Here is a 57,671-nt window from a genome sequence, read left to right as displayed (position 1 = left end):
CGAAGATCTTGTTAATTCAGATCGCGAAGGTGAAGTTGAACTGCTGTTTAATGAGGAGTCGACTAAGTGGGAATTGATTGTTTCCATTCACATGATGCCTGAATATGACGCTATTATTGCTGCTGAATCTGAGCTTCATGATTTTGCAGAAGAGTACGATGGGATCTCGGATGGATGGGGCGTGATGCAACATCAAGAAGGGGATGATGAATTCGCTGATGAAGAGCATGAATGCGGAGAAGGTTGTTCTCACTAGTTTGTTTTGATATGCCTGCTCAAGCAGGCATTCTATTTTTACAGAGGCTACTCAGTAATTTTTGCTGAGGTCATCTTCATCAAACTTTGACTTTTTCTTTTTGGCTCTAAAGTCTTTCTCTTTTTTCCATTTACGCTTTTCGTGCTTTGCCTCACCGTGGTCAGAATTTTCATCCCACTCATCTTTATCGAAGCGATAATCCTTGCTCATAACGAAACCTTGCTTTTCCTCAAATTGCCTCGTGGCATGGTCATAAATAATTTTAGTAGGTATATGAAAATAGCCCAAAAAGTTTACCGTTTGATTTCAGTAGGTAAGGCGTATAATGCTGATACATTTATCACTTGGGATAATCATGGACTTTGAGCTAACCATTCAAATTGCATTAATACTATTCACAGTCGCAGCATTAGCAGGGTTTATCGACTCCATTGCCGGGGGAGGAGGCTTGCTAACCATTCCTGCTCTGATGTGGGCGGGTTTACCACCTGTAGCTGCACTAGCGACAAATAAGTTACAGGCGAGCGCTGGCAGTTTTTTTGCCAGTTGGTATTTTATACGGCACGGTGCCGTTAAGTTGAAAACAATGTGGCTGGCTGTTGGGTGTGCCTTTGTCGGCTCTGCACTTGGGGCTTTTGCTGTTCAGCAAATCGATGCGGAAATTTTAAAAGTCATCCTTCCATTTTTAATTTTTGGCATTGGGCTATATTTTTTATTTTCAAAAAAGCTATCGGATGATGATAAACACCAAGTGCTAACTCCCACTTTATTTGCCTTTACTGCTGCAATTGGTGTGGGTTTTTATGATGGTTTCTTTGGTCCCGGGACAGGAAGTTTCTTCGCTCTAGCATTTGTTATGTTATATGGTTTTGGCTTAGGTAAAGCCACAGCTCATGCTAAGTTATTAAACTTTTCTACCAATATCGCATCACTGATAATTTTTATCATCGGTGGTCATGTGGTTTGGCTGTTGGGGCTTACCATGATGGTAGGGCAGGCACTTGGCGCTAATTTAGGCTCAAGGTTGGTATTATCAAAAGGGACTAAATTGATTCGCCCAATGGTGGTGACGATGTCATTAGCCATGAGTATCAAGTTATTATCGGATCAGTTTACGAGCTAAGAGTTCTAAAATGAAATTTATTCATACTTCTGACTGGCATATCGGTCGCTATTTACACAATCAATCGCTACATCAAGAGCAGAAGGCAGTACTTGAACAAATCACAAAGCTTGCTGTCGACAATGATGTAGACGCCATAATCGTTGCAGGTGATATTTATGACCGTTCAGTACCGCCCGCAACCTCGGTTGAGTTATTAAATAATGCGCTTAATCAAATTCTTGAACATGACATCCAAGTGATCATGATTGCAGGAAACCATGACAGTCATCAACGGCTCGGATTTGGTTCAAGCCAAATGTCGAATAGTGGTTTACATATCATTGGACCATTATCGAAAGAACTCTGTCATATTGAGCTTAAAGGCAAAAATAGCAATGCTGTTTTCTATACCATTCCTTACGCTGAACCATCGCGAGTAAGAGAATTATTTGATTGTGACGTCAGTACTCATGAACAAGCAATGAACGTACTTTTGAAGCAAGTACATGATCATGATAGTAAGGGTTTACCTAAGGTTGTGATGAGTCACTGCTTTATTGATGGTGGCATAGACTCAGAGTCGGAGCGTCCACTGAGTGTCGGTGGTGCAGACAAAATCAGTGCGGCATTATTTGAGCCTTTTGACTATGTGGCTTTAGGCCACTTACATGGTCCACAGTATAAAGGTGCAGAGCACGTTCGTTATTCTGGCTCTCCTCTTAAATATTCTTTTAGTGAAACCAGTCAGAAAAAGTCCGTGACCCTTGTTGAGTTTTTCAATGATTCTAACAAACCACAAATCAGCTTATTACCACTAACGAGCCCAAGAGACGTTAGAGTTATTGATGGTGAACTAGAAACCATTCTAGAAGAAGGTAAAACCGATCCAAATTCTGATGATTACATTCTTATCCGTTTACAAGACAAGCATGCCATTTTGGATGCCATGGGTAAGCTTAGAACGGTTTACCCGAATGTGTTGCATCTCGAGCGAGTCGGTTTATTAGCTAGCTCTGAAAAAACGGAGATAAGGCGTCAGCATATAAAACAAAACGAGATGGACATGTTTTCTAGCTTCTTTTCAGAAATGACCGGTGAGTCATTATCCGAGCCGCAGCAGCAATTGATGAATGTATTATTAGATAATTTACATAAGAACAAGGATAACGGATGAAGCCTGAATTATTGAGTATGTCGGCTTTTGGACCTTTCTCAGGTACTCAAGAAATCGACTTCAACTCACTGTCTGAACATGCCTTGTTTTTGATAAATGGTCCAACAGGTGCTGGGAAAACCACCATTCTTGATGGTATCTGCTTTGCCTTGTATGGCAAAACCACTGGCAATGAGCGTGAAGGCACGCAAATGCGCTGTGATATGGCAGCAGATGAGGTGTTAACTGAAGTCACCTTCCAGTTCAGCTTAGGTGAAAGCCGTTATCGGATCAGGCGAGTACCCGAGCAAGCCCGTAAAAAGAAAAGCGGTGATGGTTATACACAACAAAAGCCTGAAGCGCAGCTATATCAAGTTGAAGATGATGGCTCAACTCGCTTGATGGTTGAAACCAAGGTATCAGAAGCCACGACTAAAATTGAGCAATTGTTAGGTTTAGATGTTGAGCAATTCAGACAAGTGATGGTATTGCCACAAGGTAAGTTCCGTGAACTCTTGATGGCGGATTCCAAATCACGAGAAAAAATTTTTGGGCAGCTGTTTCAAACTCAAATATATAAACGCATCGAGGATCATCTTAAGCAACAATCGGCATCAATCCGTCAGCAAGTACAAGATATTCGTTATCAGCGAAAAGGTATCTTACAATCTGCGGGTTTAGATTCAGATAAAGCGCTTACCGAGCAATTAGAGTCGTTAAAACCTCAACTAGAACAAGCTGAAAAGCAAAAAAATAATGCACAGTTAGAGTTACAAACGGCGACCAAGTCGTTGGATTCAGCGCATCAACTCAAGCAAAAGTTTGTTGAACTCAATAAAGTAAAAGAGCAACAGCAGCAATTACAGCAGCAAGCCGAAAATATCGAACAAATAAAACAACAATTAGAGTTGTCCTACAAAGCCAGTCAGTTGTTACCTATCTTTGAGAATTACAACAAACGCCAGCAAGAGCTAACTCAATCAAATCAGCAATTTGAACAAGCGAAAAGTCAGCTACAAAGTGCCGAGCAAAAACAGCAAGCTTTTCAAGCGCAATTACAGTTACAGCCTCAATTAGAAGCAGATTTAAAACAGGCTCATATTAAGTTAGAACAGTTACAGCTGCTTCAACCTTTGATTACTGAGCAGCAAGGTATTGCTACGAATTTATTAGGCTTACAACAGCAGCTAAATGCTTTAAAACTGCAAGAGGATAATGACAAACAAAGCTTGCAGAATTTAGCTGAAGAAAAAATAAAGCTGCAACAGCAAGTTAATGAATTACAACAGCAGGCTAGTACTCAATTTGAGTTACAAAACCAAGTCAATGAGCTTGAAAATGCGCTGAAAAATTATCAGCAATACCAAAATCAACAAGCTCAAATTGACCAACTAAAGCAGCAATTAGAACAAGCCAAACAGCAAGGTTTACAGCTTAAGTCGATTTATAAACAAATGGAATCGGAACATAAAGCTTTACAGCTTTCTTGGCATCAAAGTCAAGCGGCGGTTTTAGCCAGTCAGCTGAATCAAGGAGATGCTTGTCCTGTATGTGGTAGTATTGAGCACCCTCAACTAGCTATCGCAAATGTAACGCCTCCAACAGAGCAAGAGTTAGATACTGCTGCCAAAGCCGAGCAACAAGCACTGCAAAATTTGAACGATGCCAGAAGTCATTACTCAAGTTTGAAAGATCAATTAAAATTGCTTACAGAGCAATTACAGCCTTTAGCTGATCAATTGACACATTATTTATCTCAACCTCTCAATGAGTGGCAACAACAGCTAAATGCTTTAAAGGCTCAATTAACTCAAGCCGTTCAGGCGCAGAATAATCTTGCTCAAACTCAGCAAAACTTGCTGGGGATTGAACAGCAAGAAGTGCAAGTTCGCCAGCAGTTAGATAACCTTCTTGCTCAAATCAACGAGCAAGAAAAAACTCAGGCAGAGTTACAAACTAAACTTAATTCGATAGAACAACAACTACCAGAAAATATTACGAGTCATGATCAACTTGTGGCTGCGTTAACACAAGCTGAGCAAAACGTTAATGGCTTAGCGCAGCAAATCAAAACCATTCAACAACAATCGATTGAAATCACAGAGCAGTTAGCGTCGGCAAGATCTGCTTTATCCAGTATCGAAGACAGAGTTAAAGAGTCTGAAACTAATTATTCTCAAGCCCAACATGAGTTTGAGTCGCAATCAAAAGCATCTGGGTTTGAAGATGGTGAAGCTGTTAAAAAGGCGGTGTTACAAGAATCTCAGCAAGAGCAGTTCAAAGTACAAGTAGAGCAATACCAACAAGACTGTGCGGTTAATGATTCGCAACTTATAGCATTGACTAAAGAACTTGATGGGCAAACTCAGCCAGAGACTTCACTATTAGAGCAAGTTCAGCAGCAAAAACAGCAACTGTTAGCAGAGAAAGAGCAGGCATGGCAGTCGCTTGAATCGAGTCGTTCACAGTTACATAAGATCCAAACGAAATTGGCTGAAGTCGATGAAACCTCTGCATCTTTAGAACAAGAGTATGCGGTTGTTGGGACCTTGTCTGATATTGCTAATGGACAAACTGGAAACAAAATTAGCTTGAATCGTTTTGTTCTCAGCGTGTTGCTGGATGACGTGCTTCTTGATGCCAGCACGCGTTTAAGTGTGATGAGTAAGGGGCGCTATCGTCTTTACCGCAAAGAAAATAAGGCGAAAGGTAATAAAGCTTCAGGTTTAGATTTGGAAGTGGAAGATGCTTATACCTCTAAAGTGAGAGATGTTTCGACTTTAAGTGGTGGTGAATCCTTTATGGCGGCTTTGTCATTGGCATTAGCATTATCTGAAGTCGTACAGGCTTATGCTGGTGGGATCAAATTGGATACTTTGTTTATTGACGAAGGTTTTGGGAGCTTAGATCAAGATTCGCTGGATTTAGCTGTAAGAACGTTAATGGATTTACAGTCGACAGGAAGAATGATTGGCGTGATTTCTCATGTTACTGAGATGAAAGAGCAAATTCAGCAACGCATTGATATTTCGAAAAACTCAACAGGCAGCGTTGCCAAGGTGATTGCGGCTTAATTGGCGATCTTGCTTTTTAATCGCACACTTACATAAACCATTTTTAAGAGCAGGGCATCCACCACAAGGCTTTGCTTTTAAAGGTGTGGTTAAAGAAATCGCTGGGATTGACTCTAAACCGTATTTTTCATCATTTTGACTGCTTTGGGTATTGAGCTGTTGTAGCAAAGCTTGTTTTGCCTGTTGCTTAATTTCTTTTTTAGAAGGTAGCTGGAACTGAAGCTTAAGTTGTTCATAAGCTTTTTCTGTTAGCTTTTTACGTTGCTCTTTTCTCTGTTTCTTTGATGAAACACCTACCATTTTTGTCAGTGACTTTTTAGCCTGCTTTTTGCAAACTTTTTTAAGAAATTTGTCGAACTTCTTAATTTGCTTTCGCTCTAATTTAGTCACTGTGGTGTTCTCAGTATCACATCGTACAACGCATTCTAAATGAAAATTGTTCTCAGTCAACAATAGGTGTTTAACTTTGTGAGGCACTCCTTTGTCCTATAAAAAAAGCAAATCATTGAAATTGTACTTAACTTAACCAAGACAATGGGTTAGTGATTATGGGGTGATTTGATGTCATTAAAAAAATTTTTCTATCGCGAGAGATCGTTTGGTGGCGTCATAGCTACATTAGCCTTGTATTTCACTTTGGTACTAAATGTACCTGTATACCACAAATTGTACGGCATTTTTTCTGACGGCTCACAACACAGCATACCTTTCATTATCTCAATACCGATTTTCTTTTTTTTCGTGATCTATTTGGTTCTGCATCTATTTGCTTGGCCCAAAGTAGTCAAAGTGTTTTTTATTCCATTGCTGATCATTTCTAGCGCGATGAGTTACGCCACTTTCTACTATGGTGTGATTTTCGATAAAGACATGTTGGTGAATATTCTTGATACCAATAAAGGAGAGGCACTTTCATACTTGAGCCTATATTCGGTTGGGTGGGTGTTTTTACTCGGTGTGTTACCAAGTGCCGTTTTAGGTTTTACTAAAATAAAAGACATCTCGATAAAAGAGTTAGTGATTAATAAATTTATGGCGCTGTTTGTCGTTGTGGTGGGAATATTTGCGATTGCGGCCATATTTTACAAGGATTATGCTTCATTTGGTCGAACCCACAATAATTTGCAAGAACTGGTTATTCCTACCGAGTTTTTGTATAGCGTAACCAAATTAACAAAACAGAAGTACTTTAGTCCTAAAGTGCCTTATAAAAAAGTAGGTTTAGATGCCAAGCTAAATCCTAAGGCTTTTGGAGGAAATAAGTCGAAGAAACCTAACTTAGTTATTTTCATGTTAGGTGAGACGGCAAGGGCGCAAAATTATCCTTTTAATGGCTATCACAGAAATACCATACCCTATACCCAAATGTACAAGCCTTATTTTTTTACTCAAGTGGCTTCGTGTGGCACGGCTACAGCAGTTTCTGTCCCTTGTATGTTTTCTAATATGAATCGAACTGAGTTCGACGTTAAGCGTGCAGATAATCAAGATGATGTATTAGATATCATGCAAAGGGCGGGCATTGACGTACTCTGGAAAGAAAATGATGGTGGCGACAAACATGTAGCTAAAAATGTGACTCAAATTAAGCTAGATACGTCTAAAGTTGATGAGTTTTGCAATGGTTCAAGCTGTCATGATGAAGCGCTATTAAAAGGGTTATATTCTCAAATCATTCGAATGAAAGGAGATAAGTTCATTGTTCTCCACTTGATTGGAAGTCATGGGCCAACCTATTTTGAACGCTACCCAAAATCAATGGATTTTTATAAGCCAAGCTGTCAACGTGCTGATATTGAAAACTGCTCATCTGAAGAAATTTATAATGTATATGACAATACACTCAGGTATACAGACTATGTAATGGCGAAAGCCATAGGCTTGTTAAAGAGCTTTGAGTTCAGCCACAACGTAGCTTTAATGTATATGTCTGATCATGGTGAGTCATTGGGTGAAGACGGTATTTATTTGCATGGCTTGCCGTATAAGTTCGCACCAACAGAGCAAAAGCATGTGCCTTGGATGTTCTGGATGTCGGATGAATTTGCTAAGGTCAAAAATATCAGTGGAAACTGCTTAAGGAAAAATGCTCATAATGCTTATAGCCAAGATAACCTATTTTCTACCTTGCTAGGTTTAATGGATGTATCGACTAAGGCTTATAACAAGAAAATGGATATTTTTTCTGAATGTCGAGGAGAGAAAGCGGAGCAGTAGCTCCGCATTAGCTAAATTATTTTTGATAGATCAAGCGGTTTTGAAACGCATAAACCGTTTCAAATGCCGTTTTTTGGAATTTTTTCAATCCCAAGGTATCAAAATCTACATGAGGTGGGTTACGTTTAATCTGCTCTTTCACGTCAAGAATCGAAATTAAATCTACAGGAAGATCTTGGAGTTGAATTGCCGCTTCAAGTTTAAAGCTGGTGGCACTTCCTGCGAACTTGCCTTTTTGATGACGCTCTAAAATTACGATGCGATCGATTTTGTAATCTTCCATTAGTTTATTAAAGGCAAAATGGAAGTCACGAATATTATCCGTTTCACTCGATTTCGATATGCTAAAAGAACGCTTACGGCATTCTGGTACCGTGAAGGTATCACCCTCATAACTTAGTAAGCATAAAATGGCTTCGCCACCAGTCAGTTCTACACCACAAATTCTCATTGTTTTTCCTAATTATTAATCTTCGTCAATTGGTAAGCTAGCTGCCGGCTTACGGCGCATTGGCGCGTCACCAATATCAATTGAATTCGCAAATCGCTTATCTCTTTTAGGAGCGGATTTGGTTTTTTTGTTTTGCGGCCTGCGTTTTGCAGACGGTTTAGTATAGGGTTTTGCTGTTTTAGCCTTGGCTTTCGGCTTGGGTTTTAAGCCTTTAAATTTACCTTCTAACCCTTCTATGCTCGAAAAATCAAAGGTTTTATTTAGGAAACGCTGCACTTTTAAAAAGCTTTCCCAATCTTTGGGGCCAACAAGGGATACTGCGTCACCTTTAGCACCAGCTCGTCCAGTTCGACCAATACGATGGACATACTCTTCGGTCATTTTTGGCATGTCGAAGTTTACAACTAAAGAGACGTTTAATAAGTCTAAACCACGAGATGCGACATCAGTTGTTACCAGTATTTGGTAGTGCCCACGGCTGAATTGATCCATGATCTTGTTACGGGCACTTTGGTTTAAATCACCACTTAATGCAATGGATTTAAAACCATCTTGATTTAGCTTGTCTGCAAGTCGTTGAGTATCATCTCTGGTAGCCGTAAAGATGATGATTTGTTTTTGCTCGTCTTGTTTGAGTATCGCATTCAGTAAAGATTCTTTGTGATCTAAATGGTCACATAAGTATACTTTTTGGGTGATATCTTTATGTTCTGTATGACCACTATCAACCACAAGATGCTCTGGGTTGTTTAGCAGCTCTTCAGCAATTTCATTGACTTCATCGTGTTCAAGGGTCGCTGAGAACATTAATGTTTGGCGACGACGATGATCAGCGGCTTTGTGTATGGCTCTGAGCTGTGCTGCAAAACCCAAATCCAACATTCGATCAGCTTCGTCCAAAATTAAAAACTCTAAGCCGTTTAAATACAAATTCTTTTGGAATAAATGGTCTGTAATTCGTCCCGGAGTACCCACAATAAAATGAGGATCTTTTGCAAGTGCTTTAGCTTGGTCATTGAAGTTTTCCCCACCAAGTATACTCACAGCTTTATATCGAGTATTAGCTACTAATAATCGAAGTTGACTATAAACTTGTTGGGCAAGTTCTCGGGTCGGTAGCAAAACTAATACTCTAGGATCTCGTTTAGTCAAAGCCTTTGTTGATATGACTCTTTGCATCGCAGGGAGCAAAAATGCCAGCGTTTTACCTGAGCCAGTCTTTGATGAGGCCATTATATCTCGACCAGCCATTGCCACAGGAATAGCTTGCTGTTGTATTTGAGTCGCTTTAGTGAAGCCCATGTGATTGATGGTTTCAAGAATACGACGGTCTAAGGAAAACTCGGTAAATTGCAAAAGAATACTCCAGAATCAATATCGCTTGGCATTATACCCGAAGAAAAAAATTTTATGTGGGATATCGGGCTTAAAAATAAGACTGATGAACATTTGATGAATGTTAATCATTTGTTGTAAAAACTATTGACTATAAAAATGGTCAAGCTTATATTCGTCGCTTGGCAGTATAAAAATTAATCAAAATCTCCGCTCAAGGATGAGCGTTTAGGGGCTAACATGGAATTGTTTACCGTCTTGCAATCTGGCAAGTTTCACTCTGTTAATGGTCATATTGGAGTTTCACTGGGCGATATAGAGTATCGCGCTAAAGCAGGAGACTTCATTCCCAAAGGTGCAAGCATTATAGTTTTTGATGGCGCACTCTTTTCGATAAAATTTGAGAATGGCGAAGTTCAGTCAAACGCCGATAATTCTATTTCTCCTGTCGTTACCAATAATTTACTTCCAGTGACAAATATCAATGCTATTGAAAATATTCAAGCCATTATTTTAGCTGGTGGTGATCCTTCACTTGAAATTGAAACCGCAGCAGGCGGAACTCGTCAAGAAGGTGGTTTTGATTTTATTGCTGTAGATAGAGTAGGTGATGAAACTATAGCGCAAGCAGGATTTGACACACAGGCGTTGATAGCTGGAAGTATCAATAGAAGTGACCAAGGTGAAGGTAATGTTCTATTTGATTCTATATTAGCCAATGACTCCAATACCATAGCTGAAGATGAAGTTGCAGTAGGGAATGTGTTAGAAAATGATGTTGACCCAGACTCTACTCTTTTTGTCTCCAGCGTACTCATCAATGGCGAAAGATTTGATGCAGGGCAAACTATTCAACTTGAAAATGGAACCTTGGTTGTCAATGCTAATGGTGATTACCGCTTCGAGCCAGTTGCCAATTGGAATGGCGCCTTACCGTTAATCACTTATACGACTAATACTGGTGCATCAGCGACACTTGCGATAGTTGTGACGCCTGTTAATGATGATGTAGATGCAAAACCTGATAGTTATTCAGTTACTGAAGACAATTCTATAGCACTAAATTTACTTGCCAATGATGATGCGCCTGATGGTGGCTTAGCAATACAATCCATTAATGGAGAAGCGTTAACGGGTAACGTACAAACCATCACAGTTCCCAATGGCCAAGTGGTGATTAGCACCGACGGCATTATCACTTTTGAGCCAAACGAAAACTACAATGGCGAAGTTAGTTTCAACTATGTGGCTAGAGATGTTGATGGTGATACAGCTGAAGCCAATGTTACGATTAATGTCACGCCAGTTGATGATCCCACAAAGACCGAAGACGATTTAAACGTGGTAAATGAAGACACCACTGCTACAGGTAATGTCCTCGACAACGATTCGGATGTAGATAATGGCCTAAGTGTCGTGAGCTTCAAAATAGGTGATAGCACTTATACAGCAGGGACAACTGTTGCTTTAGCCGAAGGCGCTTTCACCCTAAACAGTGATGGTACTTACACCTTTGTGCCAGCGAAAGACTGGAATGGCACAGTACCAACGGTGACGTATACGCTTAATACTCACAGTGACACTAATCCAGCAAAAGCGGATCTCAATATCACTGTCGACCCGGTCGATGATCCAACTATTGCAAAAGATGATGTTAACGTCATTGATGAAGATACCACGGCTACAGGTAATGTACTTGATAATGACTCAGATGTAGATGATGACCTAAGTGTTGTGAGCTTCAAGATAGGCGATATCAGCTATACGGCCGGAACCACAGTGTCTTTATCCGAAGGTTCGTTCACCCTAAACAGTGATGGTACTTACACCTTTGTGCCAGCGAAAGACTGGAATGGCACAGTACCAACGGTGACGTATACGCTTAATACTCACAGTGACACTAACTCTGCGCAAGCGGATCTCAATATTACCGTCGACCCTGTCGATGATCCAACGATTGCAAAAGATGATGTTAACGTCATTGATGAAGATACCACGGCTACAGGTAATGTACTTGATAATGACTCAGATGTAGATGACGACCTAAGTGTCGTGAGCTTCAAAATAGGTGATAGCACTTATACAGCAGGGACAAATGTTGCTTTAGCCGAAGGCGCTTTCACCCTAAACAGTGATGGTACTTACACCTTTGTGCCAGCGAAAGACTGGAATGGCACAGTACCGACGGTGACGTATACGCTTAATACTCACAGTGGCACTAATCCAGCAAAAGCGGATCTCAATATCACTGTCGACCCGGTCGATGATCCAACTATTGCAAAAGACGATGTTAACGTCATTGATGAAGATACCACGGCTACAGGTAATGTACTTGATAATGACTCAGATGTAGATGACGACCTAAGTGTCGTGAGCTTCAAAATAGGTGATAGCACTTATACAGCAGGGACAAATGTTGCTTTAGCCGAAGGCGCTTTCACCCTAAACAGTGATGGTACTTACACCTTTGTGCCAGCGAAAGACTGGAATGGCACAGTACCAACGGTGACGTATACGCTTAATACTCACAGTGACACTAATCCAGCAAAAGCGGATCTCAATATCACTGTCGACCCGGTCGATGATCCAACTATTGCAAAAGATGATGTTAACGTCATTGATGAAGATACCACGGCTACAGGTAATGTACTTGATAATGACTCAGATGTAGATGATGACCTAAGTGTTGTGAGCTTCAAGATAGGCGATATCAGCTATACGGCCGGAACCACAGTGTCTTTATCCGAAGGTTCGTTCACCCTAAACAGTGATGGTACTTACACCTTTGTGCCAGCGAAAGACTGGAATGGCACAGTACCAACGGTGACGTATACGCTTAATACTCACAGTGACACTAACTCTGCGCAAGCGGATCTCAATATTACCGTCGACCCTGTCGATGATCCAACGATTGCAAAAGATGATGTTAACGTCATTGATGAAGATACCACGGCTACAGGTAATGTACTTGATAATGACTCAGATGTAGATGACGACCTAAGTGTCGTGAGCTTCAAAATAGGTGATAGCACTTATACAGCAGGGACAACTGTTGCTTTAGCCGAAGGCGCTTTCACCCTAAACAGTGATGGTACTTACACCTTTGTGCCAGCGAAAGACTGGAATGGCACAGTACCGACGGTGACGTATACGCTTAATACTCACAGTGGCACTAATCCAGCAAAAGCGGATCTCAATATCACTGTCGACCCGGTCGATGATCCAACTATTGCAAAAGATGATGTTAACGTCATTGATGAAGATACCACGGCTACAGGTAATGTACTTGATAATGACTCAGATGTAGATGACGACCTAAGTGTCGTGAGCTTCAAAATAGGTGATAGCACTTATACAGCAGGGACAACTGTTGCTTTAGCCGAAGGCGCTTTCACCCTAAACAGTGATGGTACTTACACCTTTGTGCCAGCGAAAGACTGGAATGGCACAGTACCAACGGTGACGTATACGCTTAATACTCACAGTGACACTAACCCAGCACAAGCGACCCTTAATATCACCGTTAACCCAGACGATGATCCAACGATTGCAAAAGATGATGTTAACGTCATTGATGAAGATACCACGGCTACGGGTAATGTCCTCGACAACGATTCGGATGTAGATGATTACCTAAGTGTCGTGAGCTTCAAGATAGGTGATAGCACTTATACAGCAGGGACAACTGTTGCTTTAGCCGAAGGCGCTTTCACCCTAAACAGTGATGGTACTTACACCTTTGTGCCAGCGAAAGACTGGAATGGCACAGTACCAACGGTGACGTATACGCTTAATACTCACAGTGGCACTAATCCAGCAAAAGCGGATCTCAATATCACTGTCGACCCGGTCGATGATCCAACTATTGCAAAAGATGATGTTAACGTCATTGATGAAGATACCACGGCTACAGGTAATGTACTTGATAATGACTCAGATGTAGATGATGACCTAAGTGTTGTGAGCTTCAAGATAGGCGATATCAGCTATACGGCCGGAACCACAGTGTCTTTATCCGAAGGTTCGTTCACCCTAAACAGTGATGGTACTTACACCTTTGTGCCAGCGAAAGACTGGAATGGCACAGTACCAACGGTGACGTATACGCTTAATACTCACAGTGACACTAACTCTGCGCAAGCGGATCTCAATATTACCGTCGACCCTGTCGATGATCCAACGATTGCAAAAGATGATGTTAACGTCATTGATGAAGATACCACGGCTACAGGTAATGTACTTGATAATGACTCAGATGTAGATGACGACCTAAGTGTCGTGAGCTTCAAAATAGGTGATAGCACTTATACAGCAGGGACAACTGTTGCTTTAGCCGAAGGCGCTTTCACCCTAAACAGTGATGGTACTTACACCTTTGTGCCAGCGAAAGACTGGAATGGCACAGTACCAACGGTGACGTATACGCTTAATACTCACAGTGGCACTAATCCAGCAAAAGCGGATCTCAATATCACTGTCGACCCGGTCGATGATCCAACGATTGCAAAAGATGATGTTAACGTCATTGATGAAGATACCACGGCTACAGGTAATGTACTTGATAATGACTCAGATGTAGATGATGACCTAAGTGTTGTGAGCTTCAAGATAGGCGATATCAGCTATACGGCCGGAACCACAGTGTCTTTATCCGAAGGTTCGTTCACCCTAAACAGTGATGGTACTTACACCTTTGTGCCAGCGAAAAACTGGAATGGCACAGTACCAACGGTGACGTATACGCTTAATACTCACAGTGACACTAACTCAGCTCAAGCAGCTCTTAACATCACCGTCACTCCCGTTGACGACCCCAGTCAACTCACTGCTGATGTCAAATCAGTGGCTGAAGACCATCCGGCCATCGGTAATGTACTCACTAACGACAGTGATGTGGACGATACGCTGACGGTGGTTCGTTTTGAAATCAATGGCAAAAGCTACAGCGCGGGCAGCACCATTGGCTTACCGATAGGCAGCATCACCATCGACACGAATGGTGATTACCGTTTTGACCCCGTCCCGAACTGGAACGGCCAAGTCCCGACCATCACTTACTTTGTGAGTACCGGCGCTTCAACAACCTTAGACATCACCGTCACCCCTGAAAGTGACTCGGTGTTTATCTGGACAACAGGCGCTTACGTTTCCGACGAAGGCTTAGTCAATGGCTTACCCGACACCGAAGGCGTCCCCGACACCACCAACAGTGCCACCGACAGCGGTGAAATCGTTCTAAGGAACGTTGACAAGGACAACTTAACCGTAGAATTAGGTGGTCCAGCTGGGCTGAAATCAGGCGGGCTTGATATCAAATGGCAGTGGGATGTGGACAGTCAAACCTTGATAGGGTACACGGGTAATAACCCAGACAGTAACCAAGTGATGACCATCAAGCTCAATGCCCCAGCTGACACCACAGGGGGGACTTGGACCTACGATGTCACCTTACTTCAAGCCATCGATCATGGTGATCCCTACAAAGAAGATGCAATATCTAAGCTGTTTAGTGTCACCGTGACCGACAGTGAAAACAATGTCGATACCGGTAACTTCTTCGTGGCCTTTGAGGACGACCGCGCGGCGGACATCACCGCTCCATCCGTGGACGTTTTAGAAGTTAACGCCTTACCCGGTGAACCCATAGGTCTTGCCGCCAGCGAGCTGAATGTTCAATGGGGTGGGGACGGTCAAGGTCGTCTCATTTTACAGCCCACCACAGAAAAAGGAGTAAAAACCCTTGATGGGCAGAATATCCTGTTCTATCTCTCGGGCAATGTCATTACCGGTAAAGCAGAAGATGGCACCGAAATCTTTAAGTTCGAGCTGACCCAAACGGGCAGTTGGACGTTCAAGCAGTTCCATCCTATCCAAGCGCCCGCCGATGGTGACTTAGACTTCCTGGTGACTATCCTTGATGGCGATGGAGATCGAAGTACCGCTCACATTACCGTGAATCCACTCATCAGTGGTTACACCGATGACAATGAAACTCGAAGCCTTGCCGAAGACAGTGACCCTATCACGGGCAATGTCATCGATGGCATTAGTGCCAATGGCCCAGTAACCGTGAAGAGCTTCACCATAGCAGGCGACACGAATACTTACACGGCATCGGATGCGGTGATAATCCTCAAAGACATTGGGGTGTTCAGCCTGAACACCAGCGGTCAGTACAGCTTTAAACCCGCTAAAGATTACTTTGGTCCGGTTCCGGTTATCACCTATCTACTGACGGACAGCAAAGGCGTTGAAGACAGCTCCACCTTAACACTGACCGTCACCCCCGTTGACGACCCCAGTCAACTCACTGCTGATGTCAAATCAGTGGCTGAAGACCATCCGGCCATCGGTAATGTACTTACCAACGACAGTGATGTGGACGATACGCTGACGGTGGTTCGTTTTGAAATCAATGGCAAAAGCTACAGTGCAGGCAGCACCATTGGCTTACCGATAGGCAGCATCACTATCGACACGAATGGTGATTATCGTTTTGACCCCGTCCCGAACTGGAACGGCCAAGTCCCGACCATCACTTACTTTGTGAGTACCGGCGCTTCAACAACCTTAGACATCACCGTCACCCCTGAAAGTGACTCGGTGTTTATCTGGACAACAGGCGCTTACGTTTCCGACGAAGGCTTAGTCAATGGCTTACCCGACACCGAAGGCGTCCCCGACACCACCAACAGTGCCACCGACAGCGGTGAAATCGTTCTAAGGAACGTTGACAAGGACAACTTAACCGTAGAATTAGGTGGTCCAGCTGGGCTGAAATCAGGCGGGCTTGATATCAAATGGCAGTGGGATGTGGACAGTCAAACCTTGATAGGGTACACGGGCAATAACCCAGACAGTAACCAAGTGATGACCATCAAGCTCAATGCCCCAGCTGACACCACAGGGGGGACTTGGACCTACGATGTCACCTTACTTCAAGCCATCGATCATGGTGATCCCTACAAAGAAGATGCAATATCTAAGCTGTTTAGTGTCACCGTGACCGACAGTGAAAACAATGTCGATACCGGTAACTTCTTCGTGGCCTTTGAGGACGACCGCGCGGAGGATGTGACTGAAGAGGCTGTCAATGTCATTGCGAGCGGAGTTCGTGAGGTAGTGGGAGAGTTCGATCTAACGAAATCAAGCGCTATAACAAGTGATAGATTGATTTTTGCAGATTTTGTTATTACCGGTAATGGCTTTACCTCATCAAGCAACTCAAATTTAGTTGCTGCTGATTTACGTCAAGGTGATACAGGGTTAAGTGTGATCAGTAACGGCTCTCCTTACCTGCCTCTAAACCGAGAAATAGAGTTCAGAGATTTTGGTGGAGGAAAGACCGCTTCAGAAGAAGTTGTTATCCAATTGAATCCTGGAACCATCGCCTTTGAAATGAACATTGAATTTAGTTTGCTATTTGGTAGTGAACTGGAAAAGGGAGAGGTCGTCTTCTATTTGAATGGAAATGAAGTTGCGACAAGATCATTTAGCAATGTTCCTGGTAGTAGTGACTTTGCTGCAAACTTTAATGCGATACCTGGTGGTTTTGACAAAGTAGTAATAAGAGCAACAGATAACGGTCATCCAATAGGTGAAAACAGCGATTTTGCCATTAAGAGTATAGAGTTTGTTGGAGAGGAAAATCAGCCCATAGGCACAGCAAAAGGAAAGCTGAATGTTCAGTGGGGAGCTGATGGAGAAGGCAGTTTGATCCTACAGCCAGCTACTGAGTCTGGTTTGAAAACACTTGATGGTCAAAACATTGTGTTGGTTCATAATGGCAAGGTTATTACAGCCATAACAGAAGATAACACTGTGATGTTTAAATTTGTTTTCACGCCTAATACAGGTAGTTGGAATTTATTACAATATCATCATATCCAAGCGCCTGACGATGGTGATTTGGACTTCCTTGTGACCATCATTGATGGTGATGGAGATCGAAGTACAGGCCACATTACCGTGAATCCACTCATTAGTGGTTACACCGATGACAATGAAACCCGAAGCCTCGCTGAAGACAGTGACCCTATCATGGGCAATGTCATCGATGGCATTAGTGCCAATGGCCCAGTAACCGTGAAGAGCTTCACCATAGCAGGCGACACGAATACTTACACGCCATCGGATGCGGTGATAATCCTCAAAGATGTTGGGGTGTTCAGCCTGAACACCAGCGGTCAGTACAGCTTTAAACCCGCTAAAGATTACTTTGGTCCGGTTCCGGTTATCACCTATCTACTTACAGACAGTAAAGATGTTGAGGATACTTCTACTTTAAGCCTGACTGTTACTCCAGAGCCTGATCAAGTGACAGTTACTGCCAGCGGGGTTTTAGTATCTGAAGAGGGAATCGCAGGGCTTGGTGTTCCTGATAATGATGGGCAGGATGACACCACAAACCAAGCCTTTGATGAAGGTACGATTGAAATAAATAACCCTGATGGAACACCATACACCATAAGCCTAGATGGCCCAGATGGATTGACCTCTGGTGGAAAGCCAATATTCTGGTTGTGGAATAAGAACACTAATACATTAACTGGTGCTATTAACACTACTGGGGATGATGGTTTAACTATTTCGACGCCTGTGGTCGAAGTGATTTTAACTCAACAATCCGACAGTAATGTTTGGGATTATGATTTGAATATCCTGCGAGGTATTGATCATCCTGAAGCGACAATTGAAGGCATTGATTTCAATTTAGCTGTCAATATAAAAGACAATGATGGTAATAAGTTAGCTTCCACAGATCTTACTGTAACCGTTGAAGATGATGGTGTTTCAGCAAGTAATCATACTCAAACATTGGATATTTCTGTTGAAACTTTTACCTCAAGTAATATTGAAGCTGAATGGGCTCATTTAGATGGTTATAACAGTACGGTTCGAAGATATGATGGTGATGATAATGACTTAGCTAAAGATCAAATCAGGTGGGGGAGCACATATGGAGAGCAATCTGGGTATGGCTTTAAAGATAATGATTCTGGTTTAAATAATGCCTTACCTTTAAACCAAAACATTATCTTGGGTACGTTTACTCACTACAACAAAATAATTCAATCAGGCAGTTCTATCTCAGAAGCTCTGCTAAAACTTTCATTTACTCTTACGGATTCAAATGGTGACACTACACCGGTAGAGATGAAAATTGAGTTTGACCATAATGAAACTCCAAATAATGGAGGCGCGCCTGACGATATTATTACTGTTGGTAAGTCGACTGTTACCTTCGAATATGAAGGGAACAAGTATTCCATTCAAGTTGTGGGTTTTGTCAGTTATGATGAGAAAGGAAATGCGGTTGTAAATCCAGTAATTAAAACCCCTGAAAATGCTGAAACCAGTTATGAATTGGCAATTAGAATTGTCGAAGGGGATCAATATACTCCTCCAAACATAACTGGCAATATTATTGAAACCAGTGTCAGCGGTGCAGATCAAGGATTTGAACTTGTTGCGATTGCGTTTGAAGATAACCAGCAAGCGATAAATGGTGGGGAAATAACCATTGTTGGTAAGTATGGTGAGTTAGTCATTGCTGAGGATGGACAATACACTTATACACTAACGGCAAGTGCAGATAATATCCCTGATAATCAAACTGAAACCTTTACGTATACCGTAAAAGATGCAGATGGTGATACTGCTGAATCTCAGTTAATCATTGATTTAAACATAGTCAATCAAAATGATAGTAATGTCATTAACTCAACTCCAGATCAGCTAGAGGTTTTAAGTCCTGATGATATTTTTGATGCAATGACAAATCAAGAAGCTGTAATCAATGATGCGTATTCTGAAGATTCAAGCGATTTCAGCGCATACAAGGGCTTTGAACAGCAGTCGATTCTGTTGGGAGAGGATATTGATGCCATCGGCACTGTAAGTGATGTGGATGGCTTGTCTCATAACTTGGCAATGAGCGTATACGAGTCTGAAGCGAACAATGATGGGCAGAGTAATGCAGTAGATACACCATATCAATATTATGATGATCAAGATATTCGCGGTGAACTATTACCTTAACAAATAAATAAACTGCGCTAGCTGCGCTCGATAAAACACACGGAGAGATGAAAATGGACCTAAAAGGAATTAGGCAACTCACACCCATTGCTTTAGCAGCAATTGGGTTATGGGCGCTACCCTCACTATCAAATGCACAGTCATTAGAGCAAGCTGTTGCTCATGCCTTGGATACTAATCCAGAAGTACGGATTTCGTATAATCGATTCAAAGCAAACCAAGAAATCCATAACCAAGCTTGGTCAGGGTACCTTCCAAGCGTTGACTTAACTGCTGGGTATGGCATCGAGTATACGGATTCACCCTCAACAAGACGTGATAGCTCTTTAGGGGCTAAGATCGATGACAGAACAGAAAGGTTGAATCGTGGTGAGCTTGGGATCAGTATCAGGCAGCTAGTTTTTGATGGCTTTTATACTAGCAGCGAGTCTGAAAGAACCGATTTTGAAGCAAGTGCCGCTCAGTGGAGTTTGTTTTCAAAGGCTGAAGATGTCGCACTGGATGTCGTTAAAGTTTACATAGGTGTTCTTCATGCTCAAGAAATACTGACGCTTGCAGAAAAAAACCTAACGACTCATCAAGATATTTTTGATCAAATTAAGCAAAAAACCAGTTCTGGGTTAGGTTCTACGGCAGATTTATCTCAAATTACTGGTCGCCTTGCACGTGCCAATGCCAATGTCGTGGCAGCTAAGAATAATTTATTAGATGCTCAATCTCAGTTTTTTAGAGTAGTATCTCAGCAGCCAAAAGACATAGTTGCTCCAGTACCAGACGCTGATATGCTACCAAAAAATTTAGCTGAAACCTTATTATTAGCGAACGAAAATCACCCAACGTTGAAAGCTGCAAATAGTGATATTAATGCGGCGAAATCAGCTCAAAGTACTGCCAAATCTGGTTATTACCCAAAAATTACTCTAGAGCTTAATGGAACGGCTAATAATGATACCAATGGTGAAGATGGGGTAACCAATAAGCCTCCATTCCAAACGGATGTTGGGGGGCATACCAATAACTATTCTGCGATGCTGAAGTTACGCTATAACTTATATGCAGGTGGTAAAGATTTAGCCAAGGAAAATGAAAGCGCATACCGGATCAGTGAAGCTAAAGAAGTAAGAGAAAGAGCTCATCGAGAGGTTGTAGAAGGAGTGAACCTTTCTTGGAATGCGTTGGATTTACTTACGCCTCAAAAGCAATATATAAGACAACATGTGGAAGCTGCAAAAGAAACCCAAAAGGCGTATGTTCAGCAGTTTCGTCTTGGTCAAAGAACACTATTGGACTTACTTGATACAGAAAACGAATTATTTGAATCAAGAAAGGCTTACTTACGAGCAGAGCTAGATGAGGTTGTTGCCAAGTATAGGGTGCTTAATTCCACAGGACGATTATTAGATTCATTAAGAGTTACTCGCCCACCTGAGTGGCAAGGTAAGTAAAAACTCATATTTTCATGGAGGAAAACAAATGAGAACATTAATTTTGATACTAATAGCCCTTGTTACAACTGGATGTGCGACAAGAGACATAAAGCCTATGAGTGGTTCAACTGCTCAATATTATGATTTAAACGATAAAGATAATGATGGTGTCGTTATTGCCAGAGAAAAATGCTTGAAAACCGAGACGGGAGCCGAAGTTGACAACTATGGCTGCGGCACGACAAGTAAGCATTTACAGCGAAAAGAGCTGAATATTAAGTTTGCTAACAATTCTGCTTACTTGGCACCTAAGTATTTCAGTCAATTAGAAGAAATTGCTGCTTTCTTAAGGAAGTACCCAGACCTAAATGTCACTATTGAAGGGCATACCAGCAAAACAGGCAGCTATGAGCACAACCTAGAGCTTTCACAAAAGCGTGCTGAAGCTGTAACGAAAGTGCTTGCTGAAGAATATCAAATTCCATCGGATAGACTAAATGCCGTAGGTTACAGTTTTGAACGGCCAATCGCTGACGGTGATGATTCTTATGCCCATGCTCGTAATCGTAGAGTAGTGGCTGAGCCCACTGTAGAAGATACTTCTACAGCCTATAAATGGACGATTTGGACTGTTGAACAATAAAAGTCTTTGATTTAATGGGAATTTGGCGGCGAACTATGCCGCCAAATGTATTCAAAACAACATTAAAGTTTTACCAGCATTTTACCTTTGTTTTTTCCTTCAAATAATCCAATAAATGCATCAGGGGCATTCTCAAGGCCTTCAAAAATAGTTTGCTCAACTTTAATATCGCCTTTGGCTAACCATTGACCCATTTGCTGAGTAAATTCGCCGTAGTGTTCCCAATGGTCAAACACAATAAAGCCTTCAATACGCAGTTTTTTAATGATGATTTGAGCCAGATTAACAGGGCCAGGAGTTGGCCTAGTATCATTGTATTGGGAGATCATACCGCATACCGCAATGCGTCCATAATCTTTCATATTGTTGAGTGCAGCTTCTAAGTGGTCACCACCGACATTTTCAAAATACACATCAATACCTTCCGGTGCGGCTTGTGCCAGAGCTGTATTTAAGTCGTCAGTAGTCTTATAGTTGATCACCTTATCAACGCCAAGCGCTAAAAGAGCCTCAGCTTTTTCATCACTACCAACAGAGCCAATAACTTTTGCTCCCATTTGTTTGCCTAACTGACAAGCTACACTACCTACCGCACCAGATGCAGCAGATACAAATAAAGTTTCACCAGCTTTTAAATTGGCAATGCGATTTAATCCCGTCCACGCTGTCATTCCTGGCATTCCCATCACACCAAGAAAATATGAAGGATCAAATGGCGTTTGTGGTAAAGCGGTAAGCTGTTCAGCTGTTGATACAAAATGCTTTCGCCAGCCCATCATATGATTTACAAGAGTGCCAACTTTAAAATCATCATTTTTTGATTCAACAACCTTACCTATTGCCCCGCCTTCAAGTACATCACCAATTTGGAATGGAGCAATGTAACTCTTACGGTCGATCATTCTTCCTCTCATATAGGGGTCGACCGACATCCATAAATTTTCTACTAGAACTTCACCTTGCTGCAGTTGGGGAAGAGTTACATCAACCAATTTAAAGTTTTCAGCAGAAGGCAAACCTTCAGGGCGAGAATGGAGAAGGATATTTTGTGTAATCATAACGTTTACCTATAATTCATTATTGACGGGTAAATACTTTGCGCGCTAACTAATTGTGATAAACTATACACTTGAGGAAATTTAAAAACAATTGCTTTGTGCGCAAACTATATTTAAAAGGTGAAGCCATGAATCAAAAACAACAATTAAGTGATAACGTGTGCTTTGCTGTTTATTCTGCAAACAATGCGATTATTCGAGCCTACCGACCTTTGTTAGAACAATACCAACTGACTTTTCCTCAGTACTTGGTCATGCAGTCGTTATGGTGTGAAGATGGGATAAGTTTAACTGAACTCTCTAACGCAACTATGCTGGATCTAGGTACATTAACTCCCATAGTGAAGCGTTTAGAAGGGAAGTCGCTATTGACGAAAGAAAAAAACCAAGCGGATGAAAGAAAAAAAGTATTGGTGCTGACAGAGCAAGGTAATGCTATACGCTCTGAAGCGCTAGAGCTCAAAAAAACCTTACTTGAGAGAGTCAATTTATCTGAAAAACAATTGAAATTGTTAAAAGAGCAATGCTTAAAAATAGTTGAGGACCTAGGCTAGAAAAAAATAAATTACAAGATTGACATTCTATTTTAGCGGGCTGGTCAGCAGAAATGATCAGCCCGCTTTTTTGCAGCCAACAAAAGTGATCCAGATCATAGCTATTTCAATTTTAATATTGCTTAATGCACACTATATAGTGCTTAAGTCTATATTTAATACTACATAGTGTGTTGTTGACACTGTGGAGTGACAATCATTGTTAATTGGAGAGTGGCATGCCATTTGTGATAAAACGAGATGGGATCAAAACAGTATTTGACCCTAAACGTATTTTTTTAGCGGTAAATGCAGCAGCAGAGGCCGCTGGAATATCTGATCAAAAGTATGCCCAATTGGTTGCAGAACGAATTCATAAGTTGTTTGTAGGTCAGCAAGAAGTTGCCATTCAGCAATTACAAGATACTGTTGAAAATGAACTCATGTCTGGGCCGTATAAAGGGATGGCTAGACATTATATTGAATATCGCCATGATCGTGATGTTGCTCGTGAAGTGAGCAGTACCCTTAACAAGGAAATCAGAGGTCTGGTTGAGCAAAGCAATGCGGATTTATTAAACGAAAATGCCAATAAAGATGCCAAAGTTATTCCAACGCAAAGAGACCTATTGGCAGGGATTGTCGCTAAGAATTATGCCAAAAAGCATATGTTACCAAAAGCGGTTGTACGGGCTCATGAAAGAGGTGAGCTTCATTATCACGACTTAGACTATGCACCTTTTTTTCCAATGTTTAATTGTATGCTTATTGATCTAGAAGGGATGCTCACTAATGGCTTTAAAATGGGTAACGCCGAAATTGAAACGCCAAAATCAATTTCAACAGCAACAGCGGTTACTGCACAAATCATTGCACAAGTTGCTAGCCATATTTATGGCGGAACGACCATTAACAGAATTGATGAAGTCTTGGCTCCGTTTGTGAAAAAAAGCTTCGATAAGCATTTAGCCATAGGCAGGGAATGGAATATCGCCGATGTTGAGGCTTATGCCAAAGAACAAACCGTAAAAGAATGTCATGATGCCTTTCAGTCACTTGAGTATGAGGTTAACACCCTACATACGGCAAATGGTCAAACTCCCTTTGTTACTTTTGGTTTTGGCTTAGGTACTCGTTGGGAATCACGGCTTATTCAAGAGTCTATTTTGGCCGTTCGAATTGCTGGGTTAGGTAAGAATCGGAAAACAGCAGTATTCCCAAAATTAGTCTTTGCAATCAAAGATGGCGTAAATCATAAACAAGGCGATGTAAATTACGATATCAAGCAACAAGCGCTTCAGTGCGCTGCAGCTCGTATGTACCCAGATATTTTAAATTACGATCAAGTGGTTAAAGTTACTGGTTCATTCAAAACGCCTATGGGGTGTAGAAGTTTTCTAAGCGAATACCATGAAGACGGTAAGCAGTTACATGAAGGACGAAATAATTTAGGTGTTGTCAGTCTCAACCTTCCCAGAATTGCGATTGAAGCCAAAGGTGATGAGCAAGCTTTTTATCAATTACTCGATCAGCGTTTAAAGCTTGCCCGTCTTGCGTTAGATACGCGTATTGATCGCCTTAAAGGCGTGAAAGCCAAAGTTGCGCCAATCTTATACATGGAAGGTGCTTGTGGTGTGAGATTACAGGCTGAGGATGAAATTACCACAATATTTAAGGATGGTCGAGCGTCAATTTCCCTAGGTTATATTGGTCTTCATGAAACCATTAATGCGATTTATGGTGATGATATCCACGTTTATGACAGTAGTTTTCTTCGTGAAAAGGCGTTGAATATTGTTAAACATCTTAAAGCTGCAACCGATGCTTGGAAACAAGAAACAGGTTATGGCTTTAGTTTATACAGTACTCCGAGCGAAAACTTATGCAGTCGTTTTCATCATATTGATGCTAAAGAATTTGGTTTAATAAAAGGTGTCACTGATAAGGGATATTACACCAATAGTTTTCACTTAGATGTTGAAAAGAAAGTAAATCCATACGATAAAATTGATTTTGAACAGCCATATCCAGAAGTCGCCAACGGGGGCTTTATTTGCTATGGCGAATACCCAAATATGCAGCACAATGTGGAAGCGTTAGAAAACGTCTGGGATTACAGCTACAGCCGAGTCCCATACTATGGAACCAATACTCCAATTGATGAATGTTATGAGTGTGGTTTTTTAGGCGAGTTTGAATGCACCAGTAAAGGCTTTACTTGCCCTAAATGTGGTAACCATGATCCAAGCCGAGTATCTGTAACTCGACGAGTGTGCGGTTACTTAGGAAGCCCAGATGCACGCCCGTTTAACTCAGGTAAGCAAGAAGAAGTTAAACGTCGAATTAAGCATTTATAATGAATTATTCTCAATATTACCCCGTTGATGTGGTCAACGGGCCGGGCACGCGTGCAACATTATTTGTTTCTGGTTGTATTCACCAATGTCGAGGTTGTTATAACCAAAGTACATGGAACCCAAATTCTGGTTATCTTTTTGATGAGGCAATGGAGCAAAAGATAATTGATGACTTAAATGATACTCGTATTAAGCGCCGAGGTCTTAGTCTATCTGGCGGGGATCCACTACATCCAGCCAATCACCAAGGGGTCTTAGCTTTGGTTAAACGAGTAAAGTCTGAATGCCCTGATAAGGATATTTGGCTATGGTCTGGTTATACCAAAGATGAGCTATCACAAGAGCAACAGCAAATTATTGACCTTGTCGATGTTATGGTGGATGGTAAATTTGAACAGCTTTTAGCCGATCCGAGTTTACGTTTTAGAGGAAGCTCCAACCAAATTATTCATTACTTTACGCAATGTTAGATGATATACCATTCGTACCAATTAACTATGTTATAAATAAAGCCATAACTTCGCCACTACATCGTTGCAACTCCTCACCATAGCTATACTATGATTCGTCACTGCGCCTTGTGTTGTCTTTGCTATAGCTTCCTAATAAACATAGCTAATTGATGTGAATGGTATTACTGGTATAATGCAGCACATTTCTCACTAATGCCCTTGGGTTTGAAGTGAGTAACATATTCATATGCTTATATTAAGGCATAAGGTTGTAGAATGAATTTAAAAGAAGAACTGCAAACGTTAACCAATAAATTAGATAAATCACGTCGTAAGTTATCGGCTGCTCAAGAGCGCGGTGATGAAAAAATAGTATTGCAGTTTAAACAAGAAATTGCTGCACTAACTAAGCGTATTACTGCAGTTAAATCTCAGCAACAACGCCAGCTAAATAATAAAGGCAGTAAGATCCAAAACCTAGCCTTTCATCGTAGTTTAACCAAAGCAGAACAAGCTGATCTTGGTAAGTTAAAAAAATCAGTTAGAGGTTTGGTTGTTGTTCACCCTATGACGGCCTTAGGGCGTGAAATGGGCATCAATAGCGTTACCGGTTTTGCACCAAAAGAATTCTAAAGAATTCATCGGTTTTAATGGATATAGCTGTAATATTTTGCAGCTTAATTCTACAGATGTAGAAGGTTAAATAAGGTTGTTTCATGTCAGTAAAATATGTTGCTTCTTCTAAATTACCAACTCCTTGGGGAATTTTCGATATGCATGGGTTTGAAGACTCTCAAACCGGCAAAGAGCATGTCGCGCTTACATTTGGTGAATGGCAAAATGGTGAGCCAGTATTAGGGCGTATTCATTCAGAGTGTCTAACTGGTGACGCTTTATTTAGTTTAAGATGTGATTGTGGTTTTCAATTACAAACAGCCATGCAGCACATTGCTGAAGCAGGGCAAGGCTTTTTACTGTACTTGCGCCAAGAAGGGCGAGGTATTGGTTTAATCAATAAAATACGAGCCTATGAATTGCAAGACCAAGGTGCGAATACGGTTGAAGCAAATGAGAAGCTGGGTTTTGCTGCTGACTTAAGGCAATACGATATGATTGTGCCTATGCTGGAAAAGGTTGGCATTCAACAAGTTAAACTCATGACCAACAACCCTAGAAAAGTCGATGCTATGAAAAAATATGGTGTCGAAGTTGTTGAGCGCGTGCCGCTTCAAGTGGGTAAAAATGAATATAATGAATTTTATCTAAAAACAAAGTTCACCGTTTTAGGGCATCTCATGTCTGAAGTGCATTTTCACGGAAATGACTAGCTAACCTTAATTTAGGCTACAAGCCTTCCTCGAAAGGGTAGATCATGAATCTACCCTTTTTGTTTTTGAATCAAACAATATATTGAAAAAGTTCTGGCTTCTCATTGAGGTATTCACCAAGAAAGCCCTTTGCTTCCATTCTTTCCATCAATGGTTCAAAGTCTTCTTTTTTTGATAGTTCGATTCCCACAACTGCAGGACCTTTGGCTCGGTTATGTTTTTTTGAGTATTCAAAATGGGAAATATCATCCTCTGGCCCAAGTACCTCCACTAGAAACTCTTTTAAAGCTCCGGCTCGCTGTGGAAACTTAATCATGAAGTAGTGCTTAAGCCCTTGATAAAACATGGCTCGTTCTTTGATTTCTTCCATACGAGTAATGTCGTTATTACCACCACTGACTACACAGACAACACGCTTACCTTTTATTTGCTCTTTGACTGATTCTAGAGCCGCAATAGATAACGCTCCAGCAGGCTCAGCTACAATGGCATTTTCATTATAAAGGGTAAGCATAGTGCTACATATTGCACCTTCAGCAATGGTGAGAGTTTCGTCTAATAACTCTTGGCAAAGACCAAATGTTAAATCCCCCATACGTTGAACGGCGGCACCATCAACAAATTTATCAATGGTTTCTAGGTTGGTATTATGTCCATTTTTTAGTGACTGTGATAACGACGGTGCGCCTTCAGGTTCAACACCTATCACTTGAATACTTGGATTACATTGCTGGATTACACTTGCTACACCAGATGCCAAACCACCGCCACCAACAGGAAGAATAATGGTATCAATCGACGAAAGTTGATTGATTATTTCAAGGCCAACCGTTCCTTGGCCTGCAATAACATCAAGATCATCAAAGGGGTGAACAAATGTCGCTTGTTGTTGTTCACAAAAGCGGGAAGCCGCTTGAAAGCTTTCATCATAGGTATCGCCAATTAATTGAATGTTTGCATATTCACGACCGAACATTCTGACTTGATCGATTTTTTGCTGTGGGGTGGTAATAGGCATGAAGATGGTGCCTTTTACTTCTAACTTTTGGCAGGCAAGAGCAACGCCTTGCGCATGATTACCGGCACTGGCACATACAATGCCTTTTGCTAGTGCATCAGCCGTTAGCTGGCGGATTTTATGGTAAGCACCACGAATTTTATATGAACGCACAACTTGTAAGTCTTCACGTTTAAAGTAAATTTCAGCCTGATACTTTTTTGAAAAATTTTCCATGTATTGCAAAGGAGTTTCTTGGACAACTTCTTTCACGACTTCCTTTGCTCGATAGATTTTCTCTATCGGGACGATGTTTCTGTCAACGGCTAACATAGTGTTCTCTTTGTTGTGGTGTAAAACTAAAAAGCGAAAATCGTTTCTGGGGCGAAGGGGCAATAGCGTGCACGACAATAGAAGCGTACGTCCATGTACTAACGACCGTTACATCCTGTAACGGACGATTGTCTTAGCCCGCTATTACCCCTTTTATATTTCTTCATCCTATTAGGTTCACATCTAAAATAAAAAAGCTGCCTTAGGCAGCTTTTTTGCTAAGGTCTATCAATTAGACTAAAGCTGCCATGGCGGTCATTGAGGCTCGTAGTTCTTTACCAATTGTCTCAATCGAGTGGTTTCTAATGGCGTCATTAATCTCAATAAGTTGCTTGTTATCAATTTGCTTACCTGCAACATCATTGAAATCTTGACCAATCACTGACGTATCTACTTTTGCCATAAAGTTGACAAGTAATGGGCGGCAAGCGTGATCAAATAAGTAGCAACCATATTCTGCCGTATCAGAAATAATGCGGTTCATTTCATAGAGCTTTTTACGGGCAACGGTATTGGCGATTAGCGGCAATTCATGCAAAGACTCATAGTACGCTGACTCTTCTTTAATGCCGGCATCCACCATCGTTTCATAGGCTAACTCAACACCTGATTTAACAAAGGCAACCAATAATAGCGCATGATCAAAGTAGGCTTGCTCTTCGATGAACTCCTCTGTTGCTACAGACTTTTCAAAAGCGGTTTCAGCGGTAGCTGCACGCCAAGTGAGAAGTTTAGTGTCATCCTCTTGCCAATCAGCCATCATTCCTGATGAAAACTCACCAGACATAATGTCATCCATGTGTTTTTCAAACAAAGGACGCATGAGTTGTTTTAGTTCTTCTGAAAGACGGAACGCTTCAATTTTGGCTGGGTTAGAAAGGCGATCCATCATATGAGTGATGCCACCATGCTTTAGCGCTTCGGTGATCACTTCCCAGCCATGCTGAATTAGTTTTGAAGCAAAGCCAGTGTCAATACCTTGGGCAACCATTTTGTCGAAAGCTAAAACGCTACCTGTTTGAAGCAGGCCGCATAAAATGGTTTGTTCACCCATTAAGTCAGACTTAACTTCAGCTTCAAAAGAAGACAGTAGTACACCAGCTTTATCTGAGCCAATGGCAACAGCATAAGCTTTCGCTAGGGCCAAGCCTTCGTTTTGCGGATCATTTTCCGGGTGAACGGCAATGAGCGTGGGTACACCGAATCCGCGTTTATATTCTTCACGTACTTCTGAGCCTGGTGACTTAGGGGCGACCATGATCACTGTCAGGTCTTCGCGGATCTGCATACCTTCTTCAACGATGTTAAAACCATGAGAATAAGATAGAGTTGCGCCCTGTTTCATTAAAGGCATAACGGCAGAAACAACTGGGGTATGCTGCTTGTCTGGAGTTAAGTTAACCACTACATCAGCTTGAGGAATGAGCTCTTCGTAAGTACCAACAATGAAGCCATTTGCCGTTGCATTAATGAAAGAATCTCGTTTTTGTTGAATGGCTTCTGGACGTAGAGCATAGCTGACATCTAAACCTGAGTCTTTCATGTTTAAACCTTGGTTAAGTCCCTGAGCACCACACCCTACAATAACGATTTTTTTGTTCTGAAGTTTTTCTGTACCCGCTGCAAATTCTGAAGAATCTAAAAAGTGACAAACGGCTAATTGTTGTAGCTGTTGTCTTAGGTTCAAAGTATTAAAGTAGTTGCTCATAATTTGTTTAATCCGTTAGTTTAGGCGTGTTGAACATTCGTATTTTTAAGAAACTAATTGTGTTAACTCAGAAGATATATTCATTACTTCTTTGGTCACAGATATTCTTCCAGAACGTAAAAATTGCATTAATCCAAGCGTTCGCAATTCATTGTATAAACGATCTGTTTCAGCTTTTTTTCCTGTTTTTTCAATCACAAAATAATCTTTTGAAACAGTAACAATATTGGCGTAAGTTTCTGCAATCAGTTCTTGCACTTTGCCACCATCATAAAGGCAGCTTATCGGCATTTTGTAGAGTGCAGTTTCTCGATATATTGTTTCATCTTCACGATGGAAAAAGGCTTTGATGACTTCGATTTGCTTGTCAATTTGCTTTACGACCTTAATCGCCTGCGCCTCCGTTATTTCAACCACTATGGTAAAACGATGTACGTTTTCGATTTCTGATTCAGATACATTAAGGCTTTCAATATTGATATGGCGCTTTAAAAATATCTGAGAAATCCTATTCAGTAATCCGAGGTTATTTTCGGTATATACGGAGAAGGTATATATGTGCTGTTGTTCCATAACTCATTACTTCCTTAAGATAAACGAACATCTGAAACTGAAGCGCCTGTAGGCAGCATAGGAAATACATTGCCTTCTTTTTCTACCATAACTTCAAGGAAGTATGATGTTTCGCAAGCAATCATTTCGTCGATGGCCGCATCCAATTCTTCTCTTTTACAGATACTTTTAGCTGGAATGCCATAACCTTCAGCAATTTTGACAAAGTTTGGATTCGCCATTTCGGTAGAGGCATAGCGTTTGTCAAAAAATAACTCTTGCCATTGGCGAACCATGCCCAAAAACTCATTATTAAGTACCACGATTTTTACAGCAGCCTGAGTCTGCATAATGGTGCCTAACTCTTGAATGGTCATTTGATATGCTCCGTCACCAATAATGGCAACGACCTCACGGTCGGGTACACCCATTTTGGCACCAATAGCGGCGGGTAGGGCAAAGCCCATGGTTCCTAACCCACCTGAATCTACTTTCGAGCGAGTTTGGACAAACTTAGAATACCGAGCCGCGATCATTTGATGTTGTCCTACATCGGATACAACAATGGCATCGTTATGAGTGGCTTTGTTTATACAGTCAACCACTTCCCCCATGGTTAACCCTTCTTTAGAGGGGGCTAACTGATGTTGGATCACTTCTTGATGTTCTATAGCTCTTAATTGCTGAAATTGTTGAAGCCATGCTGAATGATCATTTTCATTGATTAAAGGCAGCAAAGCTTGCAAGGATTCTTTAACGTCGGCGAGAACGGGATAATCGGCATGAACATTTTTACACACCTCAGACGGGTCAATTTCAAAATGAACAATATTGGCTTGTTTAGCGTAACGACTTAAATCACCCGTCACTCTATCGTCAAAGCGCATTCCAATCGCAATCAAGACATCGCATTTATTGGTCAGCTTGTTTGGAGCTAAGTGTCCATGCATTCCTACCATTCCTTGATGAAGCGGATGCTCAGAAGGTAAGGCTGATAAACCCAATAAAGTACTGGCACTTGGAATGCCTGCTTTCTCGATTAAGGTTTTCATTTCTTGCTCTGCTTGACCTAAAATGACGCCTTGCCCCCAAACAATCAAAGGTTTTTTGGCTGCATTTATTACCTCAGCCGCTTTTTTTACTTGAGCCAGTTGCAAATCAGGAGTGGGCTTATAACTGCGGATTGATTTGCAAGCTTGATATACAAACTGACTGGTCTCAAATTGGGCATCTTTAGTGATATCAATGAGCACAGGACCCGGCCGACCAGATCGGGCGATATAAAAAGCCTTAGCCAAAACCTCTGGGATTTCTTTAGCTTGGGTTACTTGATAATTCCACTTTGTGACAGGGGTAGAAATACTGATGATGTCAGTTTCTTGAAATGCATCAGTGCCTAATAAAGGCGAGGCTACTTGCCCTGTGATGCAAACCATAGGGGTTGAATCAATTTGAGCGTCCGCCAAACCTGTTACTAAGTTGGTTGCTCCTGGGCCTGAAGTAGCGAAAACAACCCCGACATTGCCAGTAACTCTCGCATAGCCTTGAGCGGCATGAGTCGCACCTTGTTCGTGGCGAGTTAATACATGCTTTAGCTCAGGCTGGTAGCCATGTAATGCATCATAAATAGGCATGATGGCACCACCTGGGTAGCCGTAGATTAAATCAACCCCTTCAGCGATTAAGGTTTTCATCACCGCTTCTGAACCTGTTACTGTCTCAGTATCTGGCATTCCTGCCTCTTCGTTAATTTGTTGAACCATTGCCATAAGTCTAGTACTTATCCGTCACACAACCTTCTGAAGCAGAGGCGACTGTAGAAGCATACTTGCGTAAAATTCCTTTGGAGTGTTTTAACGCAGGTGCTTGCCACTCGGCTCTACGGTGATTTATTTCCGTTTCTGACACTTTGAGTTCCATAGTGTTGTTTACGGCATTGATTTCTATCAGGTCGCCATCTTTAACCAAGGCAATCAATCCTCCAGTTTGTGCTTCTGGAGTAATGTGGCCTACAACAAATCCATGAGTACCACCAGAGAAACGACCATCAGTGATTAATGCAACAGATTTCCCTAAACCCGCGCCCATGATCATGGAAGTCGGTTTAAGCATTTCTGGCATTCCAGGGCCGCCTTTGGGTCCAACGTATCGGATAACAACCACATCCCCTGATTTAACGAGTCCTGCTTGAATGCCTTGATTAGCTTCAGATTCACTATCAAATACTTTGGCAGGCCCCTTGAACCTTAAGCCTTCATTGCCTGAAATTTTTGCAACGGCGCCTTCGCTGGCAAGATTGCCAAACAGAATTTGAATGTTGCCACTGGATTTGAACGCTTTTTCTTTTGGTAAAATCACGTTCTGCTCAAAAGATAACCCTTGAACTTCAGCAAGGTTATCAGCCATGGTTTTACCAGTAACGGTTAAGCAATCTCCATGTAATAAACCAATCTCTAACAAATATTTCAAAACAGCAGGCGTACCACCGATGCCGTGAACATCTTCCATCAAAAATTGACCACTTGGTTTTAAGTCAGCAAGCAACGGAGTGCGATCAGAAATCCGTTGGATATCCTCTAAGCCGAACTCAATGTCAGCGGCATGGGCAATAGCAAGAAAGTGAAGCACAGCATTTGTTGAACCACCTAATGCATTAACGACCGTTATCGCATTTTCAAGTGATTTCTTATTAACGATATCAAGAGGTTTAATATCGTTAATTAATAAGTTATGTATGGCTTCTGCGGTTTGATTACTTTCGGCTTGTTTTTGCTCATTTTCTGCAGGTATTGAAGCGTTATAAGGCAATGCCAAGCCAAGAGCTTCAATCGCCGACGCCATAGTATTGGCTGTATACATTCCTCCACAAGCACCTGCACCAGGTATCGCTTTTTTGATAATTTGTTTGTACTCACTATCGTCGATGACGCCTGCCACTTTTTCACCGAGTGCTTCAAATGCGGATACTATGTTGAGTTTCTTATTGTTATGAGAACCCGATGCTATGGTTCCGCCATAAACCATAATGGCTGGTCGATTCAATCTCAGCATGGCCATGACTGCGCCCGGCATATTTTTGTCACAACCAACCACAGTTAGAACGGCATCGTAACTTTGAGCTTGAACAACTGTTTCGATCGAATCGGCAATAATGTCACGAGAGGGGAGCGAGAAATGCATTCCTGATGTTCCCATAGAAATACCATCGGATACCCCAATAGTATTAAAAATGAGCCCTAGCATATCGTTATAGCTTTTAACTTCATTTTTTATGGATAAAGCGATTTGGTTGAGGTGCATGTTACAAGGGTTTCCCTCGTATCCAGTACTCACAATACCAACTTGCGCTTTTTTCATGTCTTCTTCACTAAAGCCGACGCCATATAACATGGCTTGAGAGGCGGGTTGAGTCTCATCTTGAGTTAAGCGCTTACTGTATTTGTTTACTTCCATTCAAACCACTTTTTACAAATTATCACATTTATTAACATTAGAGTGAAATTGATACAGGTTTTTTAAGTTTTCGTCAATATAAAAGTGGGTGGATATGCTGATATATCTGCTTTTTAGTCGCTATAGGTTCTTTTTTTGGGATAATTATTACGTTAACGTCAACTGGTTTCGTAGCGAAAACGGTTGAGGTTACTTATCTTTGTTCAGCTGATATTTTTGTTTACGAGAATTACCCCTAGTTTTGTCACCAGTGTTTATTGATACGAAATAAGGTTAATTTTTCATGATCGAGCATTTTTTTTGATAAAAAAAAGTGTCTTCAATTTACCGTTTAGATAAGAATTTAGCTTTATTTTTACTCTTCACTTTTGGTCGTGCTCCATCTTCTCATTCTTTTTTATTTTGAATTCCCTAAGGTTGGGTGTGATAAATCATTTCATGTTGCTTCTTAGACAAACAATTAACCCTGAGTTATATCATTTAACTTTTGTAGTTTATTTTTATTTGTAAATCATTGTTATTGTGTGTTTTTTGTTAAATCTCGCCGATGTTGAATCTCTATAAACTATATGGTTATATCAGTGCCACTGTGGTTGCTGTCACAGTTTGTCGTGTATCCGTGACTCCTAACCACTTATAGCCTGTGACTAGGGCGTGTTGATCTTTCGTGCTTATTTTTGCAGCGATAAATTGGTTATCTTATGCAAGGTAGAGTTTGTGAAGTGTGGTTGCTCCACATAAACAAACGATAACGCAGCAGAAGTGACCAATTTACGCTGTCTTCGATGCTTTTGAGCACTTCCTGTTCAGTGTTGTGATCAGCTTACTTAGATGACTAAGCCTCACTGCTCACGCCTTGAACAGAAGAGTGCTCAAATAGCACAAAATTCAATCCTGAAAGATCAACACGCCCTAATGTAAAGGTATTTCTAAATGCCTTAGTTACAGGCAAATACCTAATTAAGTAGTATCTGGGAGAAACACAATGCAAGCTAATTCAAAATTAGCCAAAGTGGTGCATGTTGCTTTATTGTCAAGTGCGGGTATCGCTACGACCATAACCGCGATTTCAGCATCTGCGGCTGATGACAACAATAGCGTTGAACGCATTCAAGTCACGGGTTCAAGAATTCAACGAACAGATTTAGAAACGGCAAGTCCGATAAAAGAATTTTCAGCTGCTGATATTGAAAGGACTGGCGTTTCAACAGTATCTGAATTTCTTAGAACCAATGCAGCAGCTGGTGGTTTTAATGAATCATCCACATTAAGTCAGGCAGCTGGCGCTTCATCTGTAGGGCTTAGAGGGTTGAGCTCTGATTACACTCTTATCCTGTTAAATGGTCATCGATTACCTAAAAATACGGCTGGTGGCATTTTTACTGATGTAAACCAAATTCCATTGGCTGCGGTTGAACGCATCGATATTCTTCCTGATGGTGCATCTGCCATTTATGGTTCAGATGCTGTTGCTGGAGTCATTAATATCATTACGAAAAAAGACATGGAAGGAATTCAGACCTCAGTTAAATATGGGGCAGCATCTAATCGTTGGGACGGAAACGAGTTCAATGCTTCTGTCGTAGGTGGTGCGAGCAATGATGATACAAATATTTTATTTGCAGCAGAAACCTTAAGAAGATCACCGATTCAGGCATCAGACCGTGATTTGGGGGGCTCAGCATTTATTCCAGGTAAACAAGGGGGAGATGGACGTTCAAGTTATGGTATTCCTGGTTTTACCCGAATCAGGGCAAAAGATGGAGTAACAATCCCTGGTGTTACAGATGACGATTTAGGCAATGCGCCATGGTCGACTTGTTCGCCTACGAACCAAGTGGGAGGTGTGTGTAAGTTTGATTTCGCTCCCTATTACCAATTACAGCCACAATCAAATCGCCAATCCATATACACTCAAATAACGCACCATGCTACCGATAACTTGTCATTGACCGGTGAGTTCAGATATACCAGAGCTTACACCTTAACATCGAATGCGCCTGCTCCCGGCATCCTTGATGTTTCTAAAAGTCCATTCTTAAGAGACTTTTTGTTTAATGACCGCTACAAAGGAGATGCAGCTAAAGCTCAAGCCGTTTGGAATGCGGTTCAAGCAGGAGATGCAACGGTTCAGGTAGGTCGCCGTTATTTAGATTTCCCAAATCGTGAGAAAGATAATACCAACCAAACTTTTGAAGCCGTATTAACCGCGAACTATGACATAAATGATAATTGGGGGGCTGACTGGACGGTAGGCCACTCTAGATTAACCAATGAACAAGTTGGAGCAGGTGGTCAGCTACTCAGACAACAACTCACAGACGCTTTCAATTCTGCAAATGCCAAGCTAAATCCCTTTATTCAAAATGATTGCAGTTCTGACTCATTGAAACCAATATGTGACAGCCTACAAGCTTCGATTTTCCGCAAAGGTAATTATTCTATTAACTTTACCACTTTAACCTTAAGTGGACTTACAGGCCTAGAATTACCCGGTGGTGAAGCTGGCTTAGCTGTTGGTGTTGATATGCGTAAGGAGAATTACGAAGATCGATCTGATCCTGCATCTGTTGATGGTCAGGTTATTGGTGGTGCTGGCTCTAATGGTGGTGGCCAATATGAGAATAAAGCGGCTTTTGTTGAGTTCTCATTACCTGTTATCGAAAATATGGAAGTCAATCTTGCAGCTCGCTATGATAAGGCTGATTGGCAAATTAGCGATGCAAACAAAGCCACTTATTCTGCCAAAATCTCTTATCGTCCTATTGATGACTTATTATTAAGAGCATCATACGGAACAGGCTTTAAAGCACCTAACCTTGCCGATTTATTCACTTCTGTTTCGCAAGGTGTGAACCGCGCTAAAGATACGAAATATTGTAACGATAACAATATTTCGTTTGATAAGTGTCCTTTGGAAGAGATCAATTCTCGTAGCGGTGGTAATCCAAACCTAAAACCTGAAACTTCAAAAACCTATAATCTAGGTGCTGTTTATCAGATAACTGATGAATTATCGGCATCAATTGATTATTGGAACTTGAAAGTGAACGATATTATCGATTCGCTAAGCACTCAAGAAATCTTAAATGAAGAAGCAAATGGCAATCCAACAGCGATTAAGTTAGTTAAGCGTGCTCCTAACGGACGTTTAAGCGGTGTAACTAATGATTACTATGTGTTGAGTAATCTTCAAAACTTGAGTGAAAATAACACGACAGGGTTGAGCTATAACGTCAATTGGCGCTCAGAACTCGATACTGGTGATCTTACTGCAAATTTAAATATTGAGCAGTATTTAAAACGAGAGTCTCAATCTTCAGCAACTCAACCACTATGTGACAGTATTAAACATGATGCAGCAAGAAAATATCGTGTAAATGGAAATGTAACCTATGGATTGAATGACGTTGATTTATCTCTAAACATGCGCTTCTTACCAAGCTTTGATAGTTATGAGCAACGTAATACACTAGAAGGTACCTGTCAGCTTTTAGGATATTATGGCGTTCAGACTAAGAAAAATGCGGACGGTAAGACTGTAGTTACTGATCCTGGTAAACCACAGCATATAGCTTCTTATGTTCAGTTTGACTTCAGCAGTACCTATCACTTTATGGCGGATAACTCAGTGACCTTCGGTGTTAGAAACTTGTTTAATCGTCAACCCGTATTCAGTACACCTAATGATTGGCCGTTCTATGACCAAGGTACGTACGATAATGTAGGGCGATTTGTGTATTTACAATTGGATAGTAAGTTTTAATTAATGGTCTAAAGACCTAAAAAAGGCGCTGAAATAGCGCCTTTTTTAACATCATTAAACTAGAGTGTTATAGAACACCACGGCGCATTTGGTCGCGTTCAATTGATTGGAACAATGCAGTGAAGTTACCTTCACCAAAACCTAGGTTGTTCTTACGTTGAATGATTTCAATGAAGATAGGGCCAAATAGATTTTTAGTGAAGATTTGTAGTAAGTAACCATTCTCGTCACCATCACAAAGAATTTGGTGATGCTTAATACGCTCACGATCTTCAGTGATTTGAGGCAGTTTGTCGAAAATAGTGTCGTAATACTCAGGGATGATATCTAGAGTCTTAATTGATGAACCTTCCATCGCATCCAAAGAAGCAACGATATCGCGAGACGTAAAGGCTAAGTGTTGAACACCTGGGCCGTCGTATTCTTTTAGATATTCATCAATTTGGTTTTTATCGTCGTTTTTACCTTCGTTGATTGGAATACAGAAGCTTCCATCTGGTGAACGTAATGCAAAAGAGGTTAAGCCTGTTTGCATACCGTTGATGTCGAAATAACGAACTTCGGTAAAGCCAAAGATGTCTTTATAGAAATCCGCCCAATGCTGCATTGTACCTTTGTAAACATTGTTAGTTAGGTGGTCGACTTCCATAAAGCCTTTTTCTTGAACTAGATCTGGATTTTCTAGGTCAACAAAATCTTGCTTATAGATATTGTCTTCATCACCGTATACATCGATGAAGTAAATCAAGCTATCACCGATACCATAAATGGCTGGATAAGGCAGATCTTTTGCATCATCAGCGGCCGCTTTAGCGCCACGCTCTACAGCCGTTTTAAATGCAAATTCTGCATCTTCTACACGCCAGCCCATAGACGTAATCGCTGGACCGTGAGACTTAGCAAACTCAGCCGAGAAACCTTGACGTTCTTGGTTTAGCAAGAAGTGGATGTTGTTCTGGTTGTAGTAATAGATTTCTTTCTCTTTGTGTTTTTTGATTTTAGAGAAGCCGAAATCTAAAAATGCTTTATGCATAAAGTCAGTATCTGGCGTTGCATATTCAGTGAACTCGATGCCTTGTAGGCCTAATGGGTTTAGTTCAGTTGCCATTGTTTCTTCCTCAACTTAATGTGTAGGGTTATTTCTAATTCAGTCTGTAATTCTAAATATTCATTAATAGTGATGAGCAATAGTGGGATAAGACAACCGTCCGTGACAGGACGTCACGGTCGTTAGCACATGGACGTGCGCTTCTGTTGGCGTTCTCACTATTGCTTATAAACTACTTTTATTCTTCTATCCAAGAACGGTTGTATTCTTGGCTCATACACTGCTGAACATTGTCAGTCAGTTTTAATGGTGCAAAGGTGTCTACCATCACCGCATATTCATAGGTTTCCTTTTTACCAACAGAGGCTTCGGTTTTACCCGGTTGTGGTCCATGTGGTAGACCTTTCTGGTGGAGTGTTAGGTAGCCTGCGCCAATACCTGTACGGCTCATAAAGTCACCATCGACGTAGTAAAGGACTTCGTCACTGTCGATGTTACTGTGGTAATAAGGTGCTGGAATTGCTTTCTCGTGAAAGTCGTATAAACGAGGTACAAAGTTACAGATCACGAAGTTGTGAGCGGTAAAGACGAGATGATCTGAAGGTGGTAAGTGGATCTTGCCAACTTTAGGCGCGTATTCAGTAATGTTGAAGGCCCAAGGGTAAACAAAACCATCCCAGCCCACGAGATCGTAAGGGTGCCATTCAAGGTTGGTGACTTGGTATTTATCGCCAAACTTACAAACTAACGGGAAATCGCCTTGTTCGACAATCGCATCTTGCAGTTCTGGAGTACGAATATCGCGTTCACAGTAAGGAGCTGATTCAAGCAGTTGACCATAGTCATTACGGAAATGCTTAGGAATTTCAACCATAGAGTATGACTCAACGACAAAGAGCCTTACATTCTCGTAACTATCAAATTTGAGTTGGTATGTGGTGCCGCGAGGTATTACCAAGTAATCCCACTTTTTGATCTCTAGGGTGCCGTATTCACTGTAAAGGGTACCTGTACCTTCATGAACAAATACCACTTCATCCGCATAAGAGTTTCGGTAGAACTCATTAGTGTCGGCGCTAACCTTTGCGGTGTACATAGCTACATCAGCGTTGTAGAAAATTTTATTACGTGCACTGAAAAAGTTACCGTCTTTATCGGCCACTGTAGAGTCAAGTTTATAGTTCTGGATGAGTGCATCTTCCCAACCCAAACCATGATCAACATGATATGGCGCTACAGCTAATGCCTTGGTTGGCATGTTGTGATGATATTTGTTGGAATAGATGTTGGAAAAACCATGAGTGGAAAACAGTTCTTCACGATAGAGCTCACCGTTCTCTTTCTCGAAGGTAATGTGTCGCTTTGAGGGTATCTCACCTTGCTTTACATAAAATGGCATGTTTCCACCTTATTAGCTTATTTAATTATTTGTAAGCAATTTAATTGCATACTTAAACAAAAAAAAGAATAATATTTCGTTATAGATAATCTAAATGTTAGATGGTTATATGAAAATTGACGTTGATGCATTCCGTGTAATGCAGGTATTAGTAGAAGAAGGCAGTTTCGCTAAGGCTGCAGATCGCATACATAAAGCTCAGTCTGCCGTGAGCTATCAAATAAAAAAGCTGGAAACGCATCTAAACGTCCAGTTGTTTAATCGGGATCAATACCGAGCTCAGCTAACGCCTGAGGGTAAGGTGATATTAAAAGAAGGGCAGAGGTTATTGCAACAGTTATCAAATATTGAGCGTCTTGCTCATAGATTTAGCGATGACTGGGAGCCAAATTTAGAATTAGTGATTGACGGGGCTCTCCCTATGAAGCCGATTATGAATGCTCTAAAAAGGATGACCGAACACAATATTCCTACCAAGGTGCAGCTAAATATTGAATTTCTTGGAGGTGTGCAGAGCCGATTCGAGAGAGACAAAGCTGATTTGATGTTAGTTAAAGACTATCAAAATGGACCTGATCTTAGTCCAACACCTTTACCAGTGATCACCAATATATTAGTAACTTCACCAGAACACCCTCTTGCCAATAAAAAGAATGTCGAATTGAGTGAATTACAAGAGTATGTGGAACTTACCATCGAAGATTCTTCTACCAATACTCACTTAAGAGATGAAATGCAATTTGGTGGCGACAAGGTCTTTTACCTTTCTGGGTTTATCATGAAACGAGATGCCATTTTAAAAGGTTTAGGGTTTGGCTGGTTACCCGATTTTTTAGCTAAGGAAGATTTAGAAAAGGGTAATCTTAAAGAAGTGAACTTTGTGGGTGGAAGTCAGTACTCATTTACTCCTCAGCTAGTTTCTACTCATCAAAGGCCTTTAGGTAAAGCAGGGCAATTATTTACCGAGTTGATTCTTGAAGAGTTTTCTTTAGAATCGAATGGATAATAAACAAAATATACTCGTGATACCTGTAAAACTGCATCTTCAAGCGTCACGAGTAATCAACTAGGACATCACAATGCAAAACAGTCACGAGATAGATTACGAAATCATAGGTCATGATATGCAACTGGTTGAAGTGGAGCTTGATCCGCAAGAAACCGTTATTGCTGAAGCTGGAGCCATGACCTATATGGAGCAAGATATTCAGTTTGAAGCCAAAATGGGTGATGGTTCAAACCCTGATGAGGGCTTTTTTGGGAAGCTTTTCAGTGCCGGTAAGCGCGTACTTACAGGTGAGGGATTATTTATGACTCACTTCACCAACCAAGGGCATCAAAAACGTCGAGTGGCATTTGCAGCGCCTTATCCGGGGAGTATTTTAGCGATTGATTTACAAGAGATTGGTGGTGAGTTGATCTGCCAAAAAGACAGCTTTCTAGCAGCTGCTCTGGGCACTAAAGTCAGTCAACGATTTAACCGAAAATTAGGTGCTGGTTTCTTTGGTGGTGAAGGCTTTATTTTGCAAAGCTTGCAAGGTGATGGAAAGGTCTTTGTTCATGCTGGTGGTACCTTGATTCGAAAAGAACTCAATGGTGAAACGCTAAGAGTCGATACTGGTTGTATTGCCGCATTTTCACAAGGCATTGATTACGATATTGAGCGTGCTGGTTCAATGAAATCAATGCTCTTTGGTGGAGAAGGTATCTTTTTAGCCACGTTATCAGGTCATGGTAGTGTTTGGCTGCAAAGCTTGCCATTTTCTCGCATGGCAGATCGCATTATTGCAAACGCTCCTTCATCAGGTGGTAGTGATAAAGGAGAAGGCTCGGTATTGGGCAGTATTGGTCGTATGGTAGATGGACGCTAATAAAAATTCAAAATAATAAACAATGGAAATAAAAATAATAATATGAACATTAAACGATCTCACTTTATCCTCATTGGCCCAATATTAGCTTGGGCTTTTTATTGGTTTTTAACGCTCTCAGGGATGGATTATTTACCCGCTGCAGCAGCGGGTATCACTTTACTAACTGTAATTTGGTGGGTTACTGAAGCTTTACCCATTCCCGCTACCTCATTGGTGCCTTTTGCGTTACTCCCCTTATTCGACATTGTCAGCCATAAAGGAGTGGCTTCTGCATTGGGTAGCCATGTGATTTTGCTACTGATGGCAGCCTTTATGCTTTCAAAAGCACTTGAGAAAAGTGGCGTGCATCGTAGGATTGCCGTTTATATGGTTAATTTTATCGGTGTGAGTTCAGCGCTAAGGTTAGTTTTTGGCTTCATGCTCGCCACAGCGTTTTTAAGTATGTGGATATCGAATACGGCTTCAACCCTAATCATGCTTCCAATAGCATTAGCCATTTTAGCTAGAGTGAATAACCCTAAGCTGACAGTTGCCTTAATTTTAGGTATTGCTTACGCTGCGAGTACTGGCGGAATTGCAACACCAATAGGCACTCCACCTAATGTTATCTTTATGGGGATTTATGAAGAGTTTACGGGCAAAAATTTTGAGTTTGTCGAGTGGATGAAAGTAGGTCTTCCCATAGTTATTTTAGCGATTCCATTAATGGCATTGTGGTTAACTCGGGGTATCAAACTAGAGCAAAGCATCGAGCTGCCAGATCAAGGTATTTGGCGTAGTGAAGAAAAGCGCACCTTAATTATTTTCGGGATCACCGTCTTGGCTTGGATCACTCGTCATGCACCATTTGGTGGGTGGGCGAATTACTTAGATATTCCGTTAGCGGGCGATAGCACTGTCGCATTAGCTGCTGTTGTTGCGATGTTTATGATGCCAAGCGGCAATGGAAAGGGAGAAAAGGTACTTGATTGGGATACCGCTAAGACTATTCCATGGGGGATGTTACTGCTATTTGCTGGTGGTATTGCGTTAGCCAAAGGGATGTCTGAATCTGGTTTGAGTCAGATGCTCGGTGATTGGCTATCATCTATGTCTCATATCTCAGTGCTAGCACTAGTGATCTTAATTTGTTTAGTTGTGGTTTATTTAACAGAAATTACCAGTAATACCGCCACAGCTACTTTACTGATGCCTATTCTTGCCGTTGCTGCGGTAGGTGTTGGTGTTAAACCTGAAGTATTAATGATCCCTGCCGCCATGGTGGCCAGTTGTGCTTATATGTTGCCTGTTGCAACGGCGCCAAACGCTATTGTTTATGGAACGGGGGAAATTGATATTAAGCAGATGGTTAGAGAAGGTGCTGTGTTGAGCTTTATGATGGCTATCTTAATTGCTTGTGTAAGTTATTTTATGTTGGGGTAGTTAATTCAGTAAGGATTAAGTTTTGCAGAGGTAGGATGAATCAATATTTGGTTTTGGTACCTCTGCGATGTCAATATGTTGTTATCCCTGTGACCTGATAGGACGAGCCTGTTATGAAGGATTAGGCGATACAACGATTACTGAGTTTTGTTTAAATTTGGTCACATTTGGATGTTATCAATATTGCCATAAACAAAACGACCCCACTGATTTTTATAAATTCCACAATGATCAGGCAAGAGCCAATATTCCTAGACAATAGCTGTTTATTAGCTAGCGAGGTGCTGTGTATCGGTTACGTAAAACATTTTGTGTTAGGGTAATAAATACGTTAATGGGTTAATAATGGGTGGTAAAAGGCCACCTTTTTTATTTTGATTCAGGAACTGATGGTAAATTTATGACTCTCTACTAATCTTGATTATGTAGTAGAGGAGTACGTATTACATGGCAGTAAATCAAAATAGCTCTATTGGCTCATTCTTTTCTTTTTTATTCGCAAAATCTAAGTTTCAAATCAGCGGTTTTACACTTTGCTTGATGTTTTCAGTGATCTTAATTGGTTTTTATAATCCCAGTTTATGGGCTTATCTTGATAAAACTATCATGGGCACTGAAATCGGACACATAGGTTTTATTGCTTCTTTTTTTGCTGTTTTAGTTATTTTGCTCAACTTCGTACTGACACTTTGCTTCTTTCGTGGTTTACAGAAAAGCGTGATGATACTGCTGTTGTTTTTATCCGCAGGAGCCAGCTATTACATGACCTATTACGGCATTGTGATAGATAAAAGCATGATCCAAAATGTGGCAGAAACGGATTTCCATGAAGCTAGAGAAACCGTAAATTCAGGCTTCTTTCTACACTTATTGTTGCTTGGTGTATTACCGTCGTTGATTATTTTAAAGGTAACAATCAAGCCTCGCCCATTGAGCTCAAAACTGCTGAGTACTTTTATTATTAGTCTTTCCTCATTGGTTTTATTAGTTGGCATTCTTTTGCCTCAATATAAGGATTTTTCTTCTTTTACTCGTAATCATCGCGATGTGCGTTATCGGATAATTCCTACCAATGTCATTTATTATGGAATTAAGTACTTAGTCGGTGAGGGGAATGCTCATCAAATAGAGGTTAAACCTCTCGGCACTGATGCCAAGCTTACGTCACAATGGGACAATATTGATAAACCGGTAGTTATGGTATTAGTCTTGGGGGAAACGGCGAGAGCACATAACTTCTCGCTGGATGGCTATACAAGGAGCACTAATCCGGAACTAACAAAACAAGATATCGTTTATTTTGATAATGTCAGCTCTTGCGGGACATCGACAGCGATTTCTGTACCTTGTATGTTTTCTGTATTAAACCGTGATGATTATAGTTTGAAAGAAGCTCGCTCAAACGAGAATATACTTGATGTATTCAAGCATGCAGGGTTTAACGTCATTTGGCTAGATAACAATTCAGGCTGTAAAGGAGTGTGCTCGAGAGTAACAACGAAAATGAGCAGTGAGTTTTCTGATCCTAAGTGGTGTGAAGATGGCCGTTGTCATGATGAAGTTTTACTGCCAGAAATGTCGCTTTATTTACAACAAAATCCAAGTGATAAGACATTGATTGTTTTACATCAATTGGGAAGTCATGGACCAACCTATTGGAAACGATACCCTGAAAAATTTAAGCGTTTTACTCCTGTTTGCGAAAGCTCTGATTTATCGGAGTGTAGCCCAGAAGAAATCACCAATGCTTATGACAATACCATTCTGTATACAGATCATTTCCTCAGCCAACTGATTGATTATCTTAAGGTTAAAAATAATATTGATTCAGGCATGCTATACATTTCTGATCATGGTGAGTCATTAGGAGAAAATGGTATCTATTTACATGGATTACCGTACTTTATGGCGCCGGATTATCAGACTCATATACCAATGCTCACTTGGTTTTCAGAAGGTTTTAAACATGATTTTGGTATAAATATCAACTGCCTAAAACAAAGCTCTGAACGTAGCTTATCCCAAGATAATTTATTTCATTCATTGCTTGGATTATTACAAGTTAAAACTTTGGTATACCAACCCAAATTAGATTTATTCAAAGACTGCCAGAAATAAAACGAGTGTGAGAATAACCTAACCTCAGGTTAAATAGCTTAGGTCAGACAGTATTCAGTGGCTGAAGACTAAAATTGCTTAACTTCTCTTCTATTCAGTGTGGTTTCTTATGTCAATGTGCGCCGGTATTTGTAGTTGGGTAACTGGGTTATGTAATCCACGACCTGAAACAAAGGAAAGTAAGAGTTGCTTTGCGAACATAGCGTGTTGCTGCTTTAGCTGTTGTAAGAAAAATGTCGATCCTAATGACATTAAAGGATTTATGACCAAAGATAATTTATCAAAAGGAATAAAAGCCGCAGGAAGGGTAAAAGAGGGACTAAAAGAGAAAGATCAAACCGAGTCTAGATTAAACTGTCTAACCTGTGGTTGTTATAAATATTGTTGTAAGAAGAAGGTCGAAGATGCGGTATTGGGAGACTATAAAAGCCTTGCAGAGCCAATCCTAAAACAGCCGAAAAAGTAAAAGAAATGATTAAATTACCTCATGCAAAATTGCATGAGGTAATTGTAAAGGTTTGTTAGTCTTTTAATAAACCACGGCTACGAAGCAGTGGCTCAATACCAGCTTCTTTACCACGGAAGTTTTTGTAAAGCTTCATCGGATCTTCACTACCGCCTTGCGATAGAACATTGTTCTGGAATGCTTCAGCCGTTGCTTTATCGAAAATGCCGTTTTCTTTGAAGGCTTCGAATGCGTCAGCACCTAGAATGTCAGACCAAATGTAGCTGTAATAACCCGCGCTGTATCCGCCTGCGAAAATGTGAGAGAAATAAGTACTGCGATAACGCGGTGCGATTTCTTTCATTAAGCCCATCTTCTTAACGGATTCAGCTTCAAATTTCGCAGCATCACGAACTTTTGAATCTTTTAGAGTATGCCAATCTAAATCAAGCAGTGTTGCAGCCATGTATTCAACGGTCGCGAAACCTTGGTTGAATTTGCTCGCCGCTTGGATCTTTTTAACTAGCTCCTGTGGGATCACTTTGCCTGTTTTGTAGTGTTTAGCAAATTGAGCAAGAACTTCTGGTTGAGTCATCCAGTTTTCCATTACTTGTGACGGGAACTCAACATAATCGCGTGGTACTGCAGTACCCGCTTGTGAACGGTACTTAACGTTTGAAAGAATACCGTGCAGCGCATGACCAAATTCATGGAACAGGGTGCTTGCTTCGTCAAAGGTCAGCAGTGCAGGCTCACCTTCAGCTGGGCGAGGGTAGTTTAATACGTTAACGATGATTGGCAGAGACTCAACGCCATTCATGTTGTATTGCTTACGGTATGAGTTCATCCATGCACCGCCACGCTTGCTGTCACGGACGAAGTAATCACCCATGAAGACAGCAATCAGCTTGCCTTCTTTGTCATAGATTTCCCAAGTACGAACTTCGTCATTGTATTTTGGTAAATCAGTACGTTCTTTAGCTGTAATACCAAATAGACGGTTTGCAGTGTAGAAAACGCCTTGAATTGTGTTTTCTAGTGAGAAGTAAGGACGAGTTTGTTGCTCGTTAAAGCTGTATTTAGCAACACGAATTTTATCAGCGTAGTACCACCAATCCCATGCCGCTAGCTTGAATTTACCGCCGTCTTTGTCGATCATCGCTTGCATATCAGCCGCTTCTGCTTCTGCACGAGAAAGTGCAGCAGGCCATACGCGGTTTAATAGCTTATAAACATTTTCAGGGGTCTTCGCTGTACGCTCTTCAAGTACATAGTGAGCATGAGTTTCGTAGCCTAATAGCTTTGCACGCTCAGCACGAAGGGCTGCAATTTTTGCGAGAACTTGCTTATTGTCGTTTGCATTGCCGTTGTTACCACGCTCAATATAACCTTTGTACATTTTTTCACGTAGTTCACGGTTATCAGCATAAGTTAAGAAAGGGGTGAAAGATGGGCGAGAAGTAGTGAATACCCACTTGCCTTCATGTCCACGCTTTGTTGCTACACCAGCGGCACTTGCAATCACGTCTTTTGGAAGACCTGCAAGATCTTTTTCATTTTCGATTACAAGTTCAAAGCTGTTCGTTTCAGCAAGTAAGTTGTCACCAAATTGAAGGTTTAGCTTGCCGATTTTCGCATTCAACTCACGAAGCTTAGCTTTGTCAGCTTCGTTAAGGTTTGCACCGCCACGAGAGAATGACTTGTATGTATCTTCCAGTAGGATTTTTTGTGCAGTAGTTAGATTTAGTGAGTTACGTTGCTCGTATACTGCTTTTACTTTTTGGAATAGCTTGTCATTTAAGTAAATGTCATCACTTAATGAGGAAAGCATAGGCGATACTTGTTTGCTGATTTTTTGCAGCTCAGGCGTGGTATCGGCACCTGTTAGGTTATAGAAAACGTTGGCTACTTTAGTGACAAGGTTTCCTGAGAACTCCATTGCTTCAATGGTGTTGGCAAACGTTGGCTTTTCTGGGTTATCAACAATGGCTTGCATTTCTGCGCGTTGTTGAGCAATCCCCGCTTTAAACGCAGGTAGGTAGTGCTCCGCTTTAATTGCTGCGAAATCAGGTATGCCGTGAATCGTGTTGTAAGGCTTGAAGAACGGGTTAGTGGCGTTCTGTTTAATGATTTGCTCAGCCGTTTGAGTTGTAGAAGGTGCAGAAGTTTTGGTTTCTGTGCTATTACAAGCTGTTAACGCTAATGCTAGTGTAATAGCGCCTACTAACGGTTTGATAGTTCCTTTCATTTTGGTATCCCCAGAATGTTATTGTATTGCTCAACCTGTAATCTGCCTTAAGCAAATCAGGACAACATTGAGTTAAGACCTCATGCCTGTATGGCTAAGATCATATTATTGGGTAGTGTATTTACCATATTTTTTAACTCAAATTCTACGCTTGAGCAGAATATTGTGTAACAAAGCTTGTTACTTTTAACAATTGGGTAGGGAAATAACGAGAGGAAGAATGTTATTTGCAAGTACGCTTAAGTGTTTGACTCATCTTTTGGTTTATAACATTCAAACACTTTATCTCTAGAACGGTTGAATAGCTGCAGTGATTCATGTAGCTCAGGGTGTTGATGATATAACGCTTCCACTGAAGGGAATCCATTGTTAACGGCGAGCCATTTGTGTTTTTCTGCAAGATGAGTCAGCAATTGAAAGTTGCCCTTAACTTCAACTTGTTGGCTTTGGCATTGGTGGTTGATTTGTTCTATCGTGAAAGTATCAAGTCCAATAACGTATACTGACTCTGGTTCTGAGCTTTTGAATAGATGTTGCTCTAGTTCTGAAAGTTGTCCTTTACTTACTTCGCAGGTTATATGTGGCAGGCATTTTTCTCTTTTGGATTGGAATAATTGATCGCTAAGCATACTTCCAGAATCCGAAATTAAAATAAAACGTGCAGCTGAAGAAAGGCTGTTCAATCGAGTAAAAAGTAGCTCAGGTTCATGACGCAAGATATAGTGGGTGGCTTTTCTGTTTGACGTATCTGAGACGGTTTCTTTATACAGAAATGCATCTCCCTCGAGGATAAATACAGGTTTTTTTGGTAACTCTTCTTGTGCAATATCTTCTAAAAGCTTATCGAACGTAAAGTACCCAGTTTTTAAATTTGGGATGGTCTTTTCTGTTTTATCTAATGTTGTTTGGTAGGGTAATGGGTTGGTTACAGGAGATTTAAACTCTCGATAGGCACATTCAACGGCTCTGGAATATCGATTCTCTGTGGTACGATGAATACATAAAAACTGGATGATAGATACGGTTTGGTGGCTTTCATCATCAAGTTTTGTAAATCTAAACGTTTTTAATGTTGTATTTTGTCTATGACCACCAATTAAGGTGGTGCCGCATTCAAATTCCAATTTAACTAAACTTCCTTCATTTATGCGTCCCTCGATATACCTCGCATACTCTAAGCCGAAAAATTGTAGCTGGCTTTCTTGAACTTCCGAAAAAGTCAAAGGGTTCAGTTCATACTCTCGGGGCATATCGTGAATTGCATCGGTTCCAAGAGGTTTGGGAGTATCATTGGTGTATTGGGTTTGCGCACTAACTTCTTGGTGATATTTATCGTTATTTGGGCTTGATTCATCACTGAATACAGAGTCAGAAGAAGATGGGTTTGGGTCTGTTTGATAGACAGCCATAATAAAATCACCTTAATTCATTTATTTATAAGTTAAGGTGATTTTGATTCTGATGAAAGCGGATTTACTTCTAATTTAGAATTGAAACGTCTTTGTACAGAAGAATGATTCTAATTTGTGGAATGTTACTATTTCTCAACGCGTTTAGGAGGCAGGAAATTCATTACTGCCAAATAAAGCCAGCCACCAATCCAAGTAAAGCCAAATGCAAATGTAACTGCTCCTGATGTCATCGCGGAGCGCTTTTGCTTTTTAGCCAGACGTATAGCCAATAGCGCTGGAATTAAGCTTGTGAAAATTAAAAGATAGGGTAGTAAGGTGATGTTAATATTCATTAATTTTTTTATTTTTCTAATTGAATTTTTTTCATTGTCTCAAACAAATCCCGCTTTTGCACTTTATTTAAAGGTAATGTAGATAAAGTGTTGGAAAATGTTGAGTAATCAAGATTTGTTAATTGAGATGGGGCCTGTAGCTGTGTAGCCAATAATGTAAATAGTCTTTTATTATGCTTGGCGAGTTCTTCTCTAATTTTTTTAAGAGGGGGAACTTCAATTTGTTGTGATTGATTACGGTTAAAGTCAGCTCGTTGAATTTGTTTGCAAGATTCCATCAGTGCTTGGGTAAATTTGATGACTGGTTCAGGCCTTAAAGCAAATTGTTTTGCAGACTTCACTGCTTTTGATAATACGATCTCCTCTTGTTTTTTGTTCTCAACCGCAATTTTGTTATGGATTTTGTAAGTGGCTACATCGTGGCAAAGACTGAGCCTTGATTGTATTACTGAATAAATTGAAGGGTTCTCTTTAGCGACTGAAGTAGAAGAGAAACAGAGCAGTAAAACTGCAAGTAGGTGTTTGTTTATCATTTTAGATTTACAGAAATGAGAAAGAATATGGTTATTCTAGCCTCTTGGTAAGTTTTCCTAAAGATTTTAGAGCTAAATAAAAGCTTGTAATAGTGAAAGATGCTGGAGTGTGGAGCTCTTATGAACTTGTAAACCTTTCCATCAATGGAAAGCTCTTGAAGTGAGTCAATGCATAGATTTTCCTGAATCGTGAGTTTGGTCACGTCTAATTTTTGTTATTAATCATACAATATATCGCTCCGTAAAAGGCTTGCTTAACCTTTAATTCCAAATGGCTCGATTGTTTTATTTTCCTTTAAGTCCACAATGAAAAAATTTTTACTACTAGTTTGCCAAATTTTCCTATTGCTATTTTTCTCCCCTCAATCATGGGCTGGGGAGATAAATAGTCAAAATTCGATAGTTATGTCAGTGATCATTTTAGGATTGCTATGCAGTTTGTTTTTATTATCTCGATATCTATATCGGTATAGCTCGAAACTTGATGGAAACGCTACGTTCGAATCAAGTAAGTTTACGATGGGGATGTTGATACTACTAGCAATGCTAGTTGCAATTGCGACTATTGGTTCTTATAGCCTAGTCAGTGCTAATAAAAGGGAAATATTAGAACGCGAAACGGCTAATTTAAAGCAAGTCATCGGCTCGTTAGTACTTGATATAAAATCAGTTAATGATATTCGGCAAGGCGTGTTTTTCCATATTGCGGCAAAAGATAAATTTCAGAGTTTACTTGCGCCACTATTGTCTGGTGATGCCATTGAAACCAATATCAACCGTGAGCTAAAAACCTTCTTTGGCAGGTACGAGAAGTTTGGAGCTGGGACTGGAAAACTTATTCTATCCCCAGAAGGAAAGAAGCTATTTAGTATGGGAAATGCCATTCCTAAGCAGGCTTATTCTGAGTCAATGAACTCAAATTTTAAAAGGGCACTAAACGGTCAATACATCACAACAATGCCACTAGCTGTAGAAAGTGAGCATAAAAAAAGAGTATACAAAGTATATTCATTAGCGCCGATTTTTAATAAAAAGAGCAACAAAATCGTCGCAATATCTATTGATGAGTTAAGTAATGAAGAAGTCGCTTATAAAAACTTAGACAACTACCATTTTGGTAGTAGCGGTGGGCTGTTTATATTTAATCATCGTGGAGAAGTGATCGCACAAGGAAAAGCACACAGTACCGAGATTGATCACAAGACAGCTTTATTATTGGAGACGATAGCAACTCAAAATGAATCAAGCTCTAACTTACATATTGCTCAATCTAAAGGTGGGCAGCAGAATTTTATACTTGCTGAGTGGCAGCCTAAGTTAGGTTATGGTATCGCGGCAATGATTGGTAAAGATGAAGTCTTGAGAAGTAATAACGAACTCAAAAATGGCATTGTTGTTGTTTTAGTTATTATGACTTTTTTTATGATTAACATCCTCGTGTTTACTCTTTTTGTGGGAAGAAAGGCGACTCAAGCAATTCGTGAGTCAAGAGACGAAATTATCTCTAGATTAGGTGTTGCTGCTGAATATAAGGACAATGACACGGCTGCACATATTCAGCGTATCAGTGAATATTCAAGAGTTCTGGCTGAAAAATTACCTACTACAGCAGAGTGGAGAACGTTACTAGTTAAAGCTGCTCCTATGCACGATATTGGTAAAATATCTGTACCTGATAATGTCCTTAAAAAGCCTGGGAAGCTTGATTTATCTGAATGGGAACTTATGAAACTTCACCCTGAGTCTGGTGGGAAAATACTCGGGGATGATCATTCACCTCTAATGAAAATGGCGAGAGATATCGCGCTCTATCATCATGAAAAATGGAATGGAACGGGTTATCCTTACCAAATCAAAGGTACAAAAATACCCTTGTCAGCACGTATTGTTGCTGTTGCGGATGTGTTTGATGCTCTGACTTGTGAGCGAGTTTATAAAAAAGCATGGCCAATGGAAAAAGCCATTGCCCTTATTCGTGATGAAGCTAATGTGCATTTTGACCCTGATGTTGTGAAACCTTTTTTAGCATCACTTGAAGAGTTTAAAGAGATCAAAGAGCATTATAGAGAAAATGAAATAACGGAATTGGACATTAGTTAAATTTGCTCGGTCTAGGGCGTTTAAGCTGAGGGCATGAATCAAACTCACAAGTTCATGCCCTTAAGGTTTTAATTTAACAACGGGTGATCGTCTGGCAGTTGGCGTTTGATCCACAGCACTAATTTGTGCTTCATATTTGGACCGTCTTCTTTGTCTTTTGCTAAAGCTTGAATGAGTTTATCTTCTACGAGCAGACGATAAATACATTCCACTTTATATTTGTCAGAAATACTGGAGTCTAATGGCTTAAAACCTCGTTTTGCGGCGTAGCCTTCGCCTACTTCTAATGCTTTTTTAAGGAGTTGCGCTTCATGCTTTACGTGCTTCATCGTCACCCTCTCAACATTTTAAATTAAACCCAAAGCCCGAATTTTTCCTCACACCTAGTTCACATTATTCATAAGTGAGATATGTGGAAACATCAGTTATCGTGTTGTTCACTCTCAATAATGTCTTGAATTGAATAAGGATGCAACTTAATACAAATGTTATCTTTTTTGAATGCAATGGTTGGGTTAGGTAGGCGTTCGTGCTCGCCACTAGGGCTACTGAGTTTTACTTTTACTTTGGTTTCATTGTTTAAATGAGGAGCCAGTTGCGGAGCAAGAAATAAAACATCTTCGACCAGTTGTTCGCAACTTTGTGCTTTGCTAGGGATCACCAGTTCTATATGTTCCCAGCCTTCCTGCGGATACGCTTTGCCACTAGGATAGGGTAATTCAATACAAGGTACTGATAATGTACCTAACATCAAAGGCTCATCCAGTTTTATGATCAGTATAGGGCGGCCGTTAATGACGTTTTCTGAGATTATCGTTCCTTTATCAGAGAAAAAGTTTCTAAGTTGATCACCCAAAGCAACGGAATTGACTCTAATGGCAGTGTGATCACATTCCAAGTTTAGATCGGATAAGCCAAGTTCTTGTGTAAATTTAAGGATCTTGCGACAAAAATCATTCCAATCATGTGTCATTAATGTGGCGAACATAAGTAGCTACGAAATAGTAAAATATTAATGGTATTATCTCTTAATCCGCACAAGTTCGTCATTAGGTTATGGAAAATAAACAGACCGAGAGTTCAGATCTTCAATTAACGTTACGAAAAGTCATATTTGGCACTGATACTTTTGCTGGCAGGGTATTTGATATCGGTTTAATTGTCTGCATTATTGCCAGTGTTTCCTTATTACTCCTTGATACGATAGATGCCGTAAATCAGCAATATGGTGAATTATTTCGCATTTTAGAATGGGGCTTCACTGTCGCTTTTACTATTGAGTATGGCTTACGCCTGTATTGCAGTTCGAATCGATGGTCTTATTTCAGAAGTTTTTACGGTGTAGTGGATTTACTTTCGATTTTACCAAGTTATTTAATGCTTATTTTCCCTGGCGCAAGCTTTACTTTAGTTATCAGAGTATTGCGTTTATTTAGAGTGTTTCGAGTTTTAAAGTTGATTCGTTACCTAAGTGAAGGCAACCTTTTACTTAGGGCTATGCTACAGTCGTCACGCAAAATTTTTGTGTTTTTCTTTTCGGTGAGCTTAATCATTCTAGTGCTTGGTGCAATCATGTACGAGGTTGAAGGGCCTGAGAATGGTTTTACTTCTATCCCCACATCGATTTACTGGACGGTTGTGACCATTACTACGGTAGGCTATGGTGATATCACGCCTCATACTCACCTTGGTAAAGGGATTGCGGCATTTACCATGTTATTAGGGTATTCCATCATTGCTATTCCAACGGGCATTCTGACGGCTGAAATATCTCAAGAAATCGGTAAGCACAGAGATTTACGCAGTTGCAGTAATTGTTCCACCACCGGTCATGAAACCAAAGCTCACTACTGTTATAACTGTGGTGCAGAATTGCAAGAGATTTAAAGAGGACTGAAAATGTCACAAGCAAAGTTTGTGGAAGGCTCAATCATGCGTCACATCTGGGTGATGACGTCCACGGCTACCATTGGTATTTCTACACTATTTTTAGTCGATTTATTAGATATTTATTTTTTAAGTTTATTGGGTGAACAAGAGTTAGCGGCAGCTGTAGGCTATGCCGGTACTATTACCTTTTTCACCACTTCAATAGGTATTGGGCTGGCGATAGCTATGGGCGCAACCGTATCAAAGGCGCTTGGTGCAAAACGTAAGGATGATGCCAAGCGATTAATGATGAGTGCGTCAGCCATTACCGTCATAACCAGTTTGATTATTACTGTGATAGTAACCTTTTTGATCCCCGATTTGGTTTCTCTTATTGGGGCAAAAGGCAGAACAGCTGAACTTGCTGAAAGCTATTTGTACATATTGATCCCGTCAATGCCAATCATATGTTTAGCTATGGCATTAGGTGCCGCATTGCGCGCTGTTGGTGATGCCAAACTTTCTATGATGTCTACAATTGCTGGTGGTTTAGTTAATGCGATATTAGATCCTATCTTCATCTTTGCATTGGGCATGGGTATTGAAGGTGCAGCAGTGGCTTCGGTTATGGCGCGAATTGCGGTATTAGCGATTTCTTACCGAGGTGTGTTTGTTAAACACCAGCTCGGAACTCATCTTACTATTCCTGAACTTAAAAAAGATTTTGCTCCTATTTTTGCCATCGCTGGCCCCGCTATGCTAACCAATGTCGCAACGCCAATCGGTAATGGTTATGTGACAAAAGCGGTTGCAGAGTTTGGTGATGCTTATGTTGCTGGCTGGGCGGTTATCGGACGGATTATTCCGGTTGCATTTGGGATGATTTTTGCGCTATCTGGAGCAATAGGACCAATCGTTGGACAAAATTTTGGCGCAAAAAAGTTTGATAGAGTAAGGCAGGCACTCACCAATGCGTTGCAATTCAGTTTTGTGTATATTCTGGCAGTGTCGATTTTAGTATTTCTGTTGCAAGATTATGTGATTGTCGGCTTTAAGCTGGGTGGGGACAGCGCTGAGTTAGTGAGTTTCTTCTGCTCATTTATTGCCGTAAGTTTCGTATTTAACGGAGCTTTGTTTGTGGCAAATGCTTCGTTTAATAACTTGGGTAAACCTAAGTATTCCACCTTTTTTAATATAGGTAAGGCAACACTTGGTACTATTCCGTTTGTTTATGTAGGGGCTCACTTCTGGGGTGTTGGAGGTGTACTCGTTGGACAAGTTGTTGGTGGTGCTATTTTTGCCTTAATAGCGGTTTGGGTAGCTTATCGTCACATCAACAATGTTGAAAAAGAGCAAACGGTTGAAGAAGATGATACAGAGGTAATGACAAGCTCAGCTAACCCATTATCATCTTCCTGTACTCAAATGGGGCAGCTATGCGAAGAAGAAGGCACTACACCTCAGGCTGAGCCTCAACCTGATTGTCGTCGTTAGCTATGGCTGTGTCAGCTTGTTGTTCCGCTTCAAGCTTGGCACGCTCAGCTTTAGAAATGTAGCGTGGCTTTTTAGAATTGTTTTCGCCGCCACACTTAACCTTGTTTGATTTGGCTTTAGCGCGTTTGGCGATCTTCTTATTGATTTTTTGACGTTTGTTCATGCTTTGCGGTTTCCAATGCTTGGATAATTTCTTCAGTGGTTTTGAAAATTCTTAATGTACGAAAGAGCTCTTTAGCTTCAGGGTACTGACGGTTTAAATAGCTGAACCACTGTTTAATACGGGAAGGATAATAGCAAGACTTACGACCTTCAAGTTCCTTTTCACTGTACTTCAGCATTAAGTCTAATGCCTGTGGCCAAGAATAAGCCGGATTATCGGTTTTAATCTCTTCTGCTAAATTGGGAAGGGAAATGGCACCTCGTCCAACCATTACGTCAGTACAACCTGTTTGCTCCATACAACGAAGTGCATCTTGTTTATTCCAAATTTCACCATTGGCTATAACAGGTATTGGGAGCTTTTGATTGATATCGGCAATGTACTCCCAATAAGCGGGTGGTTTGTAACCATCAACTTTACTCCTTGCATGTACTGCAAGCTCAGTTGCTCCTGCCTCATAAATAGCCAACGAATTTTCCATATATTGGCTTTTATCTTCAAATCCTAGGCGAATTTTAGCTGTTACAGGATGTTCTTGTGGGACGGCCTGACGCACCGCTTTGACAATATCATGGACTAAGTTGGGTTCATTTAATAAAACCGCACCACCTTTATTGCGATTTACAATTTTCGCCGGGCAACCAAAGTTGATGTCTACACCATGAGAGCCTAACTCAATGGCTCTTAAGGCATTTTTGGCTAACACTTCAGGGTTTTGACCCAACAGTTGTATTTTTACAGGTGTACCCGAAGAGGTATAGCCACCGTTCAAAAGCTCAGGACACAATTTAATGAATACTTTTTCGGGCAATAATTGATCTACAACACGAACAAATTCAGTTACCATGAGGTCGTAGGGGTTTATCGCGGATAAAATGTCCCGCATCAAATCGTCTACTACCCCTTCCATCGGGGCCAAAATTACTCTCACTAGGTTGCCTTAAACATATACTACAAGCGGAACAGGGCTGAATT

Annotated in this window: 42 protein-coding genes (1 of these 42 running past the window's edge); 22 read left to right on the top strand and 20 right to left on the bottom strand. The window is 40.8% G+C overall.

Going from position 1 to position 57,671, the window contains the following annotated elements; translation table 11 throughout:
* On the top strand, window positions 1-256 hold the 3' portion of the coding sequence (locus E2H97_RS12790; RefSeq protein WP_133408648.1) for a ribonuclease E inhibitor RraB. Its footprint begins 131 nt before the window's first position; 256 of the gene's 387 nt are visible here — the last part of the coding sequence; its start codon lies beyond the left edge, outside the window; its stop codon occupies window positions 254-256.
* 51 nt (window positions 257-307) lie between these two features.
* Here E2H97_RS12790 and E2H97_RS18870 read toward each other — a convergent pair whose 3' ends face one another.
* Entirely contained in the window at window positions 308-466 is a 159-nt protein-coding gene (locus E2H97_RS18870; protein ID WP_170308302.1) for a hypothetical protein, read from the bottom strand.
* Between the two features lie 145 nt (window positions 467-611).
* Between E2H97_RS18870 and E2H97_RS12785 the strand changes: the two genes are divergently transcribed.
* The 3 genes from E2H97_RS12785 to E2H97_RS12775 are packed head-to-tail and all read left to right on the top strand — an operon-like array spanning window position 612 to window position 5,588.
* The gene (locus E2H97_RS12785) at window positions 612-1,379 is read left to right on the top strand and encodes a TSUP family transporter (protein ID WP_133407493.1); all 768 of its coding nucleotides are present in this window, start codon (window positions 612-614) and stop codon (window positions 1,377-1,379) included.
* Between the two features lie 10 nt (window positions 1,380-1,389).
* Window positions 1,390-2,535, top strand: a complete 1,146-nt coding sequence (locus E2H97_RS12780; RefSeq protein WP_133407492.1) for an exonuclease SbcCD subunit D — start codon at window positions 1,390-1,392, stop codon at window positions 2,533-2,535.
* Window positions 2,532-5,588 (top strand): AAA family ATPase, encoded by a 3,057-nt coding sequence (locus tag E2H97_RS12775; RefSeq protein ID WP_133407491.1) that lies wholly within the window; start codon window positions 2,532-2,534, stop codon window positions 5,586-5,588. Before E2H97_RS12780 ends, E2H97_RS12775 begins: the two co-directional genes overlap by 4 nt.
* Here the strand turns inward: E2H97_RS12775 and E2H97_RS12770 are convergent.
* The gene (locus E2H97_RS12770; protein WP_246028999.1) at window positions 5,553-6,065 is read right to left on the bottom strand and encodes a hypothetical protein; all 513 of its coding nucleotides are present in this window, start codon (window positions 6,063-6,065) and stop codon (window positions 5,553-5,555) included. The two genes, E2H97_RS12775 and E2H97_RS12770, sit on opposite strands and share 36 nt — an antisense overlap.
* Before the next feature lie 84 nt (window positions 6,066-6,149).
* Here E2H97_RS12770 and E2H97_RS12765 point away from each other — a divergent pair, with 84 nt between their 5' ends.
* Complete coding sequence (locus E2H97_RS12765; protein ID WP_133407490.1) at window positions 6,150-7,805, top strand: phosphoethanolamine transferase; 1,656 nt, start codon at window positions 6,150-6,152, stop codon at window positions 7,803-7,805.
* Window positions 7,806-7,821: 16 nt separating this feature from the next.
* Here E2H97_RS12765 and E2H97_RS12760 read toward each other — a convergent pair whose 3' ends face one another.
* Window positions 7,822-8,256 (bottom strand): DUF3010 family protein, encoded by a 435-nt coding sequence (locus tag E2H97_RS12760; protein WP_133407489.1) that lies wholly within the window; start codon window positions 8,254-8,256, stop codon window positions 7,822-7,824.
* Between the two features lie 15 nt (window positions 8,257-8,271).
* A complete protein-coding gene (locus tag E2H97_RS12755; RefSeq protein WP_133407488.1) occupies window positions 8,272-9,612 on the bottom strand; it encodes a DEAD/DEAH box helicase in 1,341 nt (446 codons plus the stop codon).
* A 219-nt stretch (window positions 9,613-9,831) separates the two neighbouring features.
* On the opposite strand from E2H97_RS12755, the gene E2H97_RS12750 reads away from it, so the two are divergent.
* The 3 genes from E2H97_RS12750 to E2H97_RS12740 are packed head-to-tail and all read left to right on the top strand — an operon-like array spanning window position 9,832 to window position 21,702.
* Window positions 9,832-19,632 (top strand): Ig-like domain-containing protein, encoded by a 9,801-nt coding sequence (locus E2H97_RS12750; protein WP_133407487.1) that lies wholly within the window; start codon window positions 9,832-9,834, stop codon window positions 19,630-19,632.
* A 47-nt stretch (window positions 19,633-19,679) separates the two neighbouring features.
* Window positions 19,680-21,077, top strand: coding sequence for a TolC family outer membrane protein (locus tag E2H97_RS12745; protein WP_218938217.1), 1,398 nt, complete (start codon window positions 19,680-19,682; stop codon window positions 21,075-21,077).
* A 28-nt stretch (window positions 21,078-21,105) separates the two neighbouring features.
* Complete coding sequence (locus E2H97_RS12740) at window positions 21,106-21,702, top strand: OmpA family protein (protein ID WP_133407485.1); 597 nt, start codon at window positions 21,106-21,108, stop codon at window positions 21,700-21,702.
* Window positions 21,703-21,764: 62 nt separating this feature from the next.
* Here E2H97_RS12740 and E2H97_RS12735 read toward each other — a convergent pair whose 3' ends face one another.
* Entirely contained in the window at window positions 21,765-22,760 is a 996-nt protein-coding gene (locus E2H97_RS12735; protein WP_133407484.1) for an NADP-dependent oxidoreductase, read from the bottom strand.
* A gap of 128 nt (window positions 22,761-22,888) precedes the next feature.
* On the opposite strand from E2H97_RS12735, the gene E2H97_RS12730 reads away from it, so the two are divergent.
* From E2H97_RS12730 to ribA, 5 genes are all read left to right on the top strand, one after another.
* On the top strand, window positions 22,889-23,314 hold the full coding sequence (locus E2H97_RS12730) for a MarR family winged helix-turn-helix transcriptional regulator (protein ID WP_133407483.1): 426 nt from the start codon (window positions 22,889-22,891) through the stop codon (window positions 23,312-23,314).
* A gap of 218 nt (window positions 23,315-23,532) precedes the next feature.
* On the top strand, window positions 23,533-25,650 hold the full coding sequence (gene nrdD, locus E2H97_RS12725; RefSeq protein WP_133407482.1) for an anaerobic ribonucleoside-triphosphate reductase: 2,118 nt from the start codon (window positions 23,533-23,535) through the stop codon (window positions 25,648-25,650).
* Window positions 25,650-26,120: an anaerobic ribonucleoside-triphosphate reductase-activating protein gene (gene nrdG / locus E2H97_RS12720; RefSeq protein WP_133407481.1), complete on the top strand. Its 471-nt coding sequence runs from the start codon at window positions 25,650-25,652 to the stop codon at window positions 26,118-26,120. The genes nrdD and nrdG overlap by 1 nt, the downstream gene beginning before the upstream one ends.
* A gap of 258 nt (window positions 26,121-26,378) precedes the next feature.
* Window positions 26,379-26,735, top strand: a complete 357-nt coding sequence (locus tag E2H97_RS12715; RefSeq protein ID WP_133407480.1) for a YibL family ribosome-associated protein — start codon at window positions 26,379-26,381, stop codon at window positions 26,733-26,735.
* A gap of 83 nt (window positions 26,736-26,818) precedes the next feature.
* Window positions 26,819-27,430 (top strand): GTP cyclohydrolase II, encoded by a 612-nt coding sequence (gene ribA / locus E2H97_RS12710; protein ID WP_133407479.1) that lies wholly within the window; start codon window positions 26,819-26,821, stop codon window positions 27,428-27,430.
* 70 nt (window positions 27,431-27,500) lie between these two features.
* Here ribA and ilvA read toward each other — a convergent pair whose 3' ends face one another.
* The 5 genes from ilvA to ilvD form a co-directional block, all read right to left on the bottom strand.
* A complete protein-coding gene (ilvA, locus tag E2H97_RS12705; protein ID WP_133407478.1) occupies window positions 27,501-28,760 on the bottom strand; it encodes a threonine ammonia-lyase IlvA in 1,260 nt (419 codons plus the stop codon).
* A 232-nt stretch (window positions 28,761-28,992) separates the two neighbouring features.
* On the bottom strand, window positions 28,993-30,468 hold the full coding sequence (gene ilvC, locus E2H97_RS12700) for a ketol-acid reductoisomerase (protein WP_133407477.1): 1,476 nt from the start codon (window positions 30,466-30,468) through the stop codon (window positions 28,993-28,995).
* Between the two features lie 45 nt (window positions 30,469-30,513).
* Entirely contained in the window at window positions 30,514-31,041 is a 528-nt protein-coding gene (gene ilvN / locus E2H97_RS12695; RefSeq protein WP_133407476.1) for an acetolactate synthase small subunit, read from the bottom strand.
* 14 nt (window positions 31,042-31,055) lie between these two features.
* Window positions 31,056-32,789, bottom strand: coding sequence for a biosynthetic-type acetolactate synthase large subunit (gene ilvB, locus E2H97_RS12690; protein WP_218938216.1), 1,734 nt, complete (start codon window positions 32,787-32,789; stop codon window positions 31,056-31,058).
* Window positions 32,790-32,793: 4 nt separating this feature from the next.
* Window positions 32,794-34,473, bottom strand: coding sequence for a dihydroxy-acid dehydratase (gene ilvD / locus E2H97_RS12685; RefSeq protein WP_133407475.1), 1,680 nt, complete (start codon window positions 34,471-34,473; stop codon window positions 32,794-32,796).
* A 985-nt stretch (window positions 34,474-35,458) separates the two neighbouring features.
* On the opposite strand from ilvD, the gene E2H97_RS12680 reads away from it, so the two are divergent.
* Entirely contained in the window at window positions 35,459-38,239 is a 2,781-nt protein-coding gene (locus tag E2H97_RS12680; RefSeq protein ID WP_133407474.1) for a TonB-dependent receptor plug domain-containing protein, read from the top strand.
* A gap of 67 nt (window positions 38,240-38,306) precedes the next feature.
* Here E2H97_RS12680 and hppD read toward each other — a convergent pair whose 3' ends face one another.
* Entirely contained in the window at window positions 38,307-39,347 is a 1,041-nt protein-coding gene (hppD, locus tag E2H97_RS12675) for a 4-hydroxyphenylpyruvate dioxygenase (RefSeq protein WP_133407473.1), read from the bottom strand.
* 178 nt (window positions 39,348-39,525) lie between these two features.
* A complete protein-coding gene (locus E2H97_RS12670) occupies window positions 39,526-40,686 on the bottom strand; it encodes a homogentisate 1,2-dioxygenase (RefSeq protein WP_133407472.1) in 1,161 nt (386 codons plus the stop codon).
* 109 nt (window positions 40,687-40,795) lie between these two features.
* Here E2H97_RS12670 and E2H97_RS12665 point away from each other — a divergent pair, with 109 nt between their 5' ends.
* The 5 genes from E2H97_RS12665 to E2H97_RS12645 all read left to right on the top strand — a co-directional run bounded on the left by E2H97_RS12665 (window position 40,796) and on the right by E2H97_RS12645 (window position 46,566).
* Window positions 40,796-41,692, top strand: coding sequence for a LysR family transcriptional regulator (locus E2H97_RS12665; protein ID WP_133407471.1), 897 nt, complete (start codon window positions 40,796-40,798; stop codon window positions 41,690-41,692).
* A 73-nt stretch (window positions 41,693-41,765) separates the two neighbouring features.
* Complete coding sequence (locus tag E2H97_RS12660; protein ID WP_133407470.1) at window positions 41,766-42,557, top strand: TIGR00266 family protein; 792 nt, start codon at window positions 41,766-41,768, stop codon at window positions 42,555-42,557.
* A gap of 42 nt (window positions 42,558-42,599) precedes the next feature.
* Window positions 42,600-43,982 (top strand): SLC13 family permease, encoded by a 1,383-nt coding sequence (locus E2H97_RS12655; RefSeq protein WP_133407469.1) that lies wholly within the window; start codon window positions 42,600-42,602, stop codon window positions 43,980-43,982.
* 447 nt (window positions 43,983-44,429) lie between these two features.
* Window positions 44,430-46,100, top strand: coding sequence for a phosphoethanolamine transferase (locus E2H97_RS12650; RefSeq protein ID WP_133407468.1), 1,671 nt, complete (start codon window positions 44,430-44,432; stop codon window positions 46,098-46,100).
* Window positions 46,101-46,362: 262 nt separating this feature from the next.
* A complete protein-coding gene (locus tag E2H97_RS12645; protein WP_133407467.1) occupies window positions 46,363-46,566 on the top strand; it encodes a hypothetical protein in 204 nt (67 codons plus the stop codon).
* A 55-nt stretch (window positions 46,567-46,621) separates the two neighbouring features.
* On the opposite strand, the gene E2H97_RS12640 is transcribed toward E2H97_RS12645, so the two are convergent.
* The 4 genes from E2H97_RS12640 to E2H97_RS12625 all read right to left on the bottom strand — a co-directional run bounded on the left by E2H97_RS12640 (window position 46,622) and on the right by E2H97_RS12625 (window position 51,070).
* Entirely contained in the window at window positions 46,622-48,793 is a 2,172-nt protein-coding gene (locus tag E2H97_RS12640) for a M3 family metallopeptidase (RefSeq protein ID WP_133407466.1), read from the bottom strand.
* Window positions 48,794-49,032: 239 nt separating this feature from the next.
* Window positions 49,033-50,202: a hypothetical protein gene (locus E2H97_RS12635; RefSeq protein ID WP_133407465.1), complete on the bottom strand. Its 1,170-nt coding sequence runs from the start codon at window positions 50,200-50,202 to the stop codon at window positions 49,033-49,035.
* A 128-nt stretch (window positions 50,203-50,330) separates the two neighbouring features.
* Window positions 50,331-50,537: a hypothetical protein gene (locus tag E2H97_RS12630; protein ID WP_133407464.1), complete on the bottom strand. Its 207-nt coding sequence runs from the start codon at window positions 50,535-50,537 to the stop codon at window positions 50,331-50,333.
* An 8-nt stretch (window positions 50,538-50,545) separates the two neighbouring features.
* Complete coding sequence (locus E2H97_RS12625; protein WP_133407463.1) at window positions 50,546-51,070, bottom strand: chorismate mutase; 525 nt, start codon at window positions 51,068-51,070, stop codon at window positions 50,546-50,548.
* 405 nt (window positions 51,071-51,475) lie between these two features.
* Here E2H97_RS12625 and E2H97_RS12620 point away from each other — a divergent pair, with 405 nt between their 5' ends.
* Window positions 51,476-53,170 carry an HD domain-containing phosphohydrolase gene (locus E2H97_RS12620; protein ID WP_170308301.1) on the top strand — a complete coding sequence of 565 codons (1,695 nt, stop codon included), beginning with the start codon at window positions 51,476-51,478 and terminating at the stop codon, window positions 53,168-53,170.
* A gap of 68 nt (window positions 53,171-53,238) precedes the next feature.
* On the opposite strand, the gene E2H97_RS12615 is transcribed toward E2H97_RS12620, so the two are convergent.
* Window positions 53,239-53,499, bottom strand: coding sequence for a DUF5062 family protein (locus tag E2H97_RS12615; protein ID WP_133407461.1), 261 nt, complete (start codon window positions 53,497-53,499; stop codon window positions 53,239-53,241).
* 92 nt (window positions 53,500-53,591) lie between these two features.
* Window positions 53,592-54,158, bottom strand: a complete 567-nt coding sequence (locus E2H97_RS12610; protein ID WP_133407460.1) for a VOC family protein — start codon at window positions 54,156-54,158, stop codon at window positions 53,592-53,594.
* A gap of 68 nt (window positions 54,159-54,226) precedes the next feature.
* Here E2H97_RS12610 and E2H97_RS12605 point away from each other — a divergent pair, with 68 nt between their 5' ends.
* The gene (locus E2H97_RS12605) at window positions 54,227-55,057 is read left to right on the top strand and encodes an ion transporter (protein WP_133407459.1); all 831 of its coding nucleotides are present in this window, start codon (window positions 54,227-54,229) and stop codon (window positions 55,055-55,057) included.
* Between the two features lie 12 nt (window positions 55,058-55,069).
* Window positions 55,070-56,533, top strand: a complete 1,464-nt coding sequence (locus E2H97_RS12600; protein WP_133407458.1) for an MATE family efflux transporter — start codon at window positions 55,070-55,072, stop codon at window positions 56,531-56,533.
* Here E2H97_RS12600 and E2H97_RS12595 read toward each other — a convergent pair.
* Both E2H97_RS12595 and E2H97_RS12590 read right to left on the bottom strand, forming a co-directional pair.
* Complete coding sequence (locus tag E2H97_RS12595) at window positions 56,493-56,696, bottom strand: DUF2986 domain-containing protein (protein WP_133407457.1); 204 nt, start codon at window positions 56,694-56,696, stop codon at window positions 56,493-56,495. The genes E2H97_RS12600 and E2H97_RS12595 overlap by 41 nt on opposite strands.
* A complete protein-coding gene (locus tag E2H97_RS12590; protein WP_133407456.1) occupies window positions 56,671-57,627 on the bottom strand; it encodes a tRNA-dihydrouridine synthase in 957 nt (318 codons plus the stop codon). Before E2H97_RS12590 ends, E2H97_RS12595 begins: the two co-directional genes overlap by 26 nt.
* Between the last annotated feature and the right edge of the window lie 44 nt (window positions 57,628-57,671).

This window comes from Parashewanella tropica, from assembly GCF_004358445.1.
Taxonomy (GTDB): Bacteria; Pseudomonadota; Gammaproteobacteria; order Enterobacterales; family Shewanellaceae; genus Parashewanella; species Parashewanella tropica.
Note: the sequence above shows the minus strand (reverse complement) of the source record. Positions and strands in the feature narration are given on the sequence as shown.

What these genes read in the sequence shown, in the direction of transcription:
- E2H97_RS18870 (WP_170308302.1), bottom strand. Translation starts at nt 466, where the DNA reads ATGAGCAAGGATTATCGCTTCGATAAAGATGAGTGGGATGAAAATTCT.
- E2H97_RS12785 (WP_133407493.1), top strand. Translation starts at nt 612, where the DNA reads ATGGACTTTGAGCTAACCATTCAAATTGCATTAATACTATTCACAGTC.
- E2H97_RS12780 (WP_133407492.1), top strand. Translation starts at nt 1,390, where the DNA reads ATGAAATTTATTCATACTTCTGACTGGCATATCGGTCGCTATTTACAC.
- E2H97_RS12775 (WP_133407491.1), top strand. Translation starts at nt 2,532, where the DNA reads ATGAAGCCTGAATTATTGAGTATGTCGGCTTTTGGACCTTTCTCAGGT.
- E2H97_RS12765 (WP_133407490.1), top strand. Translation starts at nt 6,150, where the DNA reads ATGTCATTAAAAAAATTTTTCTATCGCGAGAGATCGTTTGGTGGCGTC.
- E2H97_RS12760 (WP_133407489.1), bottom strand. Translation starts at nt 8,256, where the DNA reads ATGAGAATTTGTGGTGTAGAACTGACTGGTGGCGAAGCCATTTTATGC.
- E2H97_RS12750 (WP_133407487.1), top strand. Translation starts at nt 9,832, where the DNA reads ATGGAATTGTTTACCGTCTTGCAATCTGGCAAGTTTCACTCTGTTAAT.
- E2H97_RS12745 (WP_218938217.1), top strand. Translation starts at nt 19,680, where the DNA reads ATGAAAATGGACCTAAAAGGAATTAGGCAACTCACACCCATTGCTTTA.
- E2H97_RS12740 (WP_133407485.1), top strand. Translation starts at nt 21,106, where the DNA reads ATGAGAACATTAATTTTGATACTAATAGCCCTTGTTACAACTGGATGT.
- E2H97_RS12735 (WP_133407484.1), bottom strand. Translation starts at nt 22,760, where the DNA reads ATGATTACACAAAATATCCTTCTCCATTCTCGCCCTGAAGGTTTGCCT.
- E2H97_RS12730 (WP_133407483.1), top strand. Translation starts at nt 22,889, where the DNA reads ATGAATCAAAAACAACAATTAAGTGATAACGTGTGCTTTGCTGTTTAT.
- nrdD (WP_133407482.1), top strand. Translation starts at nt 23,533, where the DNA reads ATGCCATTTGTGATAAAACGAGATGGGATCAAAACAGTATTTGACCCT.
- nrdG (WP_133407481.1), top strand. Translation starts at nt 25,650, where the DNA reads ATGAATTATTCTCAATATTACCCCGTTGATGTGGTCAACGGGCCGGGC.
- E2H97_RS12715 (WP_133407480.1), top strand. Translation starts at nt 26,379, where the DNA reads ATGAATTTAAAAGAAGAACTGCAAACGTTAACCAATAAATTAGATAAA.
- ribA (WP_133407479.1), top strand. Translation starts at nt 26,819, where the DNA reads ATGTCAGTAAAATATGTTGCTTCTTCTAAATTACCAACTCCTTGGGGA.
- ilvA (WP_133407478.1), bottom strand. Translation starts at nt 28,760, where the DNA reads ATGTTAGCCGTTGACAGAAACATCGTCCCGATAGAGAAAATCTATCGA.
- ilvC (WP_133407477.1), bottom strand. Translation starts at nt 30,468, where the DNA reads ATGAGCAACTACTTTAATACTTTGAACCTAAGACAACAGCTACAACAA.
- ilvN (WP_133407476.1), bottom strand. Translation starts at nt 31,041, where the DNA reads ATGGAACAACAGCACATATATACCTTCTCCGTATATACCGAAAATAAC.
- ilvB (WP_218938216.1), bottom strand. Translation starts at nt 32,789, where the DNA reads ATGGCAATGGTTCAACAAATTAACGAAGAGGCAGGAATGCCAGATACT.
- ilvD (WP_133407475.1), bottom strand. Translation starts at nt 34,473, where the DNA reads ATGGAAGTAAACAAATACAGTAAGCGCTTAACTCAAGATGAGACTCAA.
- E2H97_RS12680 (WP_133407474.1), top strand. Translation starts at nt 35,459, where the DNA reads ATGCAAGCTAATTCAAAATTAGCCAAAGTGGTGCATGTTGCTTTATTG.
- hppD (WP_133407473.1), bottom strand. Translation starts at nt 39,347, where the DNA reads ATGGCAACTGAACTAAACCCATTAGGCCTACAAGGCATCGAGTTCACT.
- E2H97_RS12670 (WP_133407472.1), bottom strand. Translation starts at nt 40,686, where the DNA reads ATGCCATTTTATGTAAAGCAAGGTGAGATACCCTCAAAGCGACACATT.
- E2H97_RS12665 (WP_133407471.1), top strand. Translation starts at nt 40,796, where the DNA reads ATGAAAATTGACGTTGATGCATTCCGTGTAATGCAGGTATTAGTAGAA.
- E2H97_RS12660 (WP_133407470.1), top strand. Translation starts at nt 41,766, where the DNA reads ATGCAAAACAGTCACGAGATAGATTACGAAATCATAGGTCATGATATG.
- E2H97_RS12655 (WP_133407469.1), top strand. Translation starts at nt 42,600, where the DNA reads ATGAACATTAAACGATCTCACTTTATCCTCATTGGCCCAATATTAGCT.
- E2H97_RS12650 (WP_133407468.1), top strand. Translation starts at nt 44,430, where the DNA reads ATGGCAGTAAATCAAAATAGCTCTATTGGCTCATTCTTTTCTTTTTTA.
- E2H97_RS12645 (WP_133407467.1), top strand. Translation starts at nt 46,363, where the DNA reads ATGACCAAAGATAATTTATCAAAAGGAATAAAAGCCGCAGGAAGGGTA.
- E2H97_RS12640 (WP_133407466.1), bottom strand. Translation starts at nt 48,793, where the DNA reads ATGAAAGGAACTATCAAACCGTTAGTAGGCGCTATTACACTAGCATTA.
- E2H97_RS12635 (WP_133407465.1), bottom strand. Translation starts at nt 50,202, where the DNA reads ATGGCTGTCTATCAAACAGACCCAAACCCATCTTCTTCTGACTCTGTA.
- E2H97_RS12630 (WP_133407464.1), bottom strand. Translation starts at nt 50,537, where the DNA reads ATGAATATTAACATCACCTTACTACCCTATCTTTTAATTTTCACAAGC.
- E2H97_RS12625 (WP_133407463.1), bottom strand. Translation starts at nt 51,070, where the DNA reads ATGATAAACAAACACCTACTTGCAGTTTTACTGCTCTGTTTCTCTTCT.
- E2H97_RS12620 (WP_170308301.1), top strand. Translation starts at nt 51,476, where the DNA reads ATGTCAGTGATCATTTTAGGATTGCTATGCAGTTTGTTTTTATTATCT.
- E2H97_RS12615 (WP_133407461.1), bottom strand. Translation starts at nt 53,499, where the DNA reads ATGAAGCACGTAAAGCATGAAGCGCAACTCCTTAAAAAAGCATTAGAA.
- E2H97_RS12610 (WP_133407460.1), bottom strand. Translation starts at nt 54,158, where the DNA reads ATGTTCGCCACATTAATGACACATGATTGGAATGATTTTTGTCGCAAG.
- E2H97_RS12605 (WP_133407459.1), top strand. Translation starts at nt 54,227, where the DNA reads ATGGAAAATAAACAGACCGAGAGTTCAGATCTTCAATTAACGTTACGA.
- E2H97_RS12600 (WP_133407458.1), top strand. Translation starts at nt 55,070, where the DNA reads ATGTCACAAGCAAAGTTTGTGGAAGGCTCAATCATGCGTCACATCTGG.
- E2H97_RS12595 (WP_133407457.1), bottom strand. Translation starts at nt 56,696, where the DNA reads ATGAACAAACGTCAAAAAATCAATAAGAAGATCGCCAAACGCGCTAAA.